We start from the raw sequence: 56314 nt of genomic DNA on the forward strand, positions 1-56314 counted from the left end.
GCGTGGCGGGTCGACGAACACGCTGCCGAAGTCATAGGACTTCAGGTCCACGTCGGCCAGGCGGCGGAACGGGCGCACGTCGTTGAGCGCCTGGGTCAGCTCCTCGGCGGAGAGGCGCACCAGGGTGACATTGTCGACGGCGTTGTCGGCCAGGTTTGCCAGGGCGGCGTTCACCGAGGTCTTGCTGATCTCGGTGGCCAGCACCTTGCGCACGCGGGTCGCCAGCGGCAGGGTGAAGTTGCCGTTGCCGCAGTACAGCTCCAGCAGGTCGTCGTCGCGCTGGCCGAGCGCTTCAAAGGCCCAGTTGAGCATCTTCTGGCAGACCTCGCCGTTGGGCTGGGTGAAGGCGCCTTCCGGCTGGCGGTAGCGGAAGGTGCGGCCGGCGACGGTCAGTTCTTCGTTCACGTAATCACGACCCACGACCAGGCGCTTGCCGCGGGAGCGGCCGACGATGCTCACGCCCAGCTCGGCGGCCAGTTTCTCGGCGGCGGCCTGCCAGGCGGCGTCCACCGGGCGGTGGTAGCAGAGGGTGATCAGCGCATCGCCCGCCAGGGTGGTGAGGAACTCCACCTGGAACAGCTTGTGGCCCAGTGTCGGCTCGGCCCAGGCGGCCTTCAGGCGCGGCATCAGCTCGTTGATGCGCAGGCTGGCGATGGGGAACTGCTCAATCAGGATCGGGGTGTGCTTGTCGCCCTGCTCGAACATTGCGTAATGGCGCGCCTCGCCTTCACGCCACAGGCGGAACTCGGCACGCAGGCGGTAGTGTTCGCGCGGCGAGTCGAACACCTCCGGCTCCGACGCGGCGAAGGGCGCCAGCAGCTCGCGCAGGCGCGCGGCCTTGTCGGCCAGTTGGCTGTCGTATTGGGAGGGATCGAAACGCGGACTGCTCATGGGGAAACTCTTCAAAGGGGCCGGGCTTACCCAGGCCGCTTTCTTTTTTAGGGATAACTCGCAACTATTGGGGCTCGCGAGCTAGGTCAGACAAGGCGCCAGATCGATTCGGAAGCGGAGTTTACGTCTGTAAATGAGCATTCCGAATCGATTTGGCAACGCAGTATGGCCGACGCGCAGCAGCCCCCTTCACTCAAGCGTTGAACCAGCCCAGCTTGATCACGAAGAGCACGGACAGGATCACCAGCGCCGGGTTCAGCTCGCGGAAGCGGCCGGACAGGAGCTTGCAGGCAGTCCAGGTGATGAAGCCGAACGCGATGCCGTTGGCGATGGAGAAGGTCAGCGGCATGGCCAGCGCGGTGACCACCACCGGCGCGGAGACGGTCAGGTCGTCCCAGTCGATCTCGGCCAGGCCCGAAGCCATCAGCACGGCGACGAAGAACAGTGCCGGCGCGGTGGCGAAGGCCGGGACGTTGCCCGCAAGCGGGGCGAAGAACAGCGCCAGCAGGAACAGCGCGGCCACCACGATGGCGGTCAGGCCGGTGCGGCCGCCGGCGGAAACGCCCGCCGCCGACTCGATGTAGCTGGTAGTGGTGGAAGTACCCAACAGCGAACCGAACATGGCGGCGGTACTGTCGGCGATCAGCGCGCGGCCCATCTTCGGCATGTGCCCGTCCTTGCCCATCAGGCCGGCGCGCTTGGCCACGCCGATCAGGGTGCCGGAGTTGTCGAACAGGTCGACGAAGAGGAAGGCGAAGATCACGCTGGTCAGGCCGATGTCCAGGGCGCCCTTGATGTCCAGTTGCAGGAAGGTCGGCGCCAGCGACGGCGGCATCGACACCACGCCGCCGAACTTGGACACACCCAGGGCGATGGCGATGAAGGTCACCACCAGGATGCCGATCATCACCGCGCCGGTCACGCGGCGGGCTTCCAGGGCGACGATCAGGATGAAGCCGAGGATCGCCAGCAGTGGCTCGGGCTTGGCCAGGTCACCCATGCCCACCAGGGTGGCGGCGTTGGCGACGACGATGCCCGACTCCTTCAGCGCGATCAGCGCGAGGAACAGGCCGATGCCCGCGGCGATCGCCGAGCGCAGTGCCAGCGGGATGCTGTTGATGATCCATTCGCGGATGCGGAAGATCGAAATGATGAAGAACATGCACGCGGAGAGGAACACCGCACCGAGCGCCACCTGCCAGGTGTGGCCCATGTGCAGGACCACGGTGTAGGTGAAGAAGGCGTTCAGCCCCATGCCGGGTGCCAGGGCGATCGGGTAGTTGGCGATCAGGCCCATGATGGCCGAGCCAATGGCCGCCGCCAGGCAGGTAGCGACGAAGATCGCGCCCTTGTCCATGCCCGTCTCGCCGAGGATGCTCGGGTTGACGAAGAGGATGTAGGCCATGGTCAGGAAGGTGGTGATACCCGCCAGGATCTCGGTACGCACATTGGTGTTGTGCGCCTTGAGTTGGAACAGCTTTTCCAGCATGTTTGGCTCCCCGTGGCGCTGCTCGCGCCGTTGTCGTTCTGGCCGGGAAAAGCAAAGCACAGGCGCGAAGGGCGCGCGTGCGATTCTTGTGGCCGGCAAAAAGGCGCGCATGATACCAGCTCGTCCTGCGCCGGAGAATTTCTGACCGGACCGCCAGCATCCGTTCGTCATCCAGCATAGTCGCGGGCGCCGACCAAGGGCGTGCAACTTGTGCCACAAAGGTGGTCTGACTCTCTATGACCGCGGCCGACCGGCCGCTCTGCCTGATCCGCATTCGATGAAACGCTCGATACCGCTCCTTTTCGCCGCGCTGCTGGCCGCCTGCGCCGGTGCTCCACCGACCGCCCCGCAGCACAGCTTCGACGTCCACGCCCTGGCCGAGCACCCCTCGGCCAGTACCCGCACCCTGGCCGACCCGCAGGGCAAGGCGGTACTGGTGGTGACCCAGCCGGCCCTGACCCAGCGCGATGTACAGCAGGCGCAACTGGCCAGCGTCGCCGACGGCAAGCCGGCCGTGCAGGTGCAGTTCACCCCGGACGCCAGCCAACGCCTGGCACGCCTGACCCGCGAGGAGCAGAGCAAGACCCTGGCGGTGGTGATCGATGGGCAATTGCGCCTGCTGCCGAAGGTGGACCGCCCGGTGACTGACGGCCGTGTGCTGCTCCAGGGGTTCGCCAGTCGGGCCGAGGCGGAGACCCTGGTGCGGCGGCTCAATGCGCTACGGCATGTTCCGGTTCAGCCGGAGCAGGGCGTGGGTGGGCAGCCGTAGCTTCTTTATAGAAAGGCCTACGAGAAGTGGCTTTTCGTAGCGCGAATAACCTGGAACAGGTTGTCCGCCGATGGCCCGGTGGCGGATAACGCTGGCGCGTTATGCGCCCTATGAGGCTGACTACCGCTACAAATGAAAAAGCCCGGCAGATGCCGGGCTTTTTCGTATCTCGGTTCGCGGTTTGGGCTTAGGCGCCGTATACCGGGAACTTGGCGCAGATGGCCTTGACCTTCTCGCGCACGCCGTCCACCACGGACTCGTCGCCCATGTTGGTCAGGATGTCGCAGATCCAGCCGGCCAGCTCGCGGCACTCGGCTTCCTTGAAGCCGCGGGTGGTAACGGCGGGGGTGCCGATGCGCAAGCCGGAAGTAACGAACGGGGAACGCGGGTCGTTCGGCACGCTGTTCTTGTTCACGGTGATGAAGGCGCGGCCCAGGGCGGCGTCGGCATCCTTACCGGTGATGTCCTGCTTGATCAGGGACAGCAGGAACAGGTGGTTCTGGGTGCCGCCGGAAACCACGTCGAAGCCGCGCTCGATGAACACGCTGGCCATGGTCTGGGCGTTCTTCAGGACCTGCTGCTGGTAGGCCTTGAACTCGGGCTGCAGGGCTTCCTTGAAGCACACGGCCTTGGCGGCGATCACATGCTCCAGCGGGCCACCCTGGGCGCCCGGGAAGACGGCGGAGTTCAGCTTCTTCTCGATCTCTTCGTTCTTGCGAGCGAGGATCAGGCCGCCGCGCGGGCCGCGCAGGGTCTTGTGGGTGGTGGTGGTGACCACGTCGGCGAACGGTACCGGGTTCGGGTAGACGCCAGCGGCGACCAGACCGGCCACGTGGGCCATGTCGACGAACAGGTAGGCACCGACCTTGTCGGCGATGGCGCGGAAGCGGGCGAAGTCCAGCACCTGGGAGTAGGCGGAGAAGCCGGCGACGATCATCTTCGGCTTGTGCTCGACGGCCAGACGCTCGACTTCGTCGTAGTCGATCAGGCCGGCATCGGTGATGCCGTACTGCACGGCGTTGTACAGCTTGCCGGAGGAGGAAACGCTGGCGCCGTGGGTCAGGTGACCGCCGTGGGCCAGGCTCATGCCCAGGATGGTGTCACCGGCATTGAGCAGGGCCAGATAGACGGCGGAGTTGGCCTGGGAGCCGGCGTGCGGCTGGACGTTGGCGTAGTCGGCGCCGAACAGTTGCTTGGCGCGGTCGATGGCCAGCTGCTCGACGACGTCGACGTACTCGCAGCCACCGTAGTAGCGCTTGCCCGGGTAGCCTTCGGCGTACTTGTTGGTCAGCACCGAACCCTGGGCTTCCATCACCGCCGGGCTGGTGTAGTTCTCGGAGGCGATGAGCTCGATGTGCTCTTCCTGGCGCTGGGCTTCCTGCTCCATCGCGGCGAAGAGTTCGGCATCGTAGCGGGCGAGGGTCAAATCACGGCTGAACATGGCGGTCCTCTTAAGGATCGGGTGCTGGGGGAAAGGCGCGCATTCTAACCCAAGGCGGCTGTGCTGGCACATGAAAGGCGGTCATGTGGCGGACAAGCGGGCTTCAAGGCGTGGATGCCGGCGGAATTGGGCGCGATTTGGCGCTCATTGCGAGACCGGGTTGGCGGAGGAATTTCGCGGACAAGGTCCGCTCCTACAGGAGTCCCCTGCGCAGGCCAATCACCCTAACCTCTCCCAGAGGGCGAGGGGACCGTTCGGGGAAGGAGAGATGCCATGGCTTCAGCCGGCACAATCTGCCCCCTCTCCCTCCGGGAGAGGGCTGGGGTGAGGGCGGTCTACGCACCGGACTCTGCCCGTAGGAGCGGACCTTGTCCGCGAAGGCGCCGGTCGGGCGCACGAAAGTAGGGGCAGGTTGCCTCAGCCCAACAGGAACAACGCATTGCTGGCGAACAGCGCCGCGAACTGGGCCGCCGGCACCGGGCGGCCGAAGAGGAAGCCCTGTACCTCGTCGCAGCCGTGTTCGCGCAGGAAGTCCAGCTGCTCGTGGCTCTCCACGCCCTCGGCGATCACCATCAGGTTCAGGCTGTGGGCCATGGCGATGATGGCGCGGGCGATCTGCGCATCCTGCTCGCCGTGGGGCAGGCCGTCGACGAAGCTGCGGTCGATCTTCAGCACGTCGATGGGGAACTGCTTCAGGTAGTTGAGCGAGGAGTAGCCGGTGCCGAAGTCGTCCACCGCGATGGCCAGGCCCAGGCGTTTCAGGCCGCGGAGAATCTGCATGGCCTGGGACACGTCGCTCATCAGGATGCTCTCGGTCAGCTCCAGCTCAAGGCACGCCGGCGGAATGCCGGTGTCCCGGAGGATGCCGGCGATGCGCTCGCCCAGCTGGCCATCGGCGAATTGCCGGGCGGAGAGGTTCACCGAGATCTTCGGTACCCGCACCTTGTCGCGGTGCCAGGACTTGAGTTGCAGGCAGGCCTGCTCCAGCAGCCAGTCGCCGACCTGGGCCACCAGACCCAGTTCTTCCAGCACCGGGACGAACTCCGTCGGCGGGATCAGCCCACGCTTGGGATGCTGCCAGCGCAGCAGCGCCTCGGCGCCGGTCAGTCGGCGGCCGTCGCCGGTGAACTGCGGCTGGTAATGAAGGATGAACTCTTCCTGCTCGATGGCGCGGCGCAGGTCGCTTTCCAGTTCCAGGCGCTCCAGGGCGCGGGCGTTCATCTCGGCCTGGTAGAACTGGAAGTTGTTCTTGCCCATTTCCTTGGCGTGGTACATCGCCGTGTCGGCGTTCTTCATCAGTTGGCTGAGCTCGGCTCCGTCCTGCGGCGAGAGCGCCACGCCGATGCTGGCGGTGACGAAGAATTCGCGGCCTTCAAGGGTGAAGGGGCGGGCGAGGCTGGCGAGGATCTGCTCGGCCACCTGGATCGCCTGCCGCAGCGCCCGTTCCCGGTCGCCCTGTCCGGGCAGCAGCAGGGTGAACTCGTCGCCGCCCATGCGCGCCACGGTGTCGTCGTCGCTGACGCAGTGGCTCAGGCGTTCGGCCACTTCCTTGAGCATGCGGTCGCCCGCGGCGTGGCCCAGGGAGTCGTTGATCGGCTTGAAGCGGTCGAGGTCGAGGAACATCAGCACCACCCATTGCTGGTGCCGCTCGGCCTGCAGCAACGCGGTGTGCAGGCGGTCCTGGAACAGCGTGCGGTTGGGCAGGTGGGTCAGGGCGTCGTAGTAGGCCAGGCGGTGGATGCGTCGCTCGCTGGCCTTGCGTTCGCTGATGTCGCTGAAGAAGCAGACGAAGCTGACCAGGTCGCCTTCCTCGTCGTGCACGGCGGTGATGCCGACCCAGGACGGATACAGCTCGCCGTTCTTGCGCTTCTGCAGGATCTCGCCTTCCCAGCTGCCGCTGCGCAGCAGGCTGTCCAGCACGTGCTTGAGCTGGTTGGCTTCCTGGCGGTCGGCGGTGAGCATCCGCGGCAACTGGTCCAGCACTTCCTCGGCCCGGTAGCCGGTGAGGCGGGAGAAGGAGTCGTTGATCTGCACGATGTAGCCGACCGGGTCGGTGACCATGATCGCCGCCGTGGAGTGCTCGAATACCGTGGCGGCCATGCGCATTTCGCGCTCGGCGCGGCGTTGCTGGCTGATGTCGCGGGCGACGCCGAGCAGGCCCTCGAAGCCGCCGTGGTCGTCCCACATCAGGGCGATGCGCAGTTCCACCGGGATCTTGTGGCCGTCGGCGTGTATGCAGTCGAGGGTGAACAGTTGCGGTGCGGTGCTTTCGCGCAGCTCGGCGAGGCGCGTGGGCTCGCCGATGGCATCGTGCAGCCGGTCCAGCAGCGCGGTGAGGCGTTCCAGCTGCGCCGGGTTGGCGGCCACCTGCTGGAATCCGTTCTGCAGCATCCAGTCGGCGCTGTAGCCGAACACCTGCTGGATCGACGGGCTGACGTAGTTGAGCTTGACCTGGGCGTCGGTGGAAACGATTACGTCGCTGATGCTCTCGGCCAGCATGCGGTAGCGGCGGCCGCTCTCGCGCAGGGAGTTGTGCGCCTCGACCGTGGCGGTGATGTCCTTGGCCACGCCGATCAGCCGGGCCACGCGGCCGGCGGCGTCACGGGTGAAGGCCTGTTCGCGGATGTCGAACCAGTGCCAGCTGCCGTCGCGGTGACGCCAGCGCAACTGGCTGTCGAGCAGCAGGCCATCGCCCACCACCTGCTGCAGGTTGCGCACGCGCCAGTAGTATTCGACGTCGTCCGGGTGCAGGACCTTTTCCCAGAAGCGCTCGCCCATGGCGCGCAGTTCGTCGGCGCTGTAGCCGAGCTGGTAGCCGAGGTTGTGGTTGCTGAAGATCACCCGGCGCGCGGCGATGTCGTGGATATAGAGGGTGTCGGGTACAGCGCGTACCGCATCGGACCAGAACTTCTCGCGCTCGACCAGCGACAACTCGACCTGCTTGCGCGAGGTGATGTCGGAGAGGCTGAGGGTGACCGCGTGGAAGTCCTGAATCATTTCCGGCACCCGCAGTTGCAGCCAGAGGTGGCGCTGTTCGCCCTGGCGCGTCTGGATGCAGGCTTCCAGCTCGACCATGCCGTGGCCGGCCAGCACCGCCTCGAGCACCTTGCTGCGCACGCCGTCCGGTCGCATGCCGGCACTGCCGATCAGAATCTGCCAGGCCTGCTCGGTGGTGCTGACGCCCATCAGGCGCTTGGCGACGTTGTTGATCTCGGTGATGCGCACCTGGCGCAACAGCCCCGGCAGGCGCTCGGGTTGCGAGGCGATCCATTCCTGCAGGTCGTTCTGCCGACGCAGGTTGAGGTCCACCAGGTTCTGCCGCAGCGCCGACAGGTCGAGCACGCAGAGGGCAACGCCGACGCCGTCGAAGATGTCCTGGTAGCGCCGCCGCGTCTCTTCGAGGATGTGCAGCGCCTGCTGCTCCTCGGTGACGTCGCGCAGCACCCAGACCTGGCCGCCATGAGGCAGGTTGCCGCGCAGCAGCCACGGCAGCTCCGGGGCGAGGGGATTGTCGTCCAGCGGGCGGCGGCTGACCGCGAACAGGCGCGCCTGCCCGGTGTGGTTGACGCGGACCAGTTCGGTGCTGCCGCTGTCCGGCAGGGCGATGTCACCGTTGAGCTGTGCGCCCAGCCCCGGCAGGAGTTCCAGCAGGTGATGATTGGCGGCTTGCTCGGCCTGGATGCCGAACAGTTGCTCCGCCTGCGGGTTGAGGTAGGCCAGGCGGCCGTCGGCGCGGGTCACCAGCACCCGCTCGTCGATGGCACCCAGCGCCTGCGCGGCCTGGCGCAGGCGTTGCTGGGAGTCGGCGGTGAGCGCGCGCAGGTTCTGCTGTTCGCGCTGCAGGCGCAGCAGGGCGCCGCCGGTGACGCCGGCGAGCAACAGCAGCAATGCCAGCTCCCCGACCAGTCGTGGCAGCAGCGCGGCGCGCACGTGCTGGACGTCGAACAGCGGGCGCAGTTGCCAGTCGGTGTTCTGGATCGGCAGTCCTGGGAGGCTCTGCGCCTGTTCCAGTGGCGAGGCGGCGGTGAGCGGGCCGGGCCGGGAACCGCTGGAGCGGCCGAGAACCTTGTGCCGCACCTGGTCTTCGAGAATCCACGGCGGCGCTTCCGGCCGGATCTGTGCGACCCAGCCACGACGGGCGAGTCGCTCGTCGAGGCGGATGATGCTGTCCCCTTCGCCGGCCGCGGTGGCCCGCAGCCAGACGTAGAACACGCCGCCGTTCTCTTCGCTGAAGGCGTAGTGATAGTCCTGGCGGCCGCCGCGCTCGCGCAGGGCGACGATGAAGGCCGCGTCCTTGAAGCCGATGGCGGAGTCGCGCAGTGGCACGCCGTTGCCATCCAGGCGCACCAGGCTGTGGAAGGAGGGATAGATGCGGCGCAGCCCGTTGAGCAGGGCGGGTTCGCCGTCGACGTCGCCGCGGTCGTCGCGCTGCCGGAGCAGGGCCTGGGCGGCCATTGCCTTGAGCTCCAGGGTCAGCGAGATGCGCTGGGCCAGCTGCTCGCTGTGCAGCACCACCCGCTCGCGCTCGAAGCGCTCCTGGTTGCGGAACTCCTGGTGCAGTTGCCAGGCCAGCAGGCCGAGCATCAGCAGCACCAGCAGCAACAGGGCGGTACGGCTCGCCACGCGGCCAGGTCTGGTCAGGGTGTCCGTGGATGAGCGGGGTGTTGTAGACAAGGACCTGTTACCTGGGGGCGATACGGCGGAATTCGGCAGGGTTAGGATGCCCGGAAGTACGGCGATGTGCCAGCACGGCCGACGAGCGTCGTTTGCCCTTCCTGGCCCATTCCGGTAGCTTTGCCGCACGCGCGCGGGTGAAATGTCCGCGCCACGACTCGCGCGAAGGCCCTGAACCGGCCGTTCGCGCCCACCGGTGGGGCGCTCCACCGTATCCGGCCAGCAGCGCCGGCGATCCGGAACCTGCCGCAGTCCGTTCCGGCCCATTCCGATCACTATTCATCCCAGAAGTCAGGTATCCATGGCTCAATACGTCTACACCATGCATCGGGTCGGCAAAGTCGTGCCGCCCAAGCGTGAAATCCTCAAGGACATCTCCCTGTCGTTCTTCCCCGGCGCCAAGATCGGCGTGCTCGGCCTGAACGGCGCGGGTAAATCCACCCTGCTGCGCATCATGGCTGGCGTCGACACCGAGATCGAAGGCGAAGCCCGCCCGATGCCGGGCATCAACGTAGGCTACCTGCCGCAGGAGCCCAAGCTTGACCCGCAGGCCACCGTGCGTGAGATCGTCGAAGAGGCCGTAGGCCAGATCAAGGCCGCCCAGGCCCGTCTGGACGAAGTCTATGCCGCCTACGCCGATCCGGATGCCGACTTCGACGCCCTGGCAGCCGAGCAGGCCAAGCTGGAAGCCATCATCCATGCCTCCGACGGCCACAACCTCGAGCGTCAGCTGGAAGTCGCCGCCGACGCCCTGCGCCTGCCGCCGTGGGATGCCAGGATCGAACACCTCTCCGGTGGCGAGAAGCGCCGCGTGGCGCTCTGCCGCCTGCTGCTGTCCGCCCCGGACATGCTGCTGCTGGACGAACCGACCAACCACCTGGACGCCGACTCCGTCGCCTGGCTGGAACACTTCCTCCACGACTTCCCGGGCACCGTGGTGGCGATCACCCACGACCGTTACTTCCTCGACAACGTCGCCGGCTGGATCCTCGAACTGGACCGTGGCCACGGCATCCCGTTCGAAGGCAACTACTCCGGCTGGCTGGAATCCAAGGCCAACCGCCTGGCCCAGGAAGCCAAGCAGGAAGCCTCCCACGCCAAGGCCATGAAGGCCGAACTGGAATGGGTGCGCCAGGGCGCCAAGGCCCGTCAGTCCAAGTCCAAGGCCCGCCTGCAACGCTTCGAGGAAATGCAGTCGCAGGAATTCCAGAAGCGCAGCGAGACCAACGAGATCTACATCCCGGCCGGTCCGCGCCTGGGCGACAAGGTCATCGAGCTGCACAACGTCAGCAAGGGTTACGGCGATCGCGTACTGATCGACGACCTGTCCCTGAGCATTCCCAAGGGCGCCATCGTCGGCGTGATCGGCGGTAACGGCGCGGGTAAATCCACCCTGTTCCGTATGCTGACCGGCAAGGAGCAACCGGACTCGGGCTCCATCGTGATCGGCGAGACCGTACAGATCGCCAGCGTCGACCAGAGCCGTGACAGCCTGGAAGGCACCAAGACCGTATGGGAGCAGGTCTCCGACGGTTTCGAGCAGATCAAGATCGGCAACTACGAAGTTCCGTCGCGCAGCTATGTCGGCCGCTTCAACTTCAAGGGCGCCGACCAGCAGAAGTTCGTCAAGGACCTCTCCGGTGGTGAGCGTGGCCGTCTGCACCTGGCCCTGACCCTGAAGCAGGGCGGCAACGTGCTGCTGCTCGACGAACCGTCCAACGACCTCGACGTGGAGACCCTGCGTGCGCTGGAAGAAGCGCTGCTGGACTTCCCCGGCGCCGCCATCGTGATTTCCCACGATCGCTGGTTCCTGGACCGTATTGCCACCCACATCCTCTCCTACGAGGACGACGGCAAGGTGACCTTCTTCGAAGGCAACTACACCGAGTTCGAAGCCGATCGCAAGAAGCGCCTGGGCGACGCGGCCTCGCAGCCGCACCGCGTGCGTTACAAGAAGCTGGCGTAAGCCGCTTCTGCATGAAAACGGGGCCTTCGGGCCCCGTTTTCGTTTCTGCGCTTGCTTCGGCAGGTCAGCTGCCGGTGCGTCAGCGGCTGCGCTTGAGGTCGTCCATCGCGCGTTGCTGCTCGTCCAGCCGGCGCTCAAGCTTGTCGATCAGCCGCGCCTGGTCATCCAGGGCGCGCTGCTGCGCCTCGAGCTGTTGGGCCATCCGCTTGAGGTCGTCGGTGCTGAAATCCGACTTGTGAAGGGTCTCATTGTCGAAGGTGTCCGCCACCAGCAGCGGCCCGGATTGGGTGAAGTTGCCCAGCTTCATGGCCGCCTGGGTGGGAAGGCTGGTGCTGGCGAGCGCTGCGGTGAGCAGGAGAATGGTGAGTCGGACGGTCATGGCGCTCCTCGTTGGATTGCTGGTTTGAGTGCGATCTCTATTGATTTTGTATACAAGAATCTGGTTTTCTGCAGTGGCCGGAGAATCTTGGTTTATATATTTGCACCAAAAAGATTCATAAAAGCGTCACTTTGCACTATCTGTGTGCGTTTCAGCTTGTTAGAGTCGGCCGGCAAAAAAGCATCACATAACCAGAAAAGTACCGGTGTAGACATGACGCAATCCGTTGACTCGTTCCTCGAGCGCCTCAAGCGGCGCGACCCCGATCAGCCCGAGTTCCACCAGGCGGTGGAAGAGGTGCTGCGCTCCCTCTGGCCGTTCCTCGAAGCCAATCCGCATTACCTGCAGGCCGGCATCGTCGAGCGCATCGTCGAACCCGAACGCGCGATCCTGTTCCGCGTGCCGTGGGTGGATGACGCCGGGCGTGTACGAGTCAACCGTGGCTTCCGCGTGCAGATGAGCAGCGCCATCGGCCCCTACAAGGGCGGCCTGCGCTTCCACCCCTCGGTGAACCTGGGCGTGCTCAAGTTCCTGGCCTTCGAGCAGGTGTTCAAGAACTCACTGACCTCGCTGCCCATGGGTGGCGGCAAGGGCGGCTCGGACTTCGACCCCAAGGGCAAGAGCGATGCCGAAGTCATGCGCTTCTGCCAGTCGTTCATGAGCGAGCTGTTCCGCCACGTCGGCGCGGACCTCGACGTGCCGGCCGGTGACATCGGCGTTGGCGCCCGCGAGATCGGCTACCTGTTCGGCCAGTACAAGCGCCTGTCCAACGAGTTCACCTCGGTGCTGACCGGCAAGGGCCTGGCCTACGGCGGCAGCCTGATCCGCCCGGAAGCCACCGGCTACGGCTGCGTGTACTTCGCCCAGGAAATGCTCAAGGCCCGCAACAGCGGTTTCGACGGCCAGCGCGTGGCGATCTCCGGTTCCGGCAACGTCGCCCAGTACGCGGCGCAGAAGGTGATGGAACTGGGCGGCAAGGTGATCTCGCTGTCCGACTCCGAAGGCACCCTGTTCGCCGAGGCCGGCCTGACCCTGGAGCAGTGGGAAGAAGTGATGGAGCTGAAGAACGTCCGTCGCGGCCGTCTCAGCGAAATGTCCGGCCCCGGCCTGCGCTTCCTCGCCGGCCAGCGTCCGTGGGCGCTTGCCTGCGACATCGCGCTGCCCTGCGCGACCCAGAACGAGCTGGATGCCAACGACGCGCGCACCCTGCTGGCCAACGGCTGCATCTGCGTGGCCGAAGGCGCCAACATGCCGTCGACCCTGGAAGCTGTGGATATCTTCCTCGAAGCCGGCATCCTCTACGCGCCGGGCAAGGCGTCCAACGCCGGCGGCGTCGCCACCAGCGGCCTGGAGATGAGCCAGAACGCCATGCGCCTGCTGTGGACCGCCGGTGAGGTGGACCAGCGGCTGCACGGCATCATGCAGAACATCCACCACGCCTGTGTGCACTACGGCGAGGAGAATGGCCGGATCAACTACGTGAAGGGCGCCAACATCGCCGGCTTCGTCAAGGTCGCCGACGCCATGCTGGCGCAGGGCGTGGTCTGATCATCCCGGCAGCATGAAAAACGGGCCCGATGGGCCCGTTTTTCATTTCAGCCGGTGCAGTGTGTGCCCAGCGGTGTTGATTCGATCAATCCACCGGCCGCGGCGTGGTCGCGGTGCTCGGCGGCAGAATCGGGTACTCCACCTGCGGCTGCTTGCCGGTGAGGGTCTTGAGGAAGGCGACGATATCCCCGACTTCCTCCGTGGAGAGCTGTTTCCCCAGTTGCGCAGTGCCCATGATCGCCACCGCTTCCTCCAGGCTCCAGACCTGTCCGCTGTGGAAATACGGTGCGGTCAGCGCCACGTTGCGCAGTGGCGCGGCGCGGAACACGTACTGGTCGTTCGGCGTCTTGGTCACCTCGAAGCGGCCCTTGTCGCCACTGGGCAGAACCTTGTCGTCCGGTTTCTTCACCAGGCCGAACGGGAAGTAGGCCTGGCCGCCCAGGTTCACGCCGTTGTGGCAGCTGATGCAGCCGGAGCTCATGAAGGTCTGCAGGCCCTTCTTCTCCCTGGCGTCGAGGGCGTTGTCGTCACCCTTGAGGTAGAGGTCGAAGCGCGAGTCGGGGGTGATCAGGGTCGATTCGAAGGCCTGCAGGGCGCGAGCCATGTTGTCGAAGCTGACCGGCTGATTGTCGCCGGGGAAGGCCTTGCCGAATGCCGCGACGTACTCGGGCATGCTCCTCAGCGTGGCCTCGACGTTCTTCGGCGTGTTGTGCATCTCCACCGGGTTCTGCACCGGGCCCTTGGCCTGTTCCTCCAGGTCCTTGGCGCGGCCATCCCAGAACTGCGCGACGTTGAACACCGCGTTGAACACCGTGGGCGAGTTGCGTGCGCCTTTCTGCCAGGCATGGCCGCTGGAGGTCGGCACGTTGTCGGCGCCGCCGGTGCCGATGTTGTGGCAGGTGTTGCAGCTGATCACGTGGCTGGCGGACAGGCGGGGCTCGAAGAACAGCTGCCGGCCCAGCTCGATCTGGCCGGGGTCGAGCGTGTCGCTGGCCTGCTCCGGGATGGGCTTGAAGAGGCTGTTGGCGTGGTCGCGCAGGGCATCGGCATTCGCGCAGGTGGCGGCGCTGCTCAGCGCCAGCAACAGGGCGGTCAGGGACAGTTTGAAGGGCTGCATCGGGCGTCTCCACTCTCGGGCTATTGGGGCTTGTCCGAGTTCAAGGAGAGGGCAGGGTCGATCCGGCTGGATTGACGGAAATCAAATGGGTGGGCGTGTTCGCCTCGAAGTGTTGCGGCAGTCTCAGTTCCCGTGCAGGGGGCGGGTCAGTGCGCGGTCCTTCTCCCGCTCCCAGTCGCGGTCGCGATCACTGTTGCGCTGCGACTCATAGCGTTGGCGTTCCTGGCTCAGGTACTGGCCCTGGCACTGCTGGAAGCCATCGCTCCAGCCGAGGGCATACGGCTTGTCGGCGAGATAACGCGACACGTTCTTGCGGAACTCGCCGGTGATGGCGCCCGCTGCCTGGCGGCCACTGCCGCAGCCATCGTCGAAGCCGTCGGCGTAGGCGGGCGGATAGCCTTGGGCGATGAGCGTCTGGTGGGTTGTCTCGCAACCGGCCAGCGGCGCGAGTAGAAGCAGGATGAAGATGGCGCGGGGCGCCATGGAAACTCCCGTGTGCCACTGGGCGGGCGCACGCGCCGGATGGAGAGGCACGCCCCGGCAGGGGCATGGCGGCAATCTATCCAGCGAGCTGTGAGGAAAGCGTCAAGCCGGCGTGATCGCGATGTGCTGCCCGTCTGCCGTCGTCGGCTGGCAGTGGATGCGTACCGGCAGAAAGGCCTCGATGACCGCGCGGTTGCACCGCAGGTGATCGCTCAGCAGCGGTGTGGTGAAGCTGCCGCCGCCGGCCAGGGCCATCGGCAGCAACAACTGGTCCGCCAGGTGCTCGTCCACGGCGGTACCGCTGCCGCGCCACGCATCGGCCTGCCGCAGCGCCTGGTCGGCGACCCGCTCGGCGCTGATGCCCGGCTGGCCGAAGGCGCAGAACACCAGTGTCAGGTGTTCGCACTCGATATCCAGCAGCAGGGCGTTACCCGGTCCCTGGTCTTCGGGCAGGCGTACCACCTTGGTGCTGGCAGTGCTCCATCCCTTGTGGCGGCGGACTCGCTCCATCTCGCGCTCGGCGACGTGGCCGGGCACGCCCGTCAGCAGGACGCGGGCTGAACGCGAGCGCTCGGGCCCCACCTCCATCAGATGCAACGGCTGCAGTTCGCCGGGCTGCACGCGCACTGCCAGCTCGCCGCCACCGGCCGGCATGAAGCCGTGGCGCAGCAGCTCGAAATCCACGTGCGCACCCATGCGCCGCAGCAGCGGCAGCCAACTGCGCTCGATGAAGTCCGCCGGCGGCGCCAGCGGGTTGTGGGTGCCGCCGCTGATCGCAAGGCGGCTCGGTGCATCGGCGAACAGCAGCGCTGGCAGCAGGGTTTGCAGCACCAGCACGGCGCTGCCCGCGCTGCCGATGGTGAAGCGGTAGTCGCCGCCGTGGATCGCACCGGGGCGGAAGGTCAGGCTGCGCGAACCCAGCTCCGCACCATCCACCGCCGCCCCGCTGATTTCCGCTGCCGCCCGCACCGCCGTCAGGTGCTGACGCAACAGCCCCGGCCGTGAGCGCCGGCCACGGATATTGACGATGCGCAGCGCCTTGCCGGTGATCATCGACAGGCTCAGCGCGCTGCGCAGGATCTGCCCGCCGCCTTCGGCGCCATCGAGTTCGATCAGGTCCTTGTTCATCGTTCGATTCCTTGTCTTGCAGTCGACGCGAGCTGTCTCAGCCCGCGCCGCTCTATCCCTTCACGCACACCACCTGACGCAGGGTATGCAGCACTTCCACCAGCTCGCGCTGGGCGTTCATCACCGCGTCGATGTCCTTGTAGGCCATGGGGATCTCGTCGATCACATCCTTGTCCTTTCGGCATTCGACGTGGGCGGTGGCGCGCACCTGGTCTTCCACGGTGAACAGCTTCTTGGCGCGGGTTCGGCTCATGGTCCGGCCGGCGCCGTGGCTGCACGAGCAGAAGGCCTCCTCGTTACCCAGCCCGCGGACGATGAAGCTCTTGGCACCCATCGAGCCGGGGATGATCCCGAGTTCGCCCTTCTGCGCGGACACCGCGCCCTTGCGGGTCACCAGGATCTCTTCGCCAAAGTGGCGTTCCTTCTGCACGTAGTTGTGGTGGCAGTTCACCGCTTCCAGGCTGGCCTCGAACGGCTTGCGGATCACTTGCCGAGCGGCGGCGATCACCGCGCGCATCATCAGCTCGCGGTTCTGCCGGGCGAAGTCCTGGGCCCAGCCCACGGCTTCCACATAGTCGTCGAAGTGCCGGCTGCCTTCCTCGAAGTAGGCCAGGTCGCGGTCCGGCAGGTTGGCGATGTGCTGGCGCATATCGGCCTGGGCCAGTTCGATGAACAGGTTGCCGATGGCATTGCCCACGCCGCGCGACCCGCTGTGCAGCATGAACCACACGCGGTCGGCCTCGTCGAGGCAGACCTCGATGAAGTGGTTGCCGGTCCCGAGGGTTCCCAGGTGGTGGCGGTTGTTGGTCTTCTCCAGCTTCGGGTACTTGCCGGTGATCGCCTTGAAGCGGCCGGCCAGTGCCTTCCAGGCGTCATCGGCGTGCTCCGGTACGTTCTCCCAGGCGCCCTGGTCGCGGCGGCCGAAGGTCTTGCCGTGGGGCACGGCCTTCTCGATGGCGCTGCGCAGGCCGTGCAGGTTGTCCGGCAGGTCGGCCGCCATCAGCGAGGTGCGTGCGGCGATCATGCCGCAGCCGATATCCACGCCGACCGCAGCCGGGATGATCGCGCCCCGGGTGGGGATCACGCTGCCGATGGTCGAGCCTTTGCCCAGGTGCACGTCCGGCATCACGGCCAGGTGCTTGAAGATGAACGGCATCTTCGCGGTGTTCATCAGTTGCTGGCGGGCGTCCTCCTCCACCGGCACGCCCTGGGTCCAGAGCTTGATCGGCTTGCCGTTGGCGACTTCCAGCAGTTGGAACGTGGTGTTTTTCATGCGCTGAATCTCTTTGGTTCGGGGGCGAGCTGACCGGGAGCGGGTTGCGCCCGGCCGTCGCGAATTCGTTTGTTCAATCGGCACGCTCGGCAGCGTATGGCCGTGGAATAGACCTGCCCTTTGCAGTCCTCGTACCACCACTTCTGCTGTGCGGCGGTCCAGGTTTCCCGGGCTCCGCAGTCCTGGCAGGTAAAGGTCTTATCCTCGTACCAACCGCGCCGGACAAAAAGTGGATCGCCATAGCTGTTGTAAGGCGCCAGGTTGGAGCGGCTGACCGGGAAGGTGCCCACGGGGCCGGCTGGGGCCATGGGCTGTTCAATGGGCCGAGTCTTCCTCGCCTTGCGACGTTCTCGCGCCAGGCGAATTTCCCGCCGGCGTTGCTTGTTGCTTTTCACGGCACCTTCTCCTTCGCCGGGCAGGCCCTGTTCAGGCCTGCTTCAGCGTTACCAGTCCATTCAACACCTGATCCAGGCCGCCGAATACCGAGATGCGGTCGATCCGCTCGGCCACCCGTTCCAGGGTTTCCAGTTCCTTCAGGCGCAGGGCGGTGGGGTTTTCTTCCATCACCTTGGCCGTGTTCAGCAGCGAGCGGGTCGCCGAGGTTTCCTCGCGGCGGCGGATCACGTTGGCCTGCGCGGCCTTCTCCGCTTCCACCACCTGGGCCAGCAGCGCCTTCATCTCGCCCGGCAGGATGATGTCGCGCACGCCCAGTCCGCTGACCTCGATGCCGGTGCCGGACAGCCGTTCCTTGAGGTGGGCGCCGACCGACTCGTCGATGAGCTGCTTGTTCTCCAGCAGTTCATCCAGCGAGCGGGTGCCCACCGCCGCCCGCAGGCCGAACTGCAGCTCGCGGTACAGGTGCTCCAGCGGCTTGGACAGGCGCGAGTACGCCATCAGTACGTCGCTGTAGTGCCAGTTGGCGGCCAGGTTCAGGCGCAGGCTCACCTTGTCGCGGGTGAGGATTTCCTGGCCGCTGACTTCCAGCGCCTGGATACGGGTGTCGATCAGCTCCACGCTCACCTGGCGGTTGTAGCGCCAGAAGCCGTACTGGCCCGCCGGCAGCAGTTCGACGACCGCGCCGTCGACCTTCAGTACGCCGACCTGGTAGGCCGGCACTTGCGCCATCAGTACCGCGTCCAGGCCGGCGAGGCTGCGGCCGCGCAGGTTAGGCTGGCTCAGTTGGGCCAGCAGCGGGGCGGCCAGCCGGTAGTCCTGGCTCAGGTCGATGCGCTCCAGGCGCTGTTCGGTCTGGCCCTTCCAGTACAGCCGGCGGCTGCCCGGCGGCAGGATTTCCGCCAGCACGCCGTCTTCGAAGCGCAGGCCTGCTTCGTTCTCGGTCAGGTCCATGCGGGTGAAGTAGCGTTCGACCAGTGCAGGTTCGGACTGGCGCAGGTAACCGGCCAGGCGGTGCTCGAACAGCGGGGTGTTCAGGCTGAAGGTTTCCACGCTCAGGCGGTTGTACAGGTCCAGATGGCGGTGGATGCCCGGCTCGAGGAGGGCCAGGAAATCGCCTTCGGAGTACAGCAGGCCGCGTTCGTTCTTTTTCACGGTAAAGCGCTTCAGCAGTTTCATTTCTCTCTTCCTTCTTTTCTCTTGTCCTGGTGCCGGTGCTTGCCGGCCCGCCGGGTGGCGCGGATGGAGCCTGCGAGAGGCGGGCGCTGCGGACGTCCTGTCCAGGCGGCCGATTCCTTCGGCCAGCGTCTGCCTTGTCGCAAGCCCGGTCCGCGTACCGGGCGGGCCGGCGGTGGCTGCGGGTCCTTGGCGTATCCGGCCGTCCTGGCCTCGTTTTGCCTGTCCCGTCGCCGCACCGGCGGGGTGTTGCATTCATGCGTAACTGCCGTGGGAGGGCAGTGTTCGAGCGGGAGTCGAACCCGCGACAGGCCATTTCGTGGATGGCTGCTCTAACCGGACTGAGCTATCGAACTGCGCGGGCAGGATTCGAACCTGCGACCTCTCCCTCGAAGGGGGGGGCTCTACCGGGCTGAGCTACCGCGCAATCGACCGTGACTGCTGCAGCGGCATGCACGAAGCCGACACCAGGGGTGGGCTCGGGCACCGGCGGGAATTGGAGTCCCTGCCCGTGGGCTGCATCAGCGATGCGGTCGAGAGGGATATAGCGAGGGGCGTGCCAGGTTTGTTTCGGTTGGCTGAATTGTTTTATCAAGTAATTGATAAATAACGATTTAATTATTTTTCATAACAACCTTGATGTCTCTTGGGTTTGGCGGATTTTCTGATTTATGGATATCTTTGGATCGGTATTTATCTTTTTGGATAAATGATGCAGACAAAGAAAACCGTCGCCATCGGCTTCCTCGGCTCGACCCTGGATCGCGTCGGCAAGGGTGCGGCGCGCTGGCAGAAGTGGCGGCCGACCGTTGGCCTGTGCCAGCAGCAGGACCTGCTGATCGACCGCCTTGAGCTGATCCACGGATTGGACGCCCGTGACGTGAGCCTGGCAGAGCGCATCGCCGACGACGTTCGGCACGTCTCGCCGGAAACCGAGGTGCGCCTGCAGCCCATGGCGCTGCGCAACCCGTGGGACTTCGAGGAGGTCTACGGCGCGCTGCACGATTTCGTCGGCGGCTACGCCTTCGATACCGAGCACGAGGACTACCTGGTGCACATCACCACCGGGACCCACGTCGCGCAGATCTGCTGGTTCCTCCTGACCGAGGCGCGCTACCTGCCGGCTCGGCTGGTGCAAGCCTCGCCGTCGCGGCGCAAGGACGAGGCGCGGCACCCGGAAGGGACGGTGACGCTGATCGACCTCGACCTGTCGCGCTACGACCGCATCGCCACGCGCTTCCGTCGCGAGCAGGAAGAGAGCCTGGCCTTCCTCAAGTCCGGCATCGCCACGCGCAACGCCGCATTCAACCGCTCCATCGAGCAGATCGAACGGGTCGCCGGCCGTTCCCGTGCGCCGATGCTGCTGATCGGCCCGACCGGCGCCGGCAAGTCCTTCCTCGCCCGCCGCGTCTACGAACTCAAGCGCGCCCGGCACCAGTTCCAGGGCCGCTTCGTCGAGGTGAACTGCGCGACGTTGCGCGGCGATGGCGCCATGTCCGCGTTGTTCGGCCATATCAAGGGCGCCTTCACCGGTGCGCAGAACGCCCGCGAGGGGCTGCTGCGCGCGGCGGATGGCGGCATGCTGTTCCTCGATGAGATCGGCGAACTGGGCCTGGACGAGCAGGCCATGCTGCTCAAGGCCATCGAGGAGAAGCGCTTCTTCCCGCTGGGCTCGGACCGCGAAGTGGGCAGCGACTTCCAGCTGATCGCCGGTACCCACCGCGACTTGCGCGAGCGGGTGGCCCAGGGGCTGTTCCGCGAGGACCTGTTCGCCCGCATCAACCTCTGGACCTTCGACCTGCCGGGGCTGGCCGGGCGCCGCGAGGACATCGAGCCGAACATCGACTTCGAGCTGGAGCGCCACGCCCACGAGCAGGGCCGGCTGGTGCGCTTCAACCGTGAGGCGCGTACGCGCTACCTGGTCTTCGCCAACTCGGCGCAGGCGTTGTGGAGCGGCAACTTCCGCGAGTTGTCGGCATCCATCACGCGCATGGCGACCCTGGCCGACAGCGGGCGCATCGATGAGGCGCTGGTGGAGGAGGAGATCGGCCGGCTGCGCCGTTCCTGGGGCGCTGCGCAGCCGGAAGGCACTGTGGAGGCGCTGCTGGGCGAGGGCGCCGAGGCGCTGGATCTGTTCGACCGCCTGCAACTGGAGGCGGTCATCGCGGTGTGCCGGCAGGCGCGCAGCCTGTCCGATGCCGGGCGCCAGCTGTTCGCGGTGTCGCGCCAGGAGAAGCAGAACCCCAACGACGCCGACCGGCTGCGCAAGTACCTTGCCCGTTTCGGCCTGGATTGGGCGGCGCTGAAGGACTGAGGCGCAGTGCGCCTCAGTAGTGGTACCAGCGCAGCTCCAGCATCACTTCGTTGACCGGGGTGGCCAACTGGCTGAACTCGCGCTGGGCCGACAGGCGCAGGCCGAGGTTGCGGCCCAGTTCCACCTGCTGGCCGAAGCTCAGGTTGCGGCGCACTTCGCCGTTGTGGAAGTAGTCGCCCTTGGCTTCCAGGGTCAGGTTGCCCAGCGGGTTGCTCCACAGCAGGCCGGTGTCGAAGCCCAGGGCCGGGGCGATGGTCGCCGCGAAGTCCTGGTTGTTCTCGATCCGCGCGGTACCCAGGGCGTAGGCCTGCAGCTCGTCGCTGAGTTTCCAGCTGCCGCCGGCGCCGCCGTTGAGATGGCCGACCAGGGTGTCGTGGTCGTCGTCGCTGTGCTTGCCGAGTACCCGCTCCCAACCGCCGGAAACCTGCCAGGAGAGCGGTTGCAACAGTTCATTGCGTGGCGTCATCGAGCGGATGGTGACCAGGTCCAGTTGCTGCAGTTGCCAGCGGTTGCCCTCGTACTGGCGCAGCTTCAGCTGGCCGAGTTCGATCTGCGCGCCGAGGGGGAAGCCGTACTGGTTGTCGGCGAGGTCGTGGTAGGCCATGCGCAGGCCGTATTGGGCGAAGGCCTCGCCATCGCGGCTGCCGGCGCCGAGCTGCCAGGTGCGCGACTCATGGCCGTCTTCCGGTTGGCCGGGACGCTCCACCGCCAGGGCCGGCGGCGGGTTCTGGTTGATCGCCTTGAGCAGGTTGTAGCTGCGCGACGCCGTGGCGGCGTCGCGTTCCTGGCCGGTGGCGCGGTAGCGTACCAGGCGGAAGGCGGTGTCCTGCACCAGCGCCTGGCGGTCGGCGGGCAAGGCCTTGAATTCGGGGCTGTCGAGCAGCCGGTCATCGTCCGCCAGCTGGCGCGCCAGGACCTTTTCGTCGTGGCTCAGCGGTGCGCCGCGGGCGAGCAGCTCGCGCTCCCGGGAGGGGCGGTAGTCGATGCGGTCGATCATCCCGGCATTCTTCACCGCGCGCACCGTGTCGGTGGGGATGGCGGTGAGCGGGAACTGGTCCGTGAGTTCGGTGCCGGGCCGGGCGATCTCCAGCAGCTCCAGCAGGCGGAACGAGCAGTTCTCGTCGAAGAAGTAGTACTTGAAGCGGACCTGCTTGAGCTCCCAGACGTGCTCGACCATCCGCCCGGTTTCTTCAGGCGTGAGGTTGAGGCGGTACTCCCAGAGGTCGCGGTTTTCCAGCCGGCTGTACTCGGAGAGCTTCTCGCGGTACGGCACCAGGGCGAACAGGCCGGGGTAGCCGCCCATCAGGCCCTTCCAGGCGTAGAGGATGCTGTTGTCCATGCCCTCGATGTAGGCGCCGAAGTTCAGCGCGTAGCTCAGCAGGGCAGTGTTGTCGGAGTCGACGTCGGCCTGGTCGATGCGCAGCAGGGTGTGGCCGAACATCGAGGACGGGCTGTTCAGGTAGGCCGCCGGGAACACCAGCACCGCGCTGTGCGGGTTGATGTCGCTGTACCAGGTCTTGTACTCCTGGCAGGCCACGGGCGGCAGGTCGTCGAGTTGCAGTTGCTGGCGCAGCCAGCGGGTGCGCGCCGGATAGACGCACTGGGCGTGTTTGTCGCCGAGCTCGGCGGGTGCGTAGAGCGCCTTCACGGTGGCGGCCAGTTCGGCGTCAGGGTGCTGCTCGCCGTCGGCGGCGAGGAAGAACTTCGGGTCGTCGACGAAGCTGCGCCAGCCGCCCAGCTTGGCGTGTTCGTAGTGCCCCAGGGCCAGCCAGTAGGGGGCGCTGGCCAGTGCCTGCAGGCGCTCTGGGGCGATCTGTGGTGCGGCGAACAGTGGGGTGCAGGCGCACAGCGCCATCCAGGGCAACAGGCGTTTGGGCATGGAGGGGACTACTGGAAAAGGAGGGGTGAGCCCACCGTGGCGGTGGGCTCGCGAGCGGCCGTCAGGCCTGTTCGGCGTACTTGGCCAGTTGGGCGTCCTGTTTCAGGACAGCCTGGGTGTTGGCATAGACGTCTTCGGCGGTGACGTTGGACTTGTCGAAGATCTGGGCGAAGTGCTGGTGGGTCACCTCGGCGAAGTGGGCGCGGTCCTGCGGCGCTACACCCAGGACTACGGCGTAGGTGGTCAGGGCTTCGCCGTTACCCTTGGCCATGTCTTCGGACAGCTCGTCCATCATGCTGCTGAGCACGATCATCGGCTTGCCGCCGTAGGTCAGGGCGCCGTTGGTGTGGCAGCCGTTGGTGCCGGTGGTCATGCCGAAGGTGTTGTTGCCGCTGGTGCCGTTCGTGGTGGCCGCCAGGACGTGGGTGGCGGTGCCGCGCTGGCCCTTGAAGAGCATGTTGCCCCAGCCGCAACCGTCGCTACCGGGAGCGTCGGCCAGGGCACTGAGGGAGGCGGTGGCGAGGAGGGTACCGATCAGAATCCTTTTCATCGTTTTTCTCTCTTTCTTAAGTTCGGGCAGGTGTCGCTGACAGCAAACAGCGCCGCCTGAAGCTTTTAGGAATGAACTCGGGGTGTCAAGGAAACCGGTGCGCTCCTGTGCGGCGCGTTCAGGCTTCCTGCCGCCTGCCTGCAGGTTATTGATCGGCATCAGCGGCGGTTGCCTTGGAACGGGCCACACTTGAAGGAGTTCCCCTTGCAAGGAGGTCGCCATGGCCGATTTCGATCCGCGTCCGACCCTGGATCAACTGGCGGCGGAGTATTCCCGGCGCGCCGAGGCGATCCGTCGCGATCTCGGCCGGACCCATTCGCCGGACTTCGCCGAACAGGCCCAGCAGCGGCAGAACGACGACGTCCTGCGTGCGCTGCTGGCGGAAGCGGAGGCGGGCATGCGGTTGGTCGGGCTGGCGCGCCTGCGCCTGGCGGACGGCACCTACGGCTTCTGCGTGCGCTGCGGAGAGCCGATCGAAGCGCGCCGGCTACAGGCGCTGCCGGCGGCGGAGCACTGCCTGCGCTGCGCTGATGCGGTGGACTGAAACTGTCACCAATACTGCCTTGCCAGTGGCGCGCGGGCGGCGCGAGAATGCGGACAACTCTCCGCGGCCTCGTGCCGCCCGAAGCAAGGATTTCCGATGCCCGATTCCGTTGCTGCAGGCCTGCGCCTGGCGCCCGATGAACTGACCCGTCCCTTCTTCCCCGAACAATTCCCCTTCACTACCACCGACGAACTGGAGCCCTTCCTTGGCGTACTCGGCCAGGAGCGCGCGGTGGAGGCATTGCAGTTCGGCGTGGCGATGCCGCGTCCGGGGTACAACGTGTTCGTCATGGGCGAGCCGGGCACCGGTCGCTTCTCGTTCGTGCAGCGCTACCTGAAGGCAGAAGGCAAACGCCTGCCGACCCCGGCGGACTGGGTCTACGTCAACAATTTCGATGAATCCCGCGAGCCGCGTGCCATCGAACTGCCGCCGGGCAGTGCGGCGGACTTCGGCGCCGACTTCGATCACCTGATCGACAACCTGCTTGCCACCTTCCCTTCGGTGTTCGAGAGCCCGGCCTACCAGCAGAAGAAGAGCGCCATCGACCGCGCCTTCAATCAGCGCTACGACAAGGCCCTGGACACCGTCGAGCGCCTGGCGCTGGAGAAGGACGTCGCGCTATACCGCGACAGCGCCAACATCGCCTTCACCCCGATGAGCGAGGGCAAGGCGCTGGACGAAGCGGAATTTGCCCAGCTCCCCGAGGCCGAGCGCGAGCGCTTCCATGCCGACATCGCCACGCTGGAGGAGCACCTCAACGAGGAACTGGCCAGCCTGCCGCAATGGAAGCGCGAATCCAGCAACCAGCTGCGCCAGCTCAACGAGGAAACCATTACCCTGGCGCTGCAGCCGCTGCTGGCGCCGCTGGTGGAGAAGTACAACAACAACTCCGGCGTCAGCGCCTATCTGCAGGCCATGCAGCTCAACCTGCTGAAGACCGTGGTCGACCAACTGGTGGACGCCGAGCGCACCGACCCGCAGCGCAAGCAGAGCCTGGAAGAGCAATACGCGCCCAACCAGGTGATCGGCCACCATTCCACCAGTGGCGCGCCGGTGATCTTCGAGTCGCACCCGACCTACGACAACCTGTTCGGCCGCATCGAGTACGCCTCCGACCAGGGCGCGCTGTACACCAGCTACCGCCAGCTGCGCCCGGGCGCACTGCACCGCGCCAATGGCGGCTTCCTGGTGCTGGAAGCGGAGAAGCTGCTCAGCGAGCCGTTCGTCTGGGATGCGCTCAAGCGCGCGCTGCATTCGCGACAGCTGAAGATGGAGTCGCCGCTGGCCGAGCTGGGCCGCCTGGCGGCCATGAGCCTGACGCCGCAGGTGATCCCGCTGAACATCAAGGTGATCATCATCGGTTCGCGGCAGATCTATTACACGCTGCAGGACCTGGACCCGGACTTCCAGGAGATGTTCCGCGTCCTGGTGGACTTCGACGAGGACATCCCGCTGGGCGAGGACAGCCTCGAACAGTTCGCCCAACTGCTGAAAACGCGCACCTCGGAAGAGGGGCTGGCGCCGCTGACCAGTGCCGCCGTCGCCCGCCTGGCGACCTACAGCGCGCGCCTGGCCGAGCACCAGGGACGCCTGTCAGCGCGCATCAGCGACCTGTTCCAGCTGGTCAGCGAGGCAGACTTCATCCGTCAGCTGGCGAACGAAGAGGTGACTGACCTCGGCCACATCGAGCGTGCCCTGAAGGCCAAGGAAACCCGCACCGGGCGGGTGTCCGGGCGCATCCTCGACGACATGCTGGCCGGCATCATCCTGATCGATACCGAAGGCGCCGCCGTCGGCAAGTGCAACGGCCTGACGGTGCTGGAAGTCGGTGATTCGGCCTTCGGTGTGCCAGCGCGAATTTCCGCCACCGTCTATCCCGGCGGCAGCGGCATCGTCGATATCGAGCGCGAAGTGAGCCTCGGCCAGCCGATCCACTCCAAGGGTGTGATGATCCTCACCGGCTACCTCGGCAGCCGCTATGCGCAGGAATTCCCGCTGGAGATTTCGGCGAGCATCGCCCTGGAGCAGTCCTACGGCTACGTGGACGGCGACAGTGCCTCGCTGGGCGAGGTCTGCACGCTGATCTCCGCGCTGTCGCGCACGCCGCTGCGGCAGTGCTTCGCCATCACCGGCTCGATCAACCAGTTCGGCGAGGTGCAGGCGGTCGGTGGGGTCAACGAGAAGATCGAGGGCTTCTTCCGTCTTTGCGAGGCCCGCGGCCTGACCGGCGAGCAGGGGGTGATCATCCCGCGCTCCAACGTCAGCACCCTGATGCTGGATGAGCGTGTGCTGCAGGCGGTGCGCAGCGGCCAGTTCCATATCTACGCGGTTCGCCAGGCCGACGAGGCCTTGAGCCTGCTGGTTGGCCAGCCGGCCGGTGCACCGGACGCCAAGGGCAACTTTCCGAAGGACAGCGTGAACGCCCGTGTCGTCGAGCGCCTGAAGGAAATCTCCGAGATCGGCATGGAGGAAGACGAGAAGGAAAAGCCGGTCAAGGAAACCGTGGCCAAGGCCAAGGCGGCGAAGGCTCCGGTGGAGAAGGAGCGGGCGCGCAAGAAGAAGGACGCTGACTGAGCAGAACCTGACCAGCCCGCTCCGCGCCACGCGGGGCGGTGCTCTGGCGCTCCTGCCCCCGCGCAGTTCACATGCTTATCCACAGCCTGCGTGGATAAAACGGCGCTTTCGCGTGTCGGAACCTGGGTGTAGTCTCGAACTCAGGACAGCCGCGAGGGTGCCGCCATGCCGCGTAACCTCTGCCTTATCCGCCCCTGTCTGGGGCTGACCACGCGAATCGAATGCGCGATCAGGCCGCTGGCCGGAGAGAATGGACTCTGGACCTTGTTGTGTGCGGCCGGCATGGCCGGCGCACAACCCACCGCCATCAAGGCGCAAGGCCCGTTCTTCGGGCCCTTCGTCGCCGAGGGTGTGCTCGAAGCGATTTCCGACTGCCTGGCCCAGCAGGGCTACGTCGAGGCTTGCGATCCGCCGATCTGGCAACTGCACCTGCAAGCCGAGTTGCGCCGCCTGAACGGTGAGCGTTGCCGCAATCTCGGGAATTATCAGTTCCGCCCCGAATCCTGACGCCGGACGTCGCCCAAGCAACGGATGCTCGTGGCGCCTGGCTTTCGCCTGCCGATCGCGGGCGGCTGACATATTTGTCCACAGAATTGCGCGGCAGCCCGGAAATTGCCTTCGCTATACTTCGAAACTTCCGAACAGCCCCGCGAGATCCATGGAACGCTTCGTCGAAAACTCTCTGTACGCCGCCCGCTGGCTGCTGGCGCCGATCTACATCGGCCTGTCGCTGGCGTTGTTGGCGCTGACCATCAAGTTCTTCCAGGAAATCTTCCACATCCTGCCGAGCATCTTCAGCATCGCCGAGGCGGACCTGATCCTGGTGCTGCTGTCGCTGATCGACATGGCGCTGGTCGGCGGCCTGCTGGTGATGGTGATGTTCTCGGGCTACGAGAACTTCGTCTCTCAATTGGATATCGACGAGAGCAAGGAGAAGCTCAGCTGGCTGGGCAAGATGGACGCCAGTTCGCTGAAGAATAAGGTGGCCGCCTCCATCGTGGCGATTTCCTCGATCCACCTGCTGCGCATCTTCATGGACGCCAAGAACATCCCGGACAACAAGCTGATGTGGTACGTGATTATCCACCTCACCTTCGTCCTCTCCGCGTTCGCCATGGGTTACCTGGACAAGACCACGCGCCACGACCACTGATCCCTACTGGTGTCTCTCCAGCCGCCCGGCCGTTGTGAAACGGACGGGCGGCTGTGTTTCCTCCTTGCGGTGACGGGTGGCTGTACAAGACTTTTGCATGTAGCCACGTGCAGGAGGTGTCCCATGACCCTCGAGGAACTGACCAACCGCTCCCTCGCCGGGGATATCGACGAGATCAACCTGGTGTCGCTGGAAGGCGATATCTATGTTCTGGAAGCGCGGATGGGGGGCCGTTTCTATCCGATCCAGGACGTGATGGGGCATGTGCTCAGCGTGCGCTCCGTCGCCCATGCCCGCGAGGTGCTGCATGCGGTGCCGACGGTACCGTTCCGGTTGGTGCACGCCGTGGTGCATGACGAGATGGTCGGGATGCAGGACGAACTCGATATCGGCGACGGCGTGCTCATCCCGCTGCACTAGGCCCGCGGCGGTGGGGGCGGCGAAGCATCTGTGCTAGGCTGGCGGCCCTTTTTTGAACCCCCAGCGGAGCGCCGCCATGAGCGAACTCAATCTTTCCACCGACGAAGCCCGCGTCAGCTACGGCATTGGCCGTCAGCTCGGCGACCAGCTGCGCGAGAACCCGGTTCCGGGCATGACCCTCGACGCCATCCTGGCCGGCCTGTCCGACGCCTATGCCAACGTGGAAAGCCGCGTGCCGGGCGAAGCCCTGTCCGCCAGCTTCCAGGTGATCCGCGAGCGCATGCAGGCCGAGGCCCAGGCGAAAGCCGAAGCCGCCGCTGCCGTTGGTCGCGAGTACCTGGTGGAGAACGCCAAGCGTGAAGGCGTGACCGTCCTGCCGTCCGGCCTGCAGTTCGAAGTGCTGGTGGCAGGCGAGGGCGCCAAGCCGTCCCGCGAAGACACCGTGCGTACCCACTACCACGGCACCCTGGTCGACGGCACCGTGTTCGACAGCTCCTACGATCGCGGCCAGCCGGCCGAATTCCCGGTGGGCGGCGTGATCGCCGGCTGGGTCGAGGCCCTGCAGCTGATGAACGCCGGCAGCAAGTGGCGCCTGCACGTACCGAGCGAGCTGGCCTATGGTGGCCAGGCCGTCGGCAGCATCCCGCCGCACAGCGTGCTGGTGTTCGACGTCGAGCTGCTGGAAATCCTCTGATTCCCGAAGGTTCGCTGCGGAGCGCCATCCTTGGCGACTCCGCAGGAAAAGGGGCGCTTCGGCGTCCCTTTGTGCATCCGCCTCCCGGGCGGCGGAGCACCGACGACGCGTCCTGCGCCGTCGTAAACGCTTAATTGCACCCGCTTTTCTAGGCACCGTCTAGCGCAGCGCGCGGGCGTAACAGAACAGGAACAGGTTGCGCACCAGCTCCTTGAGCACACCCGGCTCGCTGGTGGATAGCTCCGACAACTCCAGTCCGCCCTGTTCGCGCAGTTCGTCCAGCGCGTCTTCCTCCAGCACCGCGCAGACTTCCCCGGTATCCCGGTGCAGGATGCGCAGGTAGGGGTGTGGGCGATCCAGCCAGGCATCGATCATGTAGGTCATGGCAGTTCCTCCGTGCGAATCGTTTGTTGAGAATAATTCTTATTATCTCAATAGCAAGTCCCAATCGAAGATTTTCCTGCACAGGCGATGATCCGTTGCCCCGGGTCAACGGACGGGCAATAAAAAGCCCGCCGCGGCGGACCGGGGCGGGCTTTGCGAACAGCGCTGGATCAGTGCGTGCGGGCGACGGCGAACTCGGCCAGCTCGATCAGCGCGGCGCGGTATTCGTTGTCCGGTAGCGCCTTCAGGCAGTCGATGGCGCGTGCGGCGTACTCGCGGGCCAGGTTGGCGGTGTAGTCCAGGGCGCCGGCGGCTTCCACGGCGGCACGGATGCCTTCCAGGTCCTGGCTGCCGCCCTGCTGGATGGCTTTGCGTACCAGCGCGGCCTGTTCCGGGGTGCCGTCGCGCATGGCGGCGATCAGCGGCAGGGTGGGTTTGCCTTCGGCGAGGTCGTCGCCGACGTTCTTGCCCAGGCTGGCGGCGTCACCGCGGTAGTCGAGCAGGTCGTCCACCAGCTGGAAGGCGATGCCCAGGGCATCGCCGAACAGGCGCAGCGCCTCGGCCTGCTCGGCCGGAGCATTGGCCAGCGCGGCGGCGCTGTGGGTGGAGGCTTCGAAGAGCATCGCGGTCTTGCCGCGGATGACTTCCATGTAGGTTTCTTCGGTGGTGCTGGCGTCGCGGACCTTGGACAGCTGCAGCACTTCGCCTTCAGCGATCACGCGGGTGGCCTGGGAAATGATGCGCATGACCGGCATGGAGCCCAGTTCGACCATCATTTCGAAGGAGCGCGCATACAGGAAGTCGCCCACCAGCACGCTGGGTGCGTTGCCCCACTGGGCATTGGCGGTGGCGCGGCCACGGCGCAGGCCGGAGGCGTCGACCACATCGTCGTGCAGCAGGGTGGAGGTGTGCAGGAACTCGATGGTGGCGGCCAGCAGCTTCAGGTCATCGCCCGAATAGCCCAGGGCCTTGCCGGAGAGGAGCACCAGCAGCGGACGCAGGCGCTTGCCGCCGGCGGAGATGATGTAGTCGCCGATCTTTTCCACCAGGGGAACGCGGGAAGTGAGTTGGCGGCGGATGATGCCGTCGACGGCGGTGAAGTCGTCCGCCACCACGCGATAGAAAGCCTGGGGTTGCATTAAAGACAGCGCTCCTCGTAGATTGCGCGGCATGCTAGGTGCCGGGGGGAAGGCCTGTCAAGGCAAGGCCCCGGGAGGCTTGATCCGGGTGAACGCTTTGCGTACAATCGCGGCCCCGAACTTCCCTGGCATATCCTGCCTTACGCAATTGCACGGGCGTCCTTTCCGGCCCCATGCAGCCATGCCGACCGATTCCTCTTTTTATAAAGCGTCGGGTGAGCAGGTCTAACGGAGACATCCAGATGTACGCAGTAATTGTTACTGGTGGCAAGCAATACAAAGTCACCGAAGGCGAATTCCTCAAGGTCGAGAAACTCGACGTCGCCACCGGCGAAGCGATCAACCTGGATCGCATTCTGCTGGTCGCCAACGGCGATGACGTCAAGATCGGCCTGCCGGTGGTAGAAGGCGCGAAAGTGACCGCAGAAGTGGTTTCCCACGGTCGTCACGACAAAGTGCGCATCATCAAGTTCCGCCGCCGCAAGCACCACATGAAGCGTCAGGGCCACCGCCAGTGGTTCACTGAAATCAAGATCACCGGCATCCAGGCCTAATTCCTTTTTTAGGGCTGCTTCCTGTTTAGGAGATATGACTCATGGCACACAAAAAAGCTGGCGGTAGTACCCGCAACGGCCGCGATTCCGAAAGTAAACGCCTTGGCGTGAAGCTGTTCGGTAGCCAGGCTGTTAAAGCAGGCAACATCATCGTGCGTCAGCGCGGCACCCAGTTCCACGCTGGCTACGGCGTTGGCATGGGCAAGGATCACACCCTGTTCGCTAAAGTCGACGGCGTGATCAAGTTCGAAGTGAAAGGCGCCTTTGGCCGTCGCTACGTAAGCGTCGTCGCTGCCTAAGCGAGCCCTCACTGAAAAAGCCCTGTCTCGCGACGGGGCTTTTTTGTTTCTGGCGTTTCCAGGCGAGGTGCTGTCGGTTCGGGCGTTTGCGCGGACTTGGCTGTATCCTATGCTCCTTTTCTTATTTTCAACCCGCAGGTGCTGCGGGAGGCGTTCGCAATGAAATTCGTCGACGAAGTATCCATCCACGTGAAAGCCGGTGACGGCGGCAACGGCCTCATGAGCTTCCGCCGCGAGAAGTTCATCGAGAAAGGCGGTCCCAACGGCGGTGACGGTGGCGACGGCGGCTCGGTGTTCCTCGAGGCCGACGAGAACCTGAATACCCTGGTGGACTACCGCTACACCCGTCGTTTCGACGCCCAGCGCGGCGAGAACGGCGGCAGCAAGGACTGCACCGGCGCCAAGGGTGACGATCTCGTCCTGCCCGTGCCGGTCGGTACCACCATCATCGATGCCGGCACCCAGGAAATCATCGGTGACCTGACCACTGCCGGTCAGCGCATCATGGTTGCCCAGGGCGGCTGGCACGGCCTGGGTAACACCCGCTTCAAGTCGAGCACCAACCGTGCGCCGCGCCAGACCACTCCGGGCAAGCCCGGCGAGGCGCGCGACCTCAAGCTGGAATTGAAGGTGCTGGCTGACGTCGGCCTGCTGGGCCTGCCGAACGCCGGCAAGAGTACCTTCATCCGTGCAGTGTCCGCCGCCAAGCCGAAGGTCGCTGACTATCCCTTCACCACTCTCGTGCCGAACCTGGGTGTGGTCAGTGTCGGTCGCTTCAAGAGCTTCGTGGTCGCCGACATTCCGGGTCTGATCGAGGGTGCCGCCGAAGGTGCCGGCCTGGGTATCCGTTTCCTCAAGCATCTGGCGCGTACCCGCCTGTTGCTGCACATCGTCGACATGGCGCCGCTGGACGAAAGCGATCCGGCCGATGCCGCGGAAACCATCGTCAACGAGCTGGAGAAATTCAGCCCGGCGCTGACCGAGCGTGACCGCTGGCTGGTGTTGAACAAGATGGACCAGATCCTCGAGCCCGAGGAGCAGGAACGTCGCAAACAGGACGTGGTCGAGCGCCTGGGCTGGGAGGGTCCGGTCTACGTGATTTCCGCTCTGGAGCGCGAAGGCACCGAAGCCCTGAGCCAGGACATCATGAAGTACCTCGACGAGCGCACCCTGCGCATCGAGGAAGAGCCGGCCTACGGCGAAGCCCTGGCGGCCCTGGATCAGCGCATCGAGGACGAGGCTCGCGCCCGTCTGCAGGCGCTGGATGATGCCCGTGCCCTGCGCCGCGCCGGCCTGAAGAATGCCGATGATCTGGATGACGATGATTTCGAGGATGACGAAGACGACGGCGACGGGCCGGAAATCTTCTACGTACCTTGATCGGAGCGGCGTTCGCCGGTCCGGATTAAACGTGTGAAGCCTGACTTCTAAGGTTGAGGGTATGCGTGAGAAGGTCACCGGCGCCAAGCGCTGGGTAGTCAAGATTGGGAGTGCGTTGCTGACCGCTGATGGTCGCGGTCTGGATCGCGACGCCATGGCAGTTTGGGTCGAGCAGATGGTTGCGCTGCACTGCGCGGGCGTCGAGCTGGTGCTGGTGTCCTCCGGTGCGGTGGCGGCGGGCATGAGCCGCCTGGGTTGGGTTTCCCGACCTAGCGACATGCACGAGCTGCAGGCGGCCGCCGCCGTGGGGCAGATGGGTCTGGTGCAGGCCTGGGAGTCCAGCTTCGGCGTGCATGGCCTGCAGACTGCCCAGGTATTGCTGACCCACGACGACCTGTCCGATCGCAAGCGCTACCTGAACGGGCGCAATACCCTGCGCACGCTGGTCGACCTCGGCGTGATCCCTGTGATCAACGAGAATGACACCGTGGTGACCGACGAAATCCGCTTCGGTGACAACGACACCCTGGCGGCGCTGGTGGCGAATCTGGTCGAGGCCGACCTGCTGGTCATCCTTACCGATCGCGACGGCATGTTCGATGCTGACCCGCGCAACAATCCCGATGCCCAGCTGATTTTCGAAGCGCGTGCCGATGATCCGGCCCTGGATGCAGTGGCTGGCGGCACGGGCGGCGCGCTGGGGCGTGGTGGCATGCAGACCAAGCTGCGTGCAGCGCGTCTGGCGGCGCGTTCCGGTGCGCACACCGTCATCGTGGGTGGGCGTATCGAGCGCGTGCTGGATCGCCTGCGTGCCGGCGAGCGCCTGGGTACCCTGCTGACTCCCGAGCAGAGCCGCAAGGCGGCGCGCAAGCAGTGGCTGGCTGGCCATCTGCAGATGCGCGGGACGCTGGTGCTGGATGATGGTGCGGTCAAGGCTGTTGCTCATGATCACAAGAGCCTGCTGCCGGTAGGCGTGAAAACCGTGCAGGGCAGTTTCCGTCGCGGCGAGATGGTGGTTTGCGTGGATCAGCAGGGGCGTGAAATCGCCCGTGGTCTGGCCAACTACAGCGCTCTCGAGGCGCAGAAGATCATCGGCCAGCCGACCGACGCCATCGAGAGTCTGCTCGGTTATGTGGATGGGCCGGAGCTGGTCCATCGCGACAACCTGGTGCTCGTCTGAGGGGGGGGATTCATGCGCAAGGGATTGATGGCGGCGCTGATGCTGCTGCCGATGCTGGCGGGTGCCGAAGAGATCGGCGAAGTGTCCACGGTCTTCAAGTGGGTCGGCCCCAACGACAAGATCCTGGTGGAGGCTTTTGACGATCCCAAGGTGGAAGGTGTCAGTTGCTACCTGTCCCGCGCCAAGACTGGCGGTGTGAAGGGTGGTCTGGGTCTGGCGGAGGATCGCGCCGAGGCGTCGATCTCCTGTCGTCAGGTCGGGCCGATCCGTTTCGTTGGCGAGCTCAAGGATGGCGAGGAGGTGTTCAAGCAGCGCACCTCGCTGGTGTTCAAGAGCATGCAGGTGGTGCGTTTCTTTGATAAGAAGCGCAACGCGCTGGTCTATCTGGTCTACAGCGACCGGGTGATCGAGGGCAGTCCGCAGAATGCGGTGACGGCGATTCCGATCATGCCGTGGCCGGCGGCGAAGTAAGTGAGAAGGGCGGGTGACCGCCCTTTCTTTTTGTCTGCAGGAAAGCTTTGCCTGTGGATAACTCGTTTGAGAGATAAATCGCAGGCAATAAAAAACCGGCCCTGGGGCCGGTTTTTCAAGAACGGAACGCTTACGCGGTGGCCAGGGCCTTCACGTGGGCGTTCAGGCGGCTCTTGTGACGAGCGGCCTTGTTCTTGTGGATGATGCCTTTGTCGGCCATGCGGTCGATGACCGGTACGGCGGCAACCAGAGCGGCCTGGGCCTTCGGCAGGTCCTTGGCGTCGACTGCTTTGACTACGTTCTTGATGTAGGTACGAACCATGGAACGCAGGCTGGCGTTGTGGCTGCGACGCTTCTCAGCCTGTTTGGCGCGTTTTTTGGCGGAAGGTGTGTTGGCCACCGTCGAGCTCCTCGAAAAAAACTTGGGATGTTGCGAATAAATTAAGGCCGCGAATAATGCCGTTGCATCAGGGCCTTGTCAAGGGTATGCGCGGCCGCCGACGAGTGGTGCGACGGGCGCACGCTGGCCGCCGGATGGGGTGATTTATTCGCCCCGCGGCCCTACACTGCTGCGCTTCGCCTGGCAGCTGAGCTTTCGCTCAAGGCCAGTGCCGCGCCCGGCAGGGTCGGCCATTCTACCAGTTCTGGACGCTATGAACCTACTCAAGTCGCTGGCCGCGGTCAGCTCGATGACCATGATCTCGCGGGTGCTCGGTTTCGTGCGCGACACCATAGTCGCGCGCATGTTCGGCGCCGGCATGGCCACCGATGCCTTCTTCGTCGCCTTCAAGCTGCCCAACCTGCTGCGCCGCATCTTCGCCGAAGGCGCGTTCTCCCAGGCCTTCGTGCCGATCCTGGCTGAATACAAGACCCAGCAGGGCGAGGAGGCGACCCGCACCTTCATCGCCTATGTATCCGGCCTGCTGACGCTGATCCTGGCGCTCGTCACCGTCCTCGGCATCCTGGCCGCGCCCTGGGTGATCTGGGTGACGGCGCCCGGCTTCGTCGATTCGACCGAGAAGTTCGAGCTCACCAGTTCCCTGCTGCGGGTGACCTTTCCTTATATCCTGCTGATCTCGCTGGCGTCCCTGGCGGGAGCGATCCTCAATACCTGGAACCGCTTCTCGGTGCCGGCCTTCGTGCCGACACTGCTGAACGTCAGCATGATCCTGTTCTCGCTGTTCCTCACGCCGTACTTCGACCCGCCGATCATGGCGCTGGGCTGGGCAGTGCTGGCCGGCGGCCTGGCGCAGCTGCTTTACCAACTGCCGCACCTGAAGAAGATCGGCATGCTGGTGCTGCCGCGCATCAATCTGCGTGATTCCGGCGTGTGGCGCGTGCTCAAGCAGATGGGGCCGGCGATCCTCGGCGTCTCGGTCAGCCAGATTTCGCTGATCATCAACACCATATTCGCCTCTTTCCTGGTCGCCGGTTCCGTGTCCTGGATGTACTACGCGGACCGCCTGATGGAGCTGCCGTCCGGTGTGCTGGGCGTGGCTCTGGGCACCATCCTGCTGCCGTCCCTGGCCAAGACCTACGCCAGCGATGATCGCCACGAGTATTCGCGCCTGATGGACTGGGGCCTGCGCCTGTGCTTCCTGCTGGTGCTGCCGTGCTCCCTGGCCCTGGCGGTGATCGCCGAGCCGTTGACCGTCGCGCTGTTCCAGTACGGCAAGTTCAGCGCCCACGACGCCCTGATGACCCAGCGCGCGCTGATCGCCTATGCGGTCGGCCTGCTCGGGATCATCCTGGTGAAAGTGCTGGCTCCGGGCTTCTACGCGCGGCAGAACATCAAGACGCCGGTGAAGATTGCACTGTTCACCCTGGTTTCCACCCAGTTGATGAACCTGGTATTCATCGGTCCGCTCAAACATGCCGGCCTTGCCCTGGCGATCAGCCTGGCGGCCTGCCTGAACGCCGGGCTGCTGTTCTGGCAGTTGCGCAAGCACCAGTTGTTCGAGCCGCAGCCAGGCTGGGGCAAGTTCATCGCGAAATTGGTGATATCTGTACTGGTGATGTGCGCCGTCCTGGTCGGCATGATGTACGTCATGCCGGCCTGGGACGAGGGCGGGATGACGATTCGCCTGGTGCGTCTGGGCGCGCTGGTGGTGGCCGGCGTGGTCGCCTATTTCGGTATGCTGGCGCTGCTGGGCTTCCGTCTGCGGGACTTCTCCCGCCGCGCGGTGCTGTAACCTTCGCCGGGCAAAGCATTGCATCCGCTTTCGGCGACGGCATTTTGCCTGTCGCACGGCGGCGGGTGTGGGTATAATCGACCACTTTCTGAGCAATACGCGCGCTATGCAGCTGCTTCGAGGCCTTCACAACCTGCGGCCCCTGTCCGGGGGCTGTGTCGCCACCATCGGTAATTTCGACGGCGTCCATCTCGGCCACCAGGCGATCCTGGGGCGTCTGCGCGAGCGTTCGCTGGAGCTGGGCGTGCCCAGCTGTGTGGTGATCTTCGAGCCGCAGCCGCGCGAGTACTTTGCGCCGGATGCCGCGCCGGTACGCCTGACTCGCCTGCGTGAGAAGCTCGAACTGCTGCGCCAGTATGGCGTCGATTTCGTTCTCTGCCTGGCGTTCAATCGCCGCCTGCGCGAGCTGTCGGCCGCCGAGTTCGTCCGCCAGGTGCTGGTGGAGGGCCTGCGGGTCCGCCATCTGGAAGTGGGCGACGATTTCCGCTTCGGCTGCGACCGTTCCGGCGACTTCGCCTTCCTGGTCAAGGCCAGCGCGGAGCAGGGCTTCACCGTCGAAGCCGCCACCACCGTAGAAGTCGACGGTATGCGCGTGAGCAGCTCGCGCATCCGCAAGGACCTGGCCGACGGCGACCTGCACATGGTCGAGCGCCTGCTGGGTCGTCCGTATCGCCTGAGCGGCCGTGTGCTGCACGGGCAGAAGCTGGGCCGCACGCTGGGTTCGCCCACCGCGAACATCCAGCTCAAACGCCGCAAGGCGCCGCTCAATGGGGTTTACCTGGTCAGCACCCTGGTGGCTGGCCAGCGCTGCAACGGGGTTGCCAACATCGGCACCCGACCGTCTGTGAATGGCGACGGCCGGCCCCACCTGGAAGTGCATCTGCTGGATTTCGCTGGCGACCTTTACGGCCAGCATCTGGACATCACTTTCCACCAGAAGCTGCGTGATGAGCAGCGTTTTGCCTCGCTGGAGGCACTCAAGGCGGCCATCCTCGCCGACATCGCCGCCGCCCGGGCCTATTGGCTGGGCCAACCGCTTGATTGAAGATCCTGAACAGGCCCTGAGATGACCGATTACAAAGCCACTCTGAACCTTCCCGAAACCGACTTCCCGATGAAAGCCGGCCTGCCGCAGCGCGAGCCGCAGACCCTCAAGCTCTGGAACGACATTGGCCTGTACCAGAAGCTGCGGAAGATTGGCGAAGGTCGCCCGAAATTCATCCTGCACGATGGCCCGCCCTACGCCAACGGCAGCATCCACATCGGTCACGCGGTCAACAAGATCCTCAAGGACATCATCGTCCGCTCCAAGACCCTGGCCGGCTACGACGCCCCCTACGTGCCGGGCTGGGACTGCCACGGCCTGCCGATCGAGCACAAGGTCGAGACCACCCACGGCAAGAACCTGCCGGCGGACAAGACCCGCGAGCTGTGCCGCGAATACGCCGCCGAGCAGATCGAAGGGCAGAAGGCCGACTTCATCCGCCTGGGCGTGCTGGGCGAGTGGGACAACCCCTACAAGACCATGGCGTTCGCCAACGAGGCCGGTGAAATCCGCGCGCTGGCCGAGATGGTCAAGCAGGGCTTCGTGTTCAAGGGCCTGAAGCCGGTGAACTGGTGCTTCGACTGCGGTTCGGCCCTGGCCGAGGCGGAAGTCGAGTACGCCGACAAGAAGTCCGACGCCATCGACGTCGCCTTCCCGGTGGAAGACGCAGACAAGCTGGCCGCCGCCTTTGGCCTGGCGAGCCTGTCCAAGCCGGCCGCCATCGTCATCTGGACCACCACCCCCTGGACCATCCCGGCCAACCAGGCGCTGAACGTCCACCCCGAATTCACCTACGCGCTGGTCGATACCGGTGAGCGCCTGCTGGTGCTGGCCGAAGAGCTGGTCGAGTCCTGCCTGCAGCGTTATGGCCTGGAAGGCCAGGTCATCGCCACCGCACAAGGTGAAGCGCTGGACCTGATCCGCTTCCGCCACCCGTTCTACGAGCGCTTCTCGCCGGTCTACCTGGCCGAGTACGTCGAGCTGGGCGCCGGCACCGGCGTGGTTCACTCCGCCCCGGCCTACGGCGAGGACGACTTCCGTACCTGCAAGCAGTACGGCATGGTCAACGACGACATCCTCAGCCCCGTGCAGAGCAACGGCGTGTACGTGGCCGACCTGCCGTTCTTCGGCGGCCAGTTCATCTGGAAGGCCAACCCGGCCATCGTCGCCAAGCTGGACGAAGTGGGCGCGCTGCTCAAGCACGCCAGCATCAGCCACAGCTACATGCACTGCTGGCGCCACAAGACCCCGCTGATCTACCGCGCCACCGCGCAGTGGTTCGTCGGCATGGACAAGCAGCCGGAAGCCGGCGCCACCCTGCGTGAGCGCGCGCTGCAGGCCATCACCGAAACCGATTTCGTGCCCAACTGGGGCCAGGCGCGCCTGCACGGCATGATCGCCGGCCGTCCGGACTGGTGCATCTCGCGCCAGCGCAACTGGGGCGTGCCGATTCCGTTCTTCCTGCACAAGGCCACCGGCGAGCTGCACCCGCGTACCGTCGAGCTGATGGAAGCGGTTGCCCAGCGCGTCGAGCAGTCGGGCATCGAGGCCTGGTTCAAGCTCGACGCCGCCGAACTGCTGGGCGATGAAGCCGCGCAGTACGACAAGATCAACGACACCCTGGACGTCTGGTTCGACTCCGGCACCACCCACTGGCACGTGCTGCGCGGCTCCCACGCCGAGCTGGGCCATGCCAGCGGTCCGGCCGCCGACCTCTACCTGGAAGGCTCCGACCAGCATCGCGGCTGGTTCCACTCGTCCTTGCTGACCGGCTGCGCCATCGACGGCCACGCGCCGTACCGCCAGTTGCTGACCCACGGCTTCACCGTGGACGAGTCGGGCCGCAAGATGTCCAAGTCGCTGGGTAACGTGATCGCCCCGCAGCAGGTTACCGACACGCTGGGCGCCGACATCCTGCGCCTGTGGGTTTCCGCCACCGACTACTCGGGCGAGATGGCGGTTTCCCAGACGATCCTGCAGCGCAGCGCCGATGCCTATCGCCGCATCCGCAACACCGCGCGCTTCCTGCTTTCCAACCTGTCCGGCTTCGACCCGGCCAAGGACCTGCTGCCCAACGACGAGCTGCTGGCCCTGGACCGCTGGGCCATCGACCGAGCGCTGCAGCTGCAGCGCGAGCTGGAAGAGGCCTACCGCGACTACCGCTTCTGGAACGTCTACTCCAAGGTGCACAACTTCTGCGTGCAGGAGCTGGGCGGCTTCTACCTGGACATCATCAAGGACCGCCAGTACACCACCCAGGAAAACAGCGTCGCCCGCCGTTCCTGCCAGACCGCGCTGTTCCACATCGCCGAGGCCCTGGTGCGCTGGATCGCCCCGATCCTGGCGTTCACCGCCGAGGAAATCTGGAGCTTCCTGCCGGGCGAGCGCGCCGAGTCGGTGATGCTGACCACCTGGTATGACGGCCTGTCCGAGCTGCCGGCCGACGCCGAACTGGACCGCGCCTACTGGGACGAAGTCATGGCCGCCAAGGCTGCCGTGAACAAGGAACTGGAGAACCAGCGCAGCGCCAAGACCATCGGCGGCAACCTGCAGGCCGAGATCACCCTCTACGCCGAAGATTCCCTGGCCAAGCGCCTGGAGAAACTGGGCAACGAGCTGCGCTTCGTGCTGATCACCTCCGCCGCCACCGTCGCGCCGCTGGCCGACGCGCCGGCCGACGCGGTGGAGAGCGAACTGCCGGGCCTGAAGCTGAAGGTGGCCAAGTCCGCCCACGCCAAGTGCGGCCGTTGCTGGCACTTCCGCGCCGACGTCGGCAGCTATGCCGCGCACCCGGAACTGTGCGGCCGCTGCGTTGAGAACATCGATGGCGCCGGCGAGGTCCGCCACTATGCCTGATCGTTTCGGCCGCCTTGGCTGGCTGTGGATCACCGTGCTGGTGTTCGTGCTGGACCAGGTGAGCAAGGCCTTCTTCCAGGCTGAGCTGACCATGTACCAGCAGATCGTGGTCATCCCCGATCTGTTCAGCTGGACCCTGGCCTACAACACTGGCGCGGCCTTCAGCTTCCTGGCCGATGGCTCGGGCTGGCAGCGCTGGCTGTTCGCCCTGATCGCCATCGTGGTGAGCGCCGTGCTGGTGGTCTGGCTCAAGCGCCTGAAGCGCGGCGAGACCTGGCTGGCCATCGCCCTGGCCCTGGTGCTGGGCGGTGCGCTGGGCAACCTGTACGACCGCATCGTGCTCGGTCACGTGGTCGACTTCATCCTGGTGCACTGGCAGAACCGCTGGTATTTCCCGGCGTTCAACCTGGCCGACAGCGCCATCACCGTCGGCGCCATCATGCTGGCGCTGGATATGTTCAAATCGAAGAAGTCCGGAGAAACCGCCCATGGCTGAGTCTTCTGCAACCATTCAGCGTATCGGTGCGGATACCCAGGTCACCCTGCATTTCGCCCTCAAGCTGGAAGACGGCAATGTCGTCGACAGCACCTTCGACAAGCAGCCGGCCACCTTCAAGGTCGGCGACGGCAACCTCCTGCCGGGCTTCGAGCAGGCGCTGTTCGGCCTCAAGGCCGGCGACAAGCGCACCCTGAACATCCAGCCGGAGCAGGGCTTCGGCCAGCCGAACCCGGCCAACGTGCAGGTGATGCCGCGCGACCAGTTCCAGGACATGGAGCTGGCCGAGGGCCTGCTGGTGATCTTCAACGACGCCGCCAAGACCGAGCTGCCGGGCATCGTCAAAGCTTTCGATGACCAGCACGTCACCATCGATTTCAACCATCCGCTGGCCGGCAAAACGCTGGCCTTCGATGTCGATATCATTGACGTCAAACTTGCCTGAATGAGCGGGCGGCCCGTGTAAGCGGGCCGTTACGCATGCGGCGAAGAACTCCTACCGGCCCCTTGTGGGCCGGCTTGCTTAGCACCCGAGGCCACCATGCAAATCAAACTCGCCAATCCCCGCGGCTTCTGCGCCGGCGTCGACCGGGCGATCGAGATCGTCAACCGCGCCCTCGACGTGTTCGGCCCACCGATCTATGTGCGCCATGAAGTGGTGCACAACAAGTTCGTGGTGGAAAATCTGCGCAATCGCGGTGCCGTGTTCGTCGAGGAACTCGACCAGGTGCCGGACGACACCATCGTCATCTTCAGCGCCCACGGCGTTTCCCAGGCCGTGCGCAAGGAGGCCGAGAATCGCGGCCTGAAGGTCTTCGATGCGACCTGCCCGCTGGTGACCAAGGTGCATATGGAAGTGGTGCGCTACAGCCGCGACGGCCACGAATGCATCCTGATCGGCCACGAGGGCCACCCGGAAGTGGAAGGCACCATGGGCCAGTACGATGCGTCGAGTGGCGGCGCCATCTACCTGGTGGAAGACGAGGAGGATGTGGCTGCGCTGGAGGTTCGCAACGCCGAGGCGCTGCACTTCGTGACCCAGACCACCCTGTCGATGGATGACACCTCCAAGGTGATCGACGCCCTGCGCGCCAAGTTCCCGCACATCCAGGGCCCGCGCAAGAACGACATCTGCTACGCCACCCAGAACCGCCAGGACGCGGTGAAGGAACTGGCCGACCAGTGCGATGTGGTGCTCGTAGTCGGCAGTCCTAACAGCTCCAACTCTAACCGCCTGCGCGAGCTGGCCGAGCGCATGGGCACCCCCGGCTATCTGATCGACGGCGCCGAGGACCTGAAGAAAGAGTGGTTCGATGGTGTGCAGCGCGTCGGCATCACCGCCGGCGCCTCGGCCCCGGAAGTCCTGGTGCGCGGTGTGATCCAGCAACTGCGTGACTGGGGCGCGGAGCCCGAGGTGGAACTGGATGGCCGGGAGGAGAACATTACCTTCTCGATGCCCAAGGAACTGCGGGTGAAGGCTGTCTGAGCCGAGTCCGGAAACAAAAAAGCCCGATCCTGTGATCGGGCTTTTTCATGGGTGGCTATCCGCTAGCGGCGCCAGCACTGGCCCAGGGTGGCGCCACTACCTTGGCCTTTCACGCCGGCGTTGTTCAATGTCAGCGTTCCGCAGCTGTCACCGGACATCGCCCCCTTGGGTGTTGCACTCAATACATAGGTGGTTGACGTCGGGTTTCCGGAGAAGGCCAGGGTGTAGTACTTGCTCGCCCCATCCTTGGGGGCCTCGCTGAAGGGGAGGGTGACCGCGGCATTGGCGCTGGTGGTATAGCGGCCGTTGGCGGTGTAGTAGCGCTCCATGAACTGGGACAGCTCCATGAGCGACGCCTGGGCATCGGCGCGGCGCGCCTTCCTCACATACTCCTGGTAGGACGGATAGGCCACGGCGGAGATGATGGCGACGATCGCCACCACCACCATCAGCTCGATCAGCGTAAAACCGTGGTTGCGCTGGCAGCTTCCGAGCCTGGGTACAGCTGGGGACATCGTTTCTTTCTCCATTATCGATTCACTTCGCGCCAGGACAATCTTCCCGAGGCTCGATTCCCGGGCGGCACGGGGGCGCACTGCGGCTCCCCTCCCTTGGAACCGACGTAGCAGATCAGGTCGTCGCCATCGTCCTTGCTGAAGAAGCTCGGGGTCTTGATGACGCCGTTGGTCGAGTCGCTGATGCCTGAGTAAGGGATCTTGTTGCCTTGTTCGTCGGTGTAGTAGTCGTTGTCGTCGATCACGCCGTCGCCGTTGGCATCGAAGTAGTTGTACGACAGCCGACCATTGCCCAGGGCATCCAGTGCTATGAGCGAACTGATACCTCCACCGGTGCAGGGGTCGTCGGAAGGCGTCAGCGAAGTGAAGGTCACAGCGCCCCCGCGCAATATGGGGCGGGAGACCATACGCTCGCCGGTAATGGTATTGGTGCCGCCTTCGGCCTGTTTCCATTGCAGGTCCAGGTACCAGCCGCTCTTAGCGGTGGTCATGGCCTGGTTACTCACCACCGTCCGCCGGTCGCCACCGACGGTTTGCCGGTGGAGGATCTTCTGTTCCAGTAAGGTGTCGCGGCTGATTGTCGTACCGGAGTCGATGATGCCGTAGAAGGATTCAACTCGCTGGTTCTGCTGCAGGTCGGCATCGGTGGTCTGGTAGAAACTTCCTGTGCCGAACAGCACCATCATCTTGCCATCCCTGTTCAGGGCGACGGCCAGCGGAGCTGTGATCGGCTGTGCTCGATTGGAACTATCGCGAGCCTGGAACAGTGAGTTGCCGTTCAGCGAGCCGGGCGCGCCCCAGTTGCTCGGATTGGTACCGTTGATATCCAGCCGCCACAGGTTGCCCGAGGTATCGCCGACATAGATGCGATCGGCTACCCGGTCGTTGTTAACATCGACAGGTGCCGGGTCGGCCAGGCCGCCTGTGGTAGTGATGGTGAATTGCTTGATTACCGATCCATCTGCGGCATCGAGAATCCACACCTTGCCGCTGCTGACTGCGCTGTTGATGAATCCGCTGGTGACAATCACGCCAAACTTGCCGTTCGCCAGGGGGGCGATCGCAGGGCGATGCATCGGATTGCCCATTTCCGGCGCGGTGAACTCCCATAGCACCTTGCTGGCGTTCATGTTGCTCGGGTCGCTGACATCCAGCGCGAACACGCTTTTGCCGCCAGCGCCGGTGGTGCCAACGACGATGGTCTTCCAGCTCGAGTCGATATAGACGTCGGAGTAGTTGGGAGATCCATCGACGTAGTAGCGGTGACTGTAAGTGGGGGACGTGAGTTGATAGAGGTCGTCGACGACAGTGCGAGGCACATAGGCGAAGAGTTCGCTGCCACCATTGCTTAGCGTGCCGTCGAAACCGTGGATCATTCCGTCGTTCGCCCCCAGGACCACCAGCGGCTTCTTGCTCTTGTAGCTGCTGCTGGCGCGATAGGTGAGGTAGGCCGGGCCGGCGTTGCCCCATTGGCTGCCGGCCAGCAGGTTGTAGCCGAAGTCCTGGTTGGCGATGTATTGCGGGTCGGAATTGACGATGTCGCCCAGCCGGCTGCCGCGCTCGCGGTAAGGGTTGGCCGGATTGCTGGTGCTGACTTCCCGGCTCCTGTCTCCGCGCAGGAAGGCCAGGCGGTTCTGTGCTTCCGCTTCGGTGACGGAGACCGTGGCGTCGGCGGTGCGCCTGAGCGCTACTTTGGTGTCGGCATCCAGGGAGCCCCAGGTGAAGTCGACACCGGTGGTGCTGGTGAAATAGGTGTTCCCAGCCTGGCCCGCGAGCGAATTGACGGTGAAGATCTTGCGCGCCGAAAGGTCAGTGAGAGCATCCAGTCGGGTGGCGGCGCTCCAGCTGGGAGTCGTCGCTACCACGCCATTGCCGTTGACGCTCTTGGCCTGCAGGTCGCCGCTCCAGTGTTCGCTGTTGTACTGCGACTGGTAGATCGCGCTGCCGGTATCCAGCTGCGTGGAGTTGGTCGCCAGCGAGGTGGTCGAACTGCGCACTTCCTGGACGATCTTGGCGAAGGCGGTCTTCAGGCTGCTGACCATTTTTTCCGCGTCGCTGGCGACGAAGAAGTTGTCCGGGCGCTTGTCGCCGGTCGACAGCGTTTCCCCGTTGGTCCACCAGAGGTCATCGGTCAGGCTGGCGGTCGAGCTGTAGGGGTCGAAATTGGTGGGGACCTTGAAGCCGCCGTATTTCGCGGCGAGCCAGTACTGATTCTTGGCGCGGGCCTCCAGTTTCTGAGCTTCCCGAACATCCACCCAGTAGGTGGAGACGGTCTGCTTGCCGCTCATCTGCGGGCGTATGTCCTTGGTGTGCGAGTCATAGGCCAGGCCCGCGATATAGGCGGAGTTATTGCGCCCGGTGTAGTTGTCGGAGCTCTGGTTGAGACTGACACCTTCGAGACTACCCACCTTGCCGGTGGCCTTGACCGCGTCGACGGTAGTGTCGTTCCTGACTTCTTCAGGCTTGGTCGGCTCCCGGTAGGCAGAGGTAGTTCCGGGCAGGTTCTTGTCGACGTGGGTGTTCACGTCACCGATCCCGAGAATGACGTTCTTCTGGCAGGCATAGGTGATCGGATCACTCCACGTGGTGACGACGGGGAATCCATCGGCCATCGTGTAGACGTTGGAGCTGATGTCGCTGTACTCGGGCACGTTGCCCTGATTTTTGAAGTAGCGGATCGCTGTGTAGTAGAGCTCGCTGACCGGGTCGAGGCTCTTGTGTGCCTGGTCGGTCATCGAACCGAATTTGTTGATGTAGTTGATGACGCCGCTACGGCTGACGCTGCCCCCGGTGGCCGTGGCATCGGCAGGGTTGGGGTTGTCGGCGAAGACGCCGGTCGTGGGGTCCCACTCCCTCTGTGTGTTGCTGTCCCCACCTTCGCCCAGGGTCGGGCCGATGTACTTCTGATTGGCACGCAGGACGCCACCATCGCGAAGTTCGTTGGAGTCATTCAGGTAGCTGAAGGCGCTGTAGCGGAGGGTGTTGGAATACTGTTGCAGCAGCCCTTCGGGCTTGTAGTTGCTGCCATAGCGCTTGCAGTTGCTTTCCGGCATGGCGCTGTCGCATACCTTGACCTGCACACGCACGCGGAAAATGCTCTTGGTCTTCTTGCTGACGGTATAGGACGTCACCAGCCCGCCGGTCCCCCATTGGGCGGCAGTCCCTTCGTCATAGTCCACCCAGCGCCCGGTGTTCTCGGTGCCGCCGTCGGAACCTCCGAGCCCGTCGGAGGCATTGGCGAACATCATGTCGTAGTTGAGGCCCTGCATGCGGACGTAGAACGCTCCCCAGGCGCTGGAGGCGGGGGTCGCGCCGGTGATTTCCGATTTGGGCAGCATTCCTTGCCCGCTGGTCATCCGGTTGCCGGCACTGCTCTGGCCGGAGTGCCGGGCTTTCTGCAGGACGGTGAGGCTGGCGGTGTCCTGTATCCGGTTACCCCCGGTCAAGGCGCTGCGGAAGGGGTCGATGGTCGGGGTCCCCGCCCAGTTCAGGAAGTTGCCGCTCCATTCCTTCTTGGCGGCGCCGATGTTGCACTTGCGGGCATTGGCCGTTCCGACCGGATAGAAATAGGTGCCGACGATTTTCTGGGCATCGACGTTTTTCAGCGCGCTGTCCGCGCTGTAGTCGTAGAGATTTTTGCTCGAGTCGTAGGTGTAGCGATAGCACTTTTCCGGATCGAAATAGCCGATGTACTTGCTGCTCGAGCTGTAGGCGCCCAGGTTTGCGATGGACAGGATGGTGGGCCATTCTACCGACGGTGTCAGCGCCAGGCTGCCCGGTACGTTGGAGCTGCCCAGCAGCATGGGAGTCTGGGATACCGCGGCCTGAACCTCGATCGCCTGCAGGAAGATCACGCTGAAGCTGAGGAACGACGAGCACCAGACGCTCAGGGTCTTCGGGGTTACTAGTTTCTTGAGCATGTAGGAGTTCTCGAAAGTCCTGTCAGCGCTTGATGTACATCGACTTCAGTTGGTAGGTGGAGGCGGTGCTGCTGTCGGCGTTCTGCACGGCGCCAAATCCCTGTGCTTCCACTCTTATGACAGTCGTGGTGATAGGGGTGCCGGCTTCCGTTGATTCTCCCGATCTCCTGTAGACAACTCCCGGCAGGGTGGTCAGCCGGTACTTGGGAGTGGCCAGCCCCGAGATGTCGCTGGCGTCGTCCCAGGAGCTGCTGGAGACATAGTTCTGCCAATGGGTCACCGACTGGCCCTTGACGACGGCTTCGCCCTGCCGAATCGCCGCTTCCGCGGCCTGTAGAGCATGACTTTCGTCGCGAAGATTGCCGGCCATGCGTTCCTGCAGGGTGGTGCTGCGCATGCTGCTGATGCCGATGATAGTGAGGAGCAGGAGCATGATCAGTGCGACGACCAGTACAGCACCCTGTTGCGCCCGAGGCGCCCTGTTGATGTTCATGGCAGGCGGTTCCTGAGGCCGATGGTCGAGGTGAATGTGCGGGTCATGGGGTTGGCGTTATCCGTGCTGACGGCCGTGAGTGTGATCTGGGCCGACACCACCGTTGACCAGTCGGAGATGCTCGAGGCATCCACGTAGTCCCCGGAAACAGCACCATTGACGTTGCCGACGGCGTATTTGATCTGCAGGTCCTGGATGCCCTCGGCAACTTCCTCGGCGGATGCGCCGCTGTTGTAGCGAATTCGGTAGAGCGAGGGGCTGCCCGCCGAGTTGTTATTGACGAAGTAGAGGGTGCTTTCGAACTTGAGGATGTCCGAGGTGCTCGGGTAGATATGCCCGAAGGACGCTCCGTTCACCGATACGGCGGAGTTGCTGGCTGCCGAATTGTTGCGGAACAGGTCGCATCCTATGGGATCGGACAGGACCAGAAGGGTCCCCTGGGCGATTCCGGTCGCAGCTGTCGTACTGATGCTGTCGGTGGAGGAGGCTGCCGAGGGAGTCGCCCCGCTGGCTGCGGCCGCGTGCTTTACCAGGATGGCATCCGTCCCGCTGCGGCGAGTCCCGGAGAACCAGTTCGGGATGCTCTGGCCGCTCTCCCAGCCCTGAAGGGCCATGTCCAGGGTGTAGCGTGCATCCGTGAGGCCGGTGAGATTGTTTAGCTCGCTGACACATTCGCCCTTGTAACCAGCATTGCGCAGGTCATAGGTGAGGAACGTCATGGCAAAGCGGCCATTTTCCTGCACGCGGGAGAGGGCGGTGTTGGAGCTGAACGTCTGCTTGCTGGAGAGGAAAACCTGCAATACGCCGCCGATCAGCAGCAGCCCCAACAGCATGGCGATCATCAGTTCGACCAGGGACAGGCCGGACTGTGATGAGTGGCTAGCGAGCTTCATAGGCGAGTCCGGTACTCGAAGGTTTCCGAGGGGGTGTTGGTGTCGCTGGTTGCCTTGATGCGAGCCCGGTTGTCATTCCAGCGGATGGAAATGGTGAAAATGTTGGCGTTCAAGGCGATCTTGCCGGTGCCATCGGGCAGCGACTCCGCCAGGCGATTGAGCCACTCGGCCTTGTCTTTGGCCGCACGGCTGCCGCTCACGCCGTTGCTGGTGGAGGAGGCCGGGAAGTCGCTCATGCTGTAGTCGCCCGCCAGCGCCTTGTCGCGGTTGGCGCGCATACGATCGGCCATGTCATTGGCGAGGATGCTGGCTTGGGAGCGGTAGTAGGCGCCCTGATTGGTCTGAACGCTGGTGGCCTGCAGGCCCGCCATGCCAAGCAGGCCCACGGCGAGAATCACCACGGCGATCAGAACTTCGAGCAGGGTTGCACCCTGCTGTGTGCGCAGGCTCATCACTCGCAGTCCGCCTTCTCGATCTTGCTCAGTCCGCTCAGCGCCACGGACAGCGTGCGCTTCTGGTTACCGCTGCAGCTCGGTTGTGTGACCGAGAGGCTGGTGGCGGTACTGACCATACCGTTGCTCTGATAGATGACCCCGGCGTTAGGGCCGGTGATCGCAACGTCGGAGGGCGCTTGCCAAACCTTGATGATGTCGCCGCCGCTCTGCCGGATCAGCCAGCCAGCGCTCCAGTCGGTGCCGTTCTCGCAGTTGTCGCCCGCTGCGTTCCGACGGCAGAGGGTCACCCGGTTGTGCCGCATCACGGCTTCCGAACGCGCCAGTTGCAGGGCGGACTGCAGCTCGGTGCTGGTCGTGGTGAGCTTGCTGTCACGGATGGTGCTGGTGAAGGACGGTGCGGCGACGCTGATGAGGATGGCCAGGACGACGATGGTCACCATCAACTCGATCAGCGTGAATCCTGCCGAATGCATCGGGCGCGACATGGCGCATTCCTCGCGTTTTAAGTCGCGGCAATGCTGCCGTCTGTCGTAGGAAAAGTCCTAACTAGACAGATGACCGTTCGTTATAGCGCGATGTTCGGTCATGCGATTGGTGCATATGTGACAGGTGTCGCGACACGAGTGTGACGCGGGTCAGCGAGGGCAAAGTGGGTCCGTTTCGCTGGATTCCCGGCGAATCCTTCCGGCCCTGTTGATCATGATCCGGGAAGCGGATTGTGTACGGGCGCAGAGCACGAAATGCCCGGAGTGGAAGGCCCCGCTGGGCTGGATGCTGTAGCCGCCGGGGGTGTAGTGGACGTAGCGGCGGGACGTGCTGTCCGGGATGACGGTGATGTGGGGAAGAGCCGCGTGAGTCGCCAGCAGTTGTTCGGCGGGGGCGCGAACACCGTTGTTGTTGCTGTCGACGAATAGCACCCAGCCCTGGGCCCAGTTGCCGCCGAGCGCGGCGATGCTGATCGGTTGCCCGCTCAGCACGGCCGTCGTCCGCGCCTGGTTCAGGGCGCCCTGCAGCTCCTGCGTGGCGACCTGCAACCGATGCTCTTCGAGCAGTCGGCCGAAGCCCGGTGCGGCAAGGGAGAGGGCGATGGCGAGGATCGCCAGCGCTACCAGCAGTTCGATGAGGCTGAAACCCTTGTGTTTGAGCATGTCCGTGCCTGATTCTGGATTCTCCTCAGGGATTATTGGCGTTGCCTGTTTTGTGGCGTCTGATGCCGTTGTAGGGCGCTTCCGGGGTGGTTGTAGTTGTCGCCCGTCATGTGGACGCTCTCATTGCGCGGTATACCGCGTGCTTCCTGCTATCCAACCTATCCGTCCTGAACCCGGCTAAGGACCTGCTGCCCAACAATCAGCTGCTGGCTCTAGACCGCTGGGCCATTGACCTGGCCTTGGTGTTGGGTGGTGCGCTGAGCAACCTGTACGACCGCATAGTGCTTGGTCACGTGTCGACTTCTTCCTGGTGCACTGGCAAACCGCTGGTATTTCCCAGCATTCAACCTGGCCGACAGCGCCATCACCGTCGGCGCCATCATGCTGGCGCTGGATATGTTCAAATCGAAGAAGTCCGGAGAAACCGCCCATGGCTGAGTCTTCTGAAGATATTCAGCGTATCGGTGTGGATACCCAGGTCGCCCTGCATTTCGCTCTCAAGCTGGAAGACGGCAACGTCGTCGACAGCACCTTCGACGAGCAGCCGGCCACCTTCAAGGTCGGCGACGGCAACCTGCTGCCGGGCTTCGAGCAGGCGTTGTTCGGCCCCGGACGTCCTGGTTCGCGGCGTGATCCAGCAACTGCGTGAGTGGGGCGCGGAACCCGAGGTGGAGCTGGATGGCCGAGAGGAGAACATTACCTTCTCGATTCCCAGGGAACTGCGGATGAAGGCGCTCTGAAGTCAGCATCCTCAGATGAAGAAACCCCGATCGATTGATCGGTTTTTTTCGGCCTTGAAGTTTGGGGCATTTAGCTAGGCCAATTAGAGCGGATGGTTTGTTTTGTGAGGTGCCTCACAAAGTAAACTGACGGCGAGGAAAGGCTGCACCATTCGCACATATAAATACGCCAATTATCCTTGGTACATAGATTTTGGATGCTGTTCGATGGGATCTTTCCTATGTCGGATAGGGATTTAGGAGTCGTAATTCCGTGCGCAGGATCAGTGGATTTACCTTGATCGAATTGATGATCACGGTGGCAGTCGTCGCCATCCTAGCGGCCATCGCCTACCCGTCGTACAAGCAATACGTGATCCGGGCCAACCGCAGTGAGGCCCAGGCGTATCTGATGGATCTCTCCCAGCGTCAGCAGCAGTATCTGATGGATGCGCGCGCCTATACCAGCAGCGAAACGACCCTCGGGGCCAGCCAGCCCAGCAGGGTTGCAGGCAACTACACCATCACGATAACCGTAGGCAGCGGACTTCCCCCCAGCTTTACCATTACGGCTGCGCCCAAGAGCGGCACGATGCAGTCAGGTGACGGCAATCTTTCGATCAACCAGGCGGGGACCAAACAATGGACCGGAGGCGTCTGGTGAAGGTCTCTGGACGTGGCCGGATGCCGAAGGGGAGGAGTTGTAGCCATTCTCTCGGTCGGGGGCATCAGGGATTCACCCTGGTGGAACTGCTGATGAGCCTGGTCGTACTTTCCATTCTGCTGGCCATTGGTATCCCGTCGTTCAAGTCGATCATCGCTGATCAACGTGTCCGAGCGGCGACAACCGACTTGCAATCGGCGCTGATACTGGCGCGTGTCGAGGCGATCAAGCGCGGTGTCGTGGTCACGCTGCGCCCAGCCTCGGGCCAGGAATGGGCACAGGGATGGCTCATCCAGAACCCGGCCACAGGCAACGACAGCAATCCACTCGCCAAGTATTCGTTGGGTGATGGCGTGAATATTGATTCCGCTGCCTCTCAGGTGGCGTTTCGCCCCTCCGGCCGCTTGAGCGCAGGCTCCGTGGTCACCTTTGAAGTTACCTCCAGTCAGGACAGCGAGAAGGTTCGCTGTGTGTCGCTGGGCATAGATGGCCGTGCCACTTCCGCCAAGGGAGGCTGCTGAAATGATGGCGGACGGGTCCCAGAAGACAGGAATGCGTGGCTTCACCCTGATCGAGGTGCTGGTCGCCATGCTGGTGCTTGCGATAGGGCTGTTGGGCCTCGCCGGCCTGCAAAGCCGAATGCTTAATTCGCAATTCGAGACATACCAGCGTGCTCAGGCACTGATGCTCGCTGAAGACATGGCCAACCGGATTCGCAGCAATCCGGCCGCGGCCCGCTCGACGAGCTATGTGAGTAATGCAGTCTACGGAGTCGGCAATACAACCGGTGATGGCGGTTGCAGTTCTGCTGACGTGGTTGGAAAGGATTTGTGTGCTTGGAACCAAGCGCTGAAGGGCGCCTCTGTGACCACCGATGATAATCGCCAGATCGGCAGCATGATCGGCGCACGCGGGTGCATATCCACGGTAAAGACATCTGCCAAAGCGGAGGCAGTGATTCGCGTTTCGGTAGCCTGGATGGGGACATCCTCCACCGTTTCCCCGGCCGATGCCTGCGGCAAGGACAGCTTCGGCAGCGATGACAGCATGCGCCGTGCGATCTACATCGATGTCACGCTGGCGTACCTGGGAGTTTGATCTATGCCTGTCATGAGCACTGGACAGCGTGGCATTTCGATGATCGAGGTCATGGTCTCCATGGCGCTGGGCCTGGTGATCCTTCTTGCCGTCACCATCATCTTCACCAATAACAGCCGGACCCGCGGCGAAATGGAGAAGAGTGGCCGTCAGGTTGAAAACGGTCGTTATGCGCTCATGCTGCTGAGCGATGAGATAAGTAACGCAGGCTTTTGGGGGGAGGCCGGGGCCCAGAACGTGCCGGGTACACTACCGCCTCTTTGTCCTCTGAGCACGGCCGAAGTCAGTGATGCCCTTGGTGTGCCTGTGCAGGGCGGTTCGGTTTCAGGTACGGCGCCATCCTGCATATCGACGGCCAAGTCTGGCAGTGACTATCTGGCAATCCGCCGTGCAAGCACTTGCGCGACAGGGAGCAGTGGGTGCGATCCCTTTGCTGCCGGCTACTTCCATCTGCAGGTATCGGCATGTACAACGCAGAACCCTGGCGTGCCGCTGGTGAAAACCGCGGCTGCCGATCTGACCGCCAAGAAACGCAACTGCACCACTGTGGCTCCCATCTACCGTTTGCTCAGCCGGGTGTATTTCATCTCTGGGGCGGATGTACTGAGTCGGGTTGAGCTGGGAAACGGCGCCTACTCTGGCGCGACTCAACTGGTGGAGGGTATCGAGCAGTTGCATTTCGAGTATGGCTTGGATACGGCTCCTGTCGCACGAGATGGCGCTGTCGATCTATTCACAGCGAATCCAACAGCCACTCAGTGGCCCGATGTGGTGGCGGTACGTATCTGGCTGGTTGCGCGAAATCTGGAGAAGACTGCCGGCTATGTCGATGGGCGTACCTATCAACTGGGTGAGAACAACACGTACAGCGTGCCCACGGGGGGGAAAGGCTACAAGCGGGAGGTCTACTCCACCACCGTGTACTTGAACAATGTTTCGGGACGGAGGCAGGCGCCATGAGCCGCTTCAATCTGGGAGTACGCCGGCAACGGGGAACCGTGCTGGCGGTGGCGTTGATCATGTTGTTGCTGGTTACGTTGATGGCGGTTGCGGGTTTCAATCTTGCCCAGACCAACCTGAAGGTCGTGCAGAACCTCGAGAGTCGTGAGCTGGCCGAGAATGCGGCCAATGCGACGTTGGAAGAAGCGATCAGCTCCAGCCTGTTCACCAAGAATCCGAGCAGCATCTTCGTCAACTCGTGCGTCAACGCGAATACCAAGTGCTATGACGTCAATGGTGACGGCGTCGATGACATCACCGTGGTTGTGGATCGTCCGTACTGTGTGATCGTCCTGCCAATCAAGAACTCCGAACTGGACCTCTCCAAGCCCGCCGATGCGGGATGTTTCATTCAGGACCGGGAAGACTCCCTCTGCGTCAACTCAGTCTGGGAGCTGCGTGCGACCGCCACGGACAACCTGACGTCGGCTGTAACGGTCACTCGGCAGGGCGTGGCTATCCGCGCGAGCAGCGACGACGCCGACACGGCCTGCCCGAAATAGTTGAGGATAATTGCATGAATACCTGGCTGAAGACGCTTCGAGTGACGCTTAGTATCCTCGCCCTGGCTTTTCCGTTCATGGGGGCGAAGGCCGAGGACATCGACATTTTCGTCAGGGGAGGTACCGCCAACTCCAGCCTGCCCAATGTCATCTTCATTCTCGACAACACCTCCAACTGGGCTCGGCAGAGCCAGAAGTGGCCGGGTGGCCTGACGCAGGGGCAGTCCGAGGTTCGGGCGATTCGTAGTGCCCTGGCTGGGCAGACCGACAAGCTGAATGTTGGCGTGCTGGAGTTCACGACCGGTGGCAACGCCAATCAGGACGGTGCCTTCGTTCGTTTCGCGCTGCAAAAATTGACGACTTCCAGCCAAGCTGCGCTGAATACTGAACTGGACGAAATCTACAACGGGATTAACTCTACGGACGAGAAACGCAACTCGAATACGTCCTACGGGAACCTGATCTACGACCTGTACAACTACCTGGGAGGTTTCCAGCAGAGCTTCGCCGGTCAAGGTACGGTTGCCTCCAAGGCAGACGCAAACGGTTATACCTCGACCTACTCGACATTCCGTTCGCCGCTGGCAGCCGACAGCTTGTGCGTGAAGACCTTCCTGATTTTCATCAGCAACCCCAACAGTAGCGGCCCTGCGTCCGATAATGCCACCAACAGCAGTGCCCTGAAGGCGCTCTATGCAGCGGTGAATGCCACTCCGGGCAAACTGGCTGGCGACACTTCCGGGACCGCGCTGCCTATCCCCCTGTTTACTACGGTAAACGGAGCGCCGGAGACGCTGGGTAAATCGGCGCAGTGCTATGCCGTTACTGACGTAGCGGCATGTACTGCAGCCGAATCGACGGGGACCGGGCTTTGTGTCGACCAGACAAGTTGCGCTTGTACCAGCAGCCCTGCGGCAACTGATAGCTGTTCCACTTCCGGCGGAAGCACTGGAGGTGGGAAGAACAACGGCAAAGGTAATGGAGGAGGCAACAGTAGCCCAACTACCTACCATCTCCCCGTGCAGCGAGCGGGCAGCACCACCGTTACGCCCACCGGCTCCGTAAATGCCACGTCCGGCTCTGCATGGAACCTCGATGACTGGACCAAGTTCCTCTTCAATTACGGTGTACCGGTGACGGCACCGAATGAAAACGGCGACCTGGTTACTCAGCGGGTGCCCGTCGTCACCTATGCCATCGATGTTTTCAATGCGCAGCAGAACGCCGACAATACCGGACTGATGCTGAGTGCTTCCAAGGGCGTAGGTGGAGGCAACTACTTCGCGGCGCGCAGCGAGGGAGAGCTGACCAGCGCACTCAACTCGGCGCTGTCCGATATCCTGTCGGTCAGTTCCACCTTCGCTGCGGTGAGCCTGCCGCTGAGCGCAACCAACCGCGCTCAGCAGGATAACCAGGTATTCATTGGTATGTTCCGCCCTGATCAACAAACCAAGCCGCGCTGGTTTGGCAATCTCAAGCGTTATCAGATCGCACTGTTCAACGGAGTTCCTGAACTGGCCGATTCGGTTGGCCGGGAGGCGGTGTCTACGCAGACGGGCTTTGCCGAGGACTGTGCGCAAAGTTACTGGAGTACGGACTCCCAAGACTACTGGAATGGCCTGGGCATTTCTCCGCCGCCTAGAAGCAAGTGCACGGATAGCGCCTTCAGCTCCTTCAACGTCTGGTCGGATCTTCCCGATGGTGATTTCGTGGAGAAGGGCGGGGCGGCCCAGGTTGCGCGTAAGAGTAACATTGCCAATCGGAGCATATTGACGGTTTCGGGTAGCGGTCTTGCTGCCATGACGGCAAGTATGTTCGGTAACAGTGATGTCGACAGCACAGTCACCAAGGACACGCTCTTCAACTACCTGAAGGGGAGCGTCGCTGGCACTGGGGAGATCAAGCCCGCTACTTCCAGCCGCCCGAGCATTCACGGTGATGTCATCCACTCGCGACCGCTGCCGATCAACTACGGCGGCACTACCGGTACGGTGCTCTATTACGGCGGCAATGATGGTCTGTTCCGCGCGGTGAGTGCGGCGAGCGGCGCGGAGAAATGGACTTTCCTCGCTCCCGAGCATTACGGCAGGATCAAACGCTTGTACGCCAATAGTCCGCTGGTGATTTTCCCGAACCAGAGTACCGGCACCGAGCCGGTGGCGGCGAAGGACTATTTCTTTGACGGCTCGGCGGGGCAGATTGTCCATTACAACAGCAGCAACCAGGTCGATCTGGCCTATATCTACCCGACGATGAGGCGCGGAGGGCGCATGGTCTATGCGTTCAACGTGACCGACCCGAGCGACCCGAAATTGTTGTGGCGACATGGATGCCCCAACCTGACCTCGGATACGGGGTGCGATACTGATTTTGTCGGCATAGGCCAGACCTGGTCGACACCGCGTGGGGCCAGGCTGAGCGGGTACACGGGCGGTACGACCAATCCAAGCAATTCGGTGGTGGTCTTCGGTGCGGGTTATGACAATTGTCTTGATCCTGACCAGATTTCCTTCGACTGCTCGACGGGAAAGGGTAAAGGCGTTTATGTGCTCGATGCCGTTACCGGCGAC

Annotated in this window: 50 protein-coding genes, 1 tRNA gene and 3 pseudogenes (2 of these 54 cut by a window edge); 30 read left to right on the plus strand and 24 right to left on the minus strand. The window is 64.1% G+C overall.

Annotated elements, in window-relative coordinates; genetic code table 11:
• Positions 1-891: the 5' portion of a tRNA (uridine(54)-C5)-methyltransferase TrmA gene (trmA, locus tag ACNFBT_RS14985; RefSeq protein ID WP_416750541.1), read on the minus strand. 195 nt of this gene lie to the left of the window's left edge; only the first 891 of its 1086 coding nucleotides appear in the window; the start codon lies at positions 889-891; its stop codon lies off the left edge, out of view.
• Positions 892-1084: 193 nt separating this feature from the next.
• Complete coding sequence (locus ACNFBT_RS14990; protein ID WP_416750543.1) at positions 1085-2380, minus strand: NCS2 family permease; 1296 nt, start codon at positions 2378-2380, stop codon at positions 1085-1087.
• 277 nt (positions 2381-2657) lie between these two features.
• Between ACNFBT_RS14990 and ACNFBT_RS14995 the strand changes: the two genes are divergently transcribed.
• Entirely contained in the window at positions 2658-3149 is a 492-nt protein-coding gene (locus tag ACNFBT_RS14995) for a SecDF P1 head subdomain-containing protein (protein ID WP_416750545.1), read from the plus strand.
• Between the two features lie 187 nt (positions 3150-3336).
• Here the strand turns inward: ACNFBT_RS14995 and glyA are convergent, their stop codons facing one another.
• Both glyA and ACNFBT_RS15005 read right to left on the minus strand, forming a co-directional pair.
• On the minus strand, positions 3337-4590 hold the full coding sequence (gene glyA, locus ACNFBT_RS15000; protein ID WP_416750547.1) for a serine hydroxymethyltransferase: 1254 nt from the start codon (positions 4588-4590) through the stop codon (positions 3337-3339).
• A 417-nt stretch (positions 4591-5007) separates the two neighbouring features.
• Positions 5008-9174, minus strand: a complete 4167-nt coding sequence (locus ACNFBT_RS15005) for an EAL domain-containing protein (RefSeq protein WP_416750678.1) — start codon at positions 9172-9174, stop codon at positions 5008-5010.
• A gap of 391 nt (positions 9175-9565) precedes the next feature.
• On the opposite strand from ACNFBT_RS15005, the gene ettA reads away from it, so the two are divergent.
• Positions 9566-11230, plus strand: coding sequence for an energy-dependent translational throttle protein EttA (ettA, locus tag ACNFBT_RS15010; protein WP_416750548.1), 1665 nt, complete (start codon positions 9566-9568; stop codon positions 11228-11230).
• Positions 11231-11309: 79 nt separating this feature from the next.
• Here the strand turns inward: ettA and ACNFBT_RS15015 are convergent, their stop codons facing one another.
• Positions 11310-11609, minus strand: a complete 300-nt coding sequence (locus tag ACNFBT_RS15015) for a hypothetical protein (protein WP_416750550.1) — start codon at positions 11607-11609, stop codon at positions 11310-11312.
• 213 nt (positions 11610-11822) lie between these two features.
• Between ACNFBT_RS15015 and gdhA the strand changes: the two genes are divergently transcribed.
• Positions 11823-13157 carry an NADP-specific glutamate dehydrogenase gene (gdhA, locus tag ACNFBT_RS15020; RefSeq protein ID WP_416750552.1) on the plus strand — a complete coding sequence of 445 codons (1335 nt, stop codon included), beginning with the start codon at positions 11823-11825 and terminating at the stop codon, positions 13155-13157.
• 85 nt (positions 13158-13242) lie between these two features.
• On the opposite strand, the gene ACNFBT_RS15025 is transcribed toward gdhA, so the two are convergent.
• From ACNFBT_RS15025 to ACNFBT_RS15055, 7 genes are all read right to left on the minus strand, one after another.
• Positions 13243-14274: a cytochrome-c peroxidase gene (locus ACNFBT_RS15025; protein WP_416750554.1), complete on the minus strand. Its 1032-nt coding sequence runs from the start codon at positions 14272-14274 to the stop codon at positions 13243-13245.
• 123 nt (positions 14275-14397) lie between these two features.
• Positions 14398-14757, minus strand: coding sequence for a hypothetical protein (locus tag ACNFBT_RS15030; RefSeq protein WP_416750555.1), 360 nt, complete (start codon positions 14755-14757; stop codon positions 14398-14400).
• A gap of 102 nt (positions 14758-14859) precedes the next feature.
• On the minus strand, positions 14860-15885 hold the full coding sequence (rtcA, locus tag ACNFBT_RS15035) for an RNA 3'-terminal phosphate cyclase (RefSeq protein WP_416750557.1): 1026 nt from the start codon (positions 15883-15885) through the stop codon (positions 14860-14862).
• A 52-nt stretch (positions 15886-15937) separates the two neighbouring features.
• Positions 15938-17158 carry an RtcB family protein gene (locus tag ACNFBT_RS15040; RefSeq protein ID WP_416750559.1) on the minus strand — a complete coding sequence of 407 codons (1221 nt, stop codon included), beginning with the start codon at positions 17156-17158 and terminating at the stop codon, positions 15938-15940.
• The gene (locus ACNFBT_RS15045) at positions 17155-17553 is read right to left on the minus strand and encodes a zinc-ribbon domain-containing protein (RefSeq protein WP_416750561.1); all 399 of its coding nucleotides are present in this window, start codon (positions 17551-17553) and stop codon (positions 17155-17157) included. Before ACNFBT_RS15045 ends, ACNFBT_RS15040 begins: the two co-directional genes overlap by 4 nt.
• A gap of 31 nt (positions 17554-17584) precedes the next feature.
• Positions 17585-18730 carry a slipin family protein gene (locus tag ACNFBT_RS15050; RefSeq protein WP_416750563.1) on the minus strand — a complete coding sequence of 382 codons (1146 nt, stop codon included), beginning with the start codon at positions 18728-18730 and terminating at the stop codon, positions 17585-17587.
• 351 nt (positions 18731-19081) lie between these two features.
• A tRNA-OTHER gene (locus ACNFBT_RS15055) sits at positions 19082-19154 on the minus strand.
• A 285-nt stretch (positions 19155-19439) separates the two neighbouring features.
• On the opposite strand from ACNFBT_RS15055, the gene rtcR reads away from it, so the two are divergent.
• Positions 19440-21041: an RNA repair transcriptional activator RtcR gene (gene rtcR / locus ACNFBT_RS15060; RefSeq protein WP_416750565.1), complete on the plus strand. Its 1602-nt coding sequence runs from the start codon at positions 19440-19442 to the stop codon at positions 21039-21041.
• Positions 21042-21054: 13 nt separating this feature from the next.
• Here the strand turns inward: rtcR and ACNFBT_RS15065 are convergent, their stop codons facing one another.
• Positions 21055-22920, minus strand: a complete 1866-nt coding sequence (locus ACNFBT_RS15065) for a DUF4105 domain-containing protein (protein ID WP_416750567.1) — start codon at positions 22918-22920, stop codon at positions 21055-21057.
• A 61-nt stretch (positions 22921-22981) separates the two neighbouring features.
• Positions 22982-23470, minus strand: a complete 489-nt coding sequence (locus ACNFBT_RS15070) for a DUF3015 domain-containing protein (RefSeq protein WP_416750569.1) — start codon at positions 23468-23470, stop codon at positions 22982-22984.
• 220 nt (positions 23471-23690) lie between these two features.
• Between ACNFBT_RS15070 and ACNFBT_RS15075 the strand changes: the two genes are divergently transcribed.
• The 6 genes from ACNFBT_RS15075 to ACNFBT_RS15100 all read left to right on the plus strand — a co-directional run bounded on the left by ACNFBT_RS15075 (position 23691) and on the right by ACNFBT_RS15100 (position 28855).
• On the plus strand, positions 23691-24014 hold the full coding sequence (locus ACNFBT_RS15075) for a TraR/DksA family transcriptional regulator (RefSeq protein ID WP_416750571.1): 324 nt from the start codon (positions 23691-23693) through the stop codon (positions 24012-24014).
• A 96-nt stretch (positions 24015-24110) separates the two neighbouring features.
• The gene (locus ACNFBT_RS15080; protein ID WP_416750573.1) at positions 24111-26588 is read left to right on the plus strand and encodes a Lon protease family protein; all 2478 of its coding nucleotides are present in this window, start codon (positions 24111-24113) and stop codon (positions 26586-26588) included.
• A gap of 165 nt (positions 26589-26753) precedes the next feature.
• Positions 26754-27095, plus strand: a complete 342-nt coding sequence (locus ACNFBT_RS15085; protein WP_416750575.1) for a hypothetical protein — start codon at positions 26754-26756, stop codon at positions 27093-27095.
• Between the two features lie 151 nt (positions 27096-27246).
• Positions 27247-27741, plus strand: a complete 495-nt coding sequence (locus ACNFBT_RS15090) for a TIGR00645 family protein (protein WP_416750577.1) — start codon at positions 27247-27249, stop codon at positions 27739-27741.
• A gap of 123 nt (positions 27742-27864) precedes the next feature.
• On the plus strand, positions 27865-28161 hold the full coding sequence (locus ACNFBT_RS15095) for a DUF6482 family protein (RefSeq protein ID WP_416750579.1): 297 nt from the start codon (positions 27865-27867) through the stop codon (positions 28159-28161).
• Between the two features lie 76 nt (positions 28162-28237).
• A complete protein-coding gene (locus tag ACNFBT_RS15100; protein ID WP_416750581.1) occupies positions 28238-28855 on the plus strand; it encodes an FKBP-type peptidyl-prolyl cis-trans isomerase in 618 nt (205 codons plus the stop codon).
• A gap of 159 nt (positions 28856-29014) precedes the next feature.
• Here ACNFBT_RS15100 and ACNFBT_RS15105 read toward each other — a convergent pair whose 3' ends face one another.
• Entirely contained in the window at positions 29015-29239 is a 225-nt protein-coding gene (locus ACNFBT_RS15105; protein WP_416750584.1) for a hypothetical protein, read from the minus strand.
• A 170-nt stretch (positions 29240-29409) separates the two neighbouring features.
• On the minus strand, positions 29410-30378 hold the full coding sequence (locus tag ACNFBT_RS15110) for a polyprenyl synthetase family protein (protein WP_416750587.1): 969 nt from the start codon (positions 30376-30378) through the stop codon (positions 29410-29412).
• A gap of 242 nt (positions 30379-30620) precedes the next feature.
• On the opposite strand from ACNFBT_RS15110, the gene rplU reads away from it, so the two are divergent.
• The 5 genes from rplU (at position 30621) to ACNFBT_RS15135 (ending at position 34262) form a co-directional block, all read left to right on the plus strand.
• On the plus strand, positions 30621-30932 hold the full coding sequence (gene rplU, locus ACNFBT_RS15115) for a 50S ribosomal protein L21 (protein WP_015475683.1): 312 nt from the start codon (positions 30621-30623) through the stop codon (positions 30930-30932).
• 41 nt (positions 30933-30973) lie between these two features.
• Positions 30974-31231 (plus strand): 50S ribosomal protein L27, encoded by a 258-nt coding sequence (gene rpmA / locus ACNFBT_RS15120; protein ID WP_017521622.1) that lies wholly within the window; start codon positions 30974-30976, stop codon positions 31229-31231.
• A 159-nt stretch (positions 31232-31390) separates the two neighbouring features.
• Positions 31391-32611, plus strand: coding sequence for an Obg family GTPase CgtA (cgtA, locus tag ACNFBT_RS15125; RefSeq protein WP_416750590.1), 1221 nt, complete (start codon positions 31391-31393; stop codon positions 32609-32611).
• 61 nt (positions 32612-32672) lie between these two features.
• Positions 32673-33791 carry a glutamate 5-kinase gene (gene proB, locus ACNFBT_RS15130; protein WP_416750593.1) on the plus strand — a complete coding sequence of 373 codons (1119 nt, stop codon included), beginning with the start codon at positions 32673-32675 and terminating at the stop codon, positions 33789-33791.
• Positions 33792-33803: 12 nt separating this feature from the next.
• Positions 33804-34262: a CreA family protein gene (locus ACNFBT_RS15135; protein ID WP_416750595.1), complete on the plus strand. Its 459-nt coding sequence runs from the start codon at positions 33804-33806 to the stop codon at positions 34260-34262.
• Positions 34263-34392: 130 nt separating this feature from the next.
• On the opposite strand, the gene rpsT is transcribed toward ACNFBT_RS15135, so the two are convergent.
• Complete coding sequence (rpsT, locus tag ACNFBT_RS15140) at positions 34393-34662, minus strand: 30S ribosomal protein S20 (protein WP_009617555.1); 270 nt, start codon at positions 34660-34662, stop codon at positions 34393-34395.
• A 253-nt stretch (positions 34663-34915) separates the two neighbouring features.
• Between rpsT and murJ the strand changes: the two genes are divergently transcribed.
• The 6 genes from murJ to ispH (ACNFBT_RS15170) all read left to right on the plus strand — a co-directional run bounded on the left by murJ (position 34916) and on the right by ispH (ACNFBT_RS15170) (position 42337).
• Positions 34916-36454, plus strand: a complete 1539-nt coding sequence (murJ, locus tag ACNFBT_RS15145) for a murein biosynthesis integral membrane protein MurJ (RefSeq protein WP_416750597.1) — start codon at positions 34916-34918, stop codon at positions 36452-36454.
• 106 nt (positions 36455-36560) lie between these two features.
• Positions 36561-37499: a bifunctional riboflavin kinase/FAD synthetase gene (gene ribF / locus ACNFBT_RS15150; protein ID WP_416750599.1), complete on the plus strand. Its 939-nt coding sequence runs from the start codon at positions 36561-36563 to the stop codon at positions 37497-37499.
• A 21-nt stretch (positions 37500-37520) separates the two neighbouring features.
• Positions 37521-40355: an isoleucine--tRNA ligase gene (gene ileS, locus ACNFBT_RS15155; protein ID WP_416750601.1), complete on the plus strand. Its 2835-nt coding sequence runs from the start codon at positions 37521-37523 to the stop codon at positions 40353-40355.
• Positions 40348-40851 carry a signal peptidase II gene (gene lspA / locus ACNFBT_RS15160; RefSeq protein WP_416750603.1) on the plus strand — a complete coding sequence of 168 codons (504 nt, stop codon included), beginning with the start codon at positions 40348-40350 and terminating at the stop codon, positions 40849-40851. The genes ileS and lspA overlap by 8 nt, the downstream gene beginning before the upstream one ends.
• Positions 40844-41296 (plus strand): FKBP-type peptidyl-prolyl cis-trans isomerase, encoded by a 453-nt coding sequence (gene fkpB, locus ACNFBT_RS15165; protein WP_416750605.1) that lies wholly within the window; start codon positions 40844-40846, stop codon positions 41294-41296. The genes lspA and fkpB overlap by 8 nt, the downstream gene beginning before the upstream one ends.
• Before the next feature lie 96 nt (positions 41297-41392).
• Positions 41393-42337, plus strand: a complete 945-nt coding sequence (gene ispH, locus ACNFBT_RS15170; RefSeq protein ID WP_416750607.1) for a 4-hydroxy-3-methylbut-2-enyl diphosphate reductase — start codon at positions 41393-41395, stop codon at positions 42335-42337.
• Positions 42338-42399: 62 nt separating this feature from the next.
• Here the strand turns inward: ispH (ACNFBT_RS15170) and ACNFBT_RS15175 are convergent, their stop codons facing one another.
• The 7 genes from ACNFBT_RS15175 to ACNFBT_RS15205 all read right to left on the minus strand — a co-directional run bounded on the left by ACNFBT_RS15175 (position 42400) and on the right by ACNFBT_RS15205 (position 49761).
• The gene (locus ACNFBT_RS15175) at positions 42400-42852 is read right to left on the minus strand and encodes a type IV pilin protein (protein WP_416750609.1); all 453 of its coding nucleotides are present in this window, start codon (positions 42850-42852) and stop codon (positions 42400-42402) included.
• A gap of 14 nt (positions 42853-42866) precedes the next feature.
• Complete coding sequence (locus ACNFBT_RS15180; protein ID WP_416750611.1) at positions 42867-46772, minus strand: pilus assembly protein; 3906 nt, start codon at positions 46770-46772, stop codon at positions 42867-42869.
• 22 nt (positions 46773-46794) lie between these two features.
• Positions 46795-47265, minus strand: a complete 471-nt coding sequence (locus ACNFBT_RS15185) for a pilus assembly PilX family protein (protein WP_416750613.1) — start codon at positions 47263-47265, stop codon at positions 46795-46797.
• Positions 47262-48158: a PilW family protein gene (locus ACNFBT_RS15190; RefSeq protein ID WP_416750615.1), complete on the minus strand. Its 897-nt coding sequence runs from the start codon at positions 48156-48158 to the stop codon at positions 47262-47264. The genes ACNFBT_RS15185 and ACNFBT_RS15190 overlap by 4 nt, the downstream gene beginning before the upstream one ends.
• Entirely contained in the window at positions 48155-48610 is a 456-nt protein-coding gene (gene pilV, locus ACNFBT_RS15195) for a type IV pilus modification protein PilV (protein WP_416750617.1), read from the minus strand. The genes ACNFBT_RS15190 and pilV (ACNFBT_RS15195) overlap by 4 nt, the downstream gene beginning before the upstream one ends.
• Positions 48610-49098 (minus strand): GspH/FimT family pseudopilin, encoded by a 489-nt coding sequence (locus tag ACNFBT_RS15200; RefSeq protein WP_416750618.1) that lies wholly within the window; start codon positions 49096-49098, stop codon positions 48610-48612. Before ACNFBT_RS15200 ends, pilV (ACNFBT_RS15195) begins: the two co-directional genes overlap by 1 nt.
• A gap of 150 nt (positions 49099-49248) precedes the next feature.
• Positions 49249-49761, minus strand: a complete 513-nt coding sequence (locus ACNFBT_RS15205; RefSeq protein ID WP_416750620.1) for a GspH/FimT family pseudopilin — start codon at positions 49759-49761, stop codon at positions 49249-49251.
• Between the two features lie 224 nt (positions 49762-49985).
• On the opposite strand from ACNFBT_RS15205, the pseudogene ACNFBT_RS15210 reads away from it, so the two are divergent.
• From ACNFBT_RS15210 to ACNFBT_RS15250, 9 genes and pseudogenes are all read left to right on the plus strand, one after another.
• Positions 49986-50199, plus strand: a pseudogene (locus ACNFBT_RS15210) (signal peptidase II); the annotation flags it as partial.
• Positions 50192-50368, plus strand: a pseudogene (locus tag ACNFBT_RS15215) (FKBP-type peptidyl-prolyl cis-trans isomerase); the annotation flags it as partial. The pseudogenes ACNFBT_RS15210 and ACNFBT_RS15215, both read left to right, overlap by 8 nt.
• Positions 50364-50501: pseudogene (gene ispH, locus ACNFBT_RS15220) on the plus strand (4-hydroxy-3-methylbut-2-enyl diphosphate reductase); the annotation flags it as partial. The pseudogenes ACNFBT_RS15215 and ispH (ACNFBT_RS15220), both read left to right, overlap by 5 nt.
• Before the next feature lie 253 nt (positions 50502-50754).
• Positions 50755-51144, plus strand: coding sequence for a type IV pilin protein (locus tag ACNFBT_RS15225; protein WP_416750622.1), 390 nt, complete (start codon positions 50755-50757; stop codon positions 51142-51144).
• A gap of 20 nt (positions 51145-51164) precedes the next feature.
• The gene (locus ACNFBT_RS15230; RefSeq protein ID WP_416750680.1) at positions 51165-51665 is read left to right on the plus strand and encodes a GspH/FimT family pseudopilin; all 501 of its coding nucleotides are present in this window, start codon (positions 51165-51167) and stop codon (positions 51663-51665) included.
• Positions 51666-51696: 31 nt separating this feature from the next.
• On the plus strand, positions 51697-52242 hold the full coding sequence (gene pilV / locus ACNFBT_RS15235; RefSeq protein WP_416750624.1) for a type IV pilus modification protein PilV: 546 nt from the start codon (positions 51697-51699) through the stop codon (positions 52240-52242).
• A 3-nt stretch (positions 52243-52245) separates the two neighbouring features.
• Positions 52246-53202, plus strand: a complete 957-nt coding sequence (locus ACNFBT_RS15240) for a PilW family protein (protein ID WP_416750626.1) — start codon at positions 52246-52248, stop codon at positions 53200-53202.
• A complete protein-coding gene (locus ACNFBT_RS15245; protein ID WP_416750628.1) occupies positions 53199-53744 on the plus strand; it encodes a pilus assembly PilX family protein in 546 nt (181 codons plus the stop codon). The genes ACNFBT_RS15240 and ACNFBT_RS15245 overlap by 4 nt, the downstream gene beginning before the upstream one ends.
• A 14-nt stretch (positions 53745-53758) precedes the next feature.
• Positions 53759-56314, plus strand: the 5' portion of a protein-coding gene (locus ACNFBT_RS15250) for a pilus assembly protein (RefSeq protein ID WP_416750630.1). The gene runs 852 nt beyond the window's last position; the window shows 2556 of its 3408 coding nt (coding positions 1-2556); the start codon lies at positions 53759-53761; its stop codon lies beyond the right edge, outside the window.

Origin of the sequence: Pseudomonas sp. NY15181 (genome assembly GCF_048068055.1) — a bacterium.
In the GTDB taxonomy this organism is placed as follows: Bacteria; Pseudomonadota; Gammaproteobacteria; order Pseudomonadales; family Pseudomonadaceae; genus Pseudomonas.

Bases quoted from the DNA above. Each gene is read 5' to 3' on its own strand.
- ACNFBT_RS14990 (WP_416750543.1), bottom strand. From the start codon at position 2,380: ATGCTGGAAAAGCTGTTCCAACTCAAGGCGCACAACACCAATGTGCGT.
- ACNFBT_RS14995 (WP_416750545.1), top strand. From the start codon at position 2,658: ATGAAACGCTCGATACCGCTCCTTTTCGCCGCGCTGCTGGCCGCCTGC.
- glyA (WP_416750547.1), bottom strand. From the start codon at position 4,590: ATGTTCAGCCGTGATTTGACCCTCGCCCGCTACGATGCCGAACTCTTC.
- ACNFBT_RS15005 (WP_416750678.1), bottom strand. From the start codon at position 9,174: ATGCTCGGCCTGCTGGCCTGGCAACTGCACCAGGAGTTCCGCAACCAG.
- ettA (WP_416750548.1), top strand. From the start codon at position 9,566: ATGGCTCAATACGTCTACACCATGCATCGGGTCGGCAAAGTCGTGCCG.
- ACNFBT_RS15015 (WP_416750550.1), bottom strand. From the start codon at position 11,609: ATGACCGTCCGACTCACCATTCTCCTGCTCACCGCAGCGCTCGCCAGC.
- gdhA (WP_416750552.1), top strand. From the start codon at position 11,823: ATGACGCAATCCGTTGACTCGTTCCTCGAGCGCCTCAAGCGGCGCGAC.
- ACNFBT_RS15025 (WP_416750554.1), bottom strand. From the start codon at position 14,274: ATGCAGCCCTTCAAACTGTCCCTGACCGCCCTGTTGCTGGCGCTGAGC.
- ACNFBT_RS15030 (WP_416750555.1), bottom strand. From the start codon at position 14,757: ATGGCGCCCCGCGCCATCTTCATCCTGCTTCTACTCGCGCCGCTGGCC.
- rtcA (WP_416750557.1), bottom strand. From the start codon at position 15,885: ATGAACAAGGACCTGATCGAACTCGATGGCGCCGAAGGCGGCGGGCAG.
- ACNFBT_RS15040 (WP_416750559.1), bottom strand. From the start codon at position 17,158: ATGAAAAACACCACGTTCCAACTGCTGGAAGTCGCCAACGGCAAGCCG.
- ACNFBT_RS15050 (WP_416750563.1), bottom strand. From the start codon at position 18,730: ATGAAACTGCTGAAGCGCTTTACCGTGAAAAAGAACGAACGCGGCCTG.
- rtcR (WP_416750565.1), top strand. From the start codon at position 19,440: ATGCAGACAAAGAAAACCGTCGCCATCGGCTTCCTCGGCTCGACCCTG.
- ACNFBT_RS15065 (WP_416750567.1), bottom strand. From the start codon at position 22,920: ATGCCCAAACGCCTGTTGCCCTGGATGGCGCTGTGCGCCTGCACCCCA.
- ACNFBT_RS15070 (WP_416750569.1), bottom strand. From the start codon at position 23,470: ATGAAAAGGATTCTGATCGGTACCCTCCTCGCCACCGCCTCCCTCAGT.
- ACNFBT_RS15075 (WP_416750571.1), top strand. From the start codon at position 23,691: ATGGCCGATTTCGATCCGCGTCCGACCCTGGATCAACTGGCGGCGGAG.
- ACNFBT_RS15080 (WP_416750573.1), top strand. From the start codon at position 24,111: ATGCCCGATTCCGTTGCTGCAGGCCTGCGCCTGGCGCCCGATGAACTG.
- ACNFBT_RS15085 (WP_416750575.1), top strand. From the start codon at position 26,754: ATGCCGCGTAACCTCTGCCTTATCCGCCCCTGTCTGGGGCTGACCACG.
- ACNFBT_RS15090 (WP_416750577.1), top strand. From the start codon at position 27,247: ATGGAACGCTTCGTCGAAAACTCTCTGTACGCCGCCCGCTGGCTGCTG.
- ACNFBT_RS15095 (WP_416750579.1), top strand. From the start codon at position 27,865: ATGACCCTCGAGGAACTGACCAACCGCTCCCTCGCCGGGGATATCGAC.
- ACNFBT_RS15100 (WP_416750581.1), top strand. From the start codon at position 28,238: ATGAGCGAACTCAATCTTTCCACCGACGAAGCCCGCGTCAGCTACGGC.
- ACNFBT_RS15105 (WP_416750584.1), bottom strand. From the start codon at position 29,239: ATGACCTACATGATCGATGCCTGGCTGGATCGCCCACACCCCTACCTG.
- ACNFBT_RS15110 (WP_416750587.1), bottom strand. From the start codon at position 30,378: ATGCAACCCCAGGCTTTCTATCGCGTGGTGGCGGACGACTTCACCGCC.
- rplU (WP_015475683.1), top strand. From the start codon at position 30,621: ATGTACGCAGTAATTGTTACTGGTGGCAAGCAATACAAAGTCACCGAA.
- rpmA (WP_017521622.1), top strand. From the start codon at position 30,974: ATGGCACACAAAAAAGCTGGCGGTAGTACCCGCAACGGCCGCGATTCC.
- cgtA (WP_416750590.1), top strand. From the start codon at position 31,391: ATGAAATTCGTCGACGAAGTATCCATCCACGTGAAAGCCGGTGACGGC.
- proB (WP_416750593.1), top strand. From the start codon at position 32,673: ATGCGTGAGAAGGTCACCGGCGCCAAGCGCTGGGTAGTCAAGATTGGG.
- ACNFBT_RS15135 (WP_416750595.1), top strand. From the start codon at position 33,804: ATGCGCAAGGGATTGATGGCGGCGCTGATGCTGCTGCCGATGCTGGCG.
- murJ (WP_416750597.1), top strand. From the start codon at position 34,916: ATGAACCTACTCAAGTCGCTGGCCGCGGTCAGCTCGATGACCATGATC.
- ribF (WP_416750599.1), top strand. From the start codon at position 36,561: ATGCAGCTGCTTCGAGGCCTTCACAACCTGCGGCCCCTGTCCGGGGGC.
- ileS (WP_416750601.1), top strand. From the start codon at position 37,521: ATGACCGATTACAAAGCCACTCTGAACCTTCCCGAAACCGACTTCCCG.
- lspA (WP_416750603.1), top strand. From the start codon at position 40,348: ATGCCTGATCGTTTCGGCCGCCTTGGCTGGCTGTGGATCACCGTGCTG.
- fkpB (WP_416750605.1), top strand. From the start codon at position 40,844: ATGGCTGAGTCTTCTGCAACCATTCAGCGTATCGGTGCGGATACCCAG.
- ispH (WP_416750607.1), top strand. From the start codon at position 41,393: ATGCAAATCAAACTCGCCAATCCCCGCGGCTTCTGCGCCGGCGTCGAC.
- ACNFBT_RS15175 (WP_416750609.1), bottom strand. From the start codon at position 42,852: ATGTCCCCAGCTGTACCCAGGCTCGGAAGCTGCCAGCGCAACCACGGT.
- ACNFBT_RS15180 (WP_416750611.1), bottom strand. From the start codon at position 46,772: ATGCTCAAGAAACTAGTAACCCCGAAGACCCTGAGCGTCTGGTGCTCG.
- ACNFBT_RS15185 (WP_416750613.1), bottom strand. From the start codon at position 47,265: ATGAACATCAACAGGGCGCCTCGGGCGCAACAGGGTGCTGTACTGGTC.
- ACNFBT_RS15190 (WP_416750615.1), bottom strand. From the start codon at position 48,158: ATGAAGCTCGCTAGCCACTCATCACAGTCCGGCCTGTCCCTGGTCGAA.
- pilV (WP_416750617.1), bottom strand. From the start codon at position 48,610: ATGAGCCTGCGCACACAGCAGGGTGCAACCCTGCTCGAAGTTCTGATC.
- ACNFBT_RS15200 (WP_416750618.1), bottom strand. From the start codon at position 49,098: ATGTCGCGCCCGATGCATTCGGCAGGATTCACGCTGATCGAGTTGATG.
- ACNFBT_RS15205 (WP_416750620.1), bottom strand. From the start codon at position 49,761: ATGCTCAAACACAAGGGTTTCAGCCTCATCGAACTGCTGGTAGCGCTG.
- ACNFBT_RS15230 (WP_416750680.1), top strand. From the start codon at position 51,165: ATGCCGAAGGGGAGGAGTTGTAGCCATTCTCTCGGTCGGGGGCATCAG.
- pilV (WP_416750624.1), top strand. From the start codon at position 51,697: ATGCGTGGCTTCACCCTGATCGAGGTGCTGGTCGCCATGCTGGTGCTT.
- ACNFBT_RS15240 (WP_416750626.1), top strand. From the start codon at position 52,246: ATGCCTGTCATGAGCACTGGACAGCGTGGCATTTCGATGATCGAGGTC.
- ACNFBT_RS15245 (WP_416750628.1), top strand. From the start codon at position 53,199: ATGAGCCGCTTCAATCTGGGAGTACGCCGGCAACGGGGAACCGTGCTG.